Origin of the sequence: Marinobacter sp. MA (genome assembly GCF_048298425.1) — a bacterium.
In the GTDB taxonomy this organism is placed as follows: domain Bacteria; phylum Pseudomonadota; class Gammaproteobacteria; order Pseudomonadales; family Oleiphilaceae; genus Marinobacter; species Marinobacter salsuginis.
Map to the genome: position 1 here is coordinate 4,188,902 of NZ_CP103058.1, position 57,671 is coordinate 4,246,572.

Genomic DNA, 57,671 nt, shown 5'->3' on the forward strand with positions numbered 1-57,671 from the left:
CGGCCGGCCCGCCACCAATCACCAGAACCTCGAAGGTATCCTTCTGGTTGATCTTCTCGGCGTCTTTCTCGCTGGAGCTGGTGTCCAGTTTGGCGACAATCTCTTCCAGGGTCATACGGCCCTGGCCCCAGGGCTCACCGTTCATGTAAACGCTGGGCACCGCCATGACTTCGCGCTGCTCCACTTCATCCTGGAACAAGGCTCCGTCGATGGAGGTGTTCTTGATGTTCGGGTTCAGCACGCTCATAAGATTCAGTGCCTGAACCACATCCGGGCAGTTCTGGCAGGACAGGGAGAAGTAGGTCTCGAACTCGAACCGACCTTCCAGCGACTGAATCTGCTCAATCACATCCTGGGAAGCCTTGGAGGGGTGGCCGCCCACCTGCAGCAGGGCCAGTACCAGCGAGGTAAATTCGTGGCCCATGGGAATGCCGGCAAAGCGAACGCCAATATCGGTGCCTACACGGTTAATGGCGAAGGAAGGACGACGCACATCATTGGATTCTTCGGTGCGCAGGCTGATCTTGGAAGACATGGGTTCCAGTTCTTCCAGCAGTTCCCGGAGTTCCTGGGACTTCTTGCTGTCGTCATAGGCCGCAACCAGCTCGATCGGCTGCTGCAGCTTGTCCATGTAGGCCTTGAGCTGTTCCTTGATATTGGCATCCAACATATTCCGACTTCTCCTTTAAATTTCGAAACTAAGTATTTGAAAAAATACGGTGGTCAATTGAAGTTGGTGCAAAGATACGGTCCGGCTACCCGATGCTCAAATTAATTGACCCAAACTGTTTGATAGAACTTTGCTATACCTTGAGACTTGCCTCTGCCCGGGACTTGACCAATAGCGCATATCCACCGAAAGCCTGCCGCAGTATGATGCTGTCATAGTGTCGCAACATCATTCTCCGGTACCCAGAATAGGCAACGCATGTTTCTAGACCGTTTCCACTCCGTCCAGGACGGACACGTCGTAATTTCCGCTCTGCAAGCCAGCCAGTTCGCCAAGGAAATCGCCGGGGATTTCAATCCCATCCATGATCCGGATGCCCGCCGTTTCTGTGTTCCAGGCGACCTGCTGTTTGCTATCGTGCTGGCCCGCTTCGGACTGTCGGAAAACATGACCTTCCGGTTCCGCAGCCTGCTCGGAGAGAATGTACCTCTCAAATTCGTCGAAACCGAGGATACGATTGAGGTCTGCGACGATGCCGGCAAGGTCTATATTGAAGTGGACCGCAGTGGCGCCACAACAAACGACCAACAGCTGATCGAGGCCATTACCCGCGCCTATGTGGCGGCCTCGGGGAAGAATTTCCCCCACACCCTGAAACCATTGATGGAGTCGAACGGGGTGATGTTCAATCCCGATCGCCCCATGGTGATGTACGAGAGCATGAGCCTGGCTCTGGACAACCTCGATCTACCGTCCCCTGAGCTCGAATTGCACAATGCGACACTGGAAGAGGCCGGCAAGCGCGGCAATGTCTTCCTGGAATACCGCCTTACCGCTAACGGCAAACCGGTGGGTGAAGTGACCAAACGGCTCGTATTAAGTGGTCTGCGACCGTATTCCGAAGAGGCGATGGCCGGCGTGATTGAAGAGTTCTATCGCCTCAAGGCCCGCGGCGCCGACTACTTCAACAAGAACAACCGTGGAGACCAGAGCAATGCCAATTCAGCCGGGTGATACCCTGCCAGATATCGAACTTCAGGTAATGGGCGAAAAAGGGCCGGAGAAAATCCGCACCAGCGAGCTTTTTGCCGGTAAGAAAGCCGTCCTGTTCGCCGTACCGGGTGCGTTCACACCGACCTGTTCAGCCGCTCATTTGCCCGGCTTTGTGGTGAACGCCGACAAGCTGCGCGCGAAGGGCGTGGATACCATCGTGTGCACCTCGGTCAACGACGCCTTCGTGATGGACGCCTGGGGCAAGGCCCACAATGCCGACGAGATCGTCATGCTGGCCGATGGCCTGGCAGAATTCGCCAAGGCTCTGGACCTGACCCAGGACCGCACCGCCAACGGCATGGGCATTCGCAGCCAGCGTTATGCCATGATCGTCAACGATGGCAAGGTGGAGCTGCTACACGTAGACCCGCAGGGGCTGGACCTCACCAAGGCCGAGACCATTCTCGAGTCGCTCTGAGCGATACCTTATATCCAGACACGAAAAACCCCGGAAAATCCGGGGTTTTTCGTTCATAAGCTATCCGTAAGGAGAGCTTAGATCTTGCCAACCAGGTCCAGAGACGGAGCCAGTGTTTCCTCGCCTTCTTTCCACTTGGCCGGGCATACTTCGCCAGGATGCTTGCGAACATACTGTGCCGCTTTGACCTTGCGCATCAGGTCGTCAGCGTCACGGCCAATACCTTCGGCAGTGATTTCCATAGCCTGGATAACGCCATCCGGATCGATCAGGAAGGTGGCACGGTCTGCCAGGCCCTGGCCTTCACGCATTACACCGAAGTTGTTGGTGATGGTGCCGGTCTGGTCGCCTACCATGTAGTACTGGATCTTGCCGATGGTCTCGGAAGCATCGTGCCATGCCTTGTGGGTGAAGTGAGTGTCGGTGGACACAGAGAACACTTCAACGCCCAGCTTCTGCAGCTCTTCGTACTTGTCTGCAACGTCGCCCAGCTCAGTCGGGCAAACGAAAGTGAAGTCGGCCGGGTAGAAGAAAAATACCGCCCACTTGCCTTTTACATCGGCTTCGCTGATCTCAACGAACTCGCCGTTTTTGAAAGCGGTAGCGTTGAACGGCTTGATCTCGCTGTTAATGATGCCCATTAAAGATAACTCCTTGTTGATGGATTCAATAAGTGGATGAATTTACGGCGCTAAAGGTACTGACATGCAGCGCCGCGATAAAATTGATAATTTCCAAGCCAAGGATAGGCTCTGCCTATTTATGGGGTCTTAACCGGCAAGTTCAATCTTGCCAAAGTCCAGAATATTCTCTTTCGGTGACGCTTTAATGGCAGCCACTTCGGCCCGCTTCTTCGCCAGGATGTAGACGAAACAGCCGAAATACAGTGCGATCACCAGGGCGCCTACCCACTGAATCCGGAGAAAATCCAGCTGGAACAGCATGGTCAGACCCACCATCGCGAGGAAATTGAACACCACGTAATTCGCCCGTCCCAGGCGCTGGGCGGTGAGATTCAGGTTGTCTGTGTACAGACGGATCAGCGAATCCAGTGAGTTCACCACCATCAACACGCCCACCGAGATCATGGCAAGGTTGGTAAACGCCGCAATCTGCAAGCCTTCCGCATGATAGTGGTAAAGCACGGTAAACCACACACCAATGGCGATGGACGGCACCACCAGCATGGCAATCAGCAACTGCCAGGTACGAATACCGCTAACGAAGCGGGCCGTAAACTGACCGATCATGATGCTCCAGGCAAACCACCAGAACAGGTAGAACTCGTGGTAGTCATTGATGGGCAGGACAAACTGATGAATGTTGGCAAAGTATTCGCCGATCAATCCGGCGGTGCCGAGGAAATCTGCCGGCGAGCCGGCCCCCATGACAAACGCCCGGAACCACATGCCCGCAATCAGAGCAATGAACAGCAGGCTCGAGCCCAGACTCAGGATACGCACATACTTGATCTTGGAGCTGGAGTAGACCGCCAGCCCAATCGCAGCAAACACGATAAAGTAGAACGCCGGTACCACGGACTCGCCGTCACCCAGCATGGGCAGATACCAGGGCAGGTTCACCAGCAACAGATAGGCGGTGAAAGCGCAGGTGCCGATGATCACAACGTTGTTAACGATCTTCACCAGCGGAATTTCAAAGAACTTCACCCGCGGCTCGATGATCGCGAAGTAAAAACAGGTCAGGAAATAGAAGCCCCAGATCAGAAATGCCCAGAACCCGAACTCAATGGCCAGCGGGTTGGCAAAACCATACTCCGGGCTGGCAGACAGATCGCCATAACCACCAAACTCGGTGAGCGGGAACATGATCAGGCCCACATCAAGACCGGACGTGAACAGTATGGCGATAAAGGTGAAGGTGCGAACCGGCGTGACGCCGATACACTGGATGTCCCACCATTTGTACAGAATCAGGGCAATGGCGGCGAAGGTGAATATCAGACCTGCGGATAACCAGAGTGTCATAACGTCCTCCGGTTACTTTCTTTCTTTTTGATAAACAGCATGGGTGTTCCTCCTCTACTTGGTTCGAATCGGACACAAACCCAGGACTTGCCTATCCGGCGCCCGAAAACGGCAGAACACCGTCGCGCTGATAGGGAAATCCTGAGGGCTTGCAAAACCCCGGGCGCGTTGCACGCCCGGGCGGGATGACGACGCGCTATGCGAGCGCGCGCTTTGCCTGTCCCGGGCGCTGACGCACCTGCCACTGGTCATCCATCACCACAGTCGCGTCAGAAGGTTGCAGGGGCTCCCTGCCCCGAATCAGGTCGGCTGCCCGCTCGGCCACCATGATGGTGGGCGAATTCAGGTTGCCGTTGGGTATGGTCGGGAAGATGGACGAATCCACCACCCTGAGATTCCGGATGCCGCGTACCCGGGTATCCGGGTCCACCACCGCCAGCTCGTCGGTGCCCATCTTGCACGAGCAGGACGGGTGGTAGGCGCTCTCCACCGCCTGGCGGACAAACGCATCGATTTCTTCATCGGTCTGCACCTCGGCACCGGGCTGGATCTCCGCGCCCCGATACTCGTCCATGGCCGGCTGATTGATGATTTCCCGGGTCAGGCGCACACAATCCCGGAAGCCTTCCCGATCTGCCTCGTGCTGCAGATAGTTGAAGCGGATGGTCGGTGCCTGTTTCGGATCGGCCGATTGCACATGCACAAAACCCCGACTTTTCGGCTTGTTGTGACCAATGTGCAGCTGGAATCCGTCTCCGTTGAAGGCTTCTTTACCGTCGTAGCGCATGGCCGCCGGCAAAAAGTGATATTGCAGGTCGGGCCACTCGACGCCGGCCTTGGACCGGATAAAGCCACAGGACTCGAAGTGATTGGTGGCGCCCAAACCGTCCTTACGGAGAATCCAGCGAACACCGATCTTCAGCTTGTTCCACCAGTCCAGCTTGCCGTTGAGCGACACCGGCTGCTTGCAGCGGTACTGAAAGTAAAACTCCAGGTGGTCCTGCAGGTTCTCACCAACGCCGGGTAGCTCGTGCGCTACCTCAATACCAGCCTTTTCCAGTACCTCACGCTTGCCAATTCCGGACAGCTGAAGCAGGTGGGGTGAGCCAATGGAACCGGCCGACAGGATGACTTCCTCGGCGGCTTTTGCCTCGTGCACCTTGCCGCCCTGCTCGTAACGGACACCGGTGGCGGTTTTGCCATCCAGCAACACCTTGTGCACCAGGGCGTGGGTGACCACCGTCAGATTCGGGCGCTCCATGGCCGGGCGCAGATAGGCGTTGGCGGTGGACCAGCGACGACCGTTCTTCACGGTCATGTGCATGGCGCCGAAGCCTTCCTGCTGGGTTCCGTTGTAATCGCCGGTTTCGAAATATCCAGCATCGGAACCCGCCTGGATAAAGGCCTTGTAGAGCGGATTCTGCATGTTGTTGCCGTTGTTCACACCGAGCGGGCCTTTATCACCCCGGTAATCATCGCCGCCGAAGGCCCAGGTTTCGGCTTTTTTGAAATACGGAAGGACATTCCGGTAATGCCAGCCGGTGGCGCCTTCGGAATCCCATTCGTCGAAATCCCGGGCGTGGCCACGGACATACACCATCCCGTTAATGGAGGAAGAGCCCCCCAGAACCTTGCCCCGGGGGCAATGCATGCGGCGGTTGTCCAGATACGGCTCCGGCTCGGTCTCGAACTGCCAGGCGTATTTCTTGGTGTTCATGGGAATGGACAGGGCGGTGGGCATCTGGATGAAGATGCTCTTGTCGCTGCCGCCGGTTTCCAGCAGCAGCACCCGGTGGCGCGCGTCCTCGGTCAGGCGGTTGGCCAATACACAACCGGCGGAACCCGCACCCACGATGATGTAGTCGTATCGGTTTTCTGTCATACGCGTTCTCCTCTGTGGCTTGCGGGCTTAAAACGGGGCATCCAGATCCTGCATGCCGATGTAGACGGACTTGATCTGGGTGTAATGCGCTATGGTCTCGCGCCCGTTTTCCCGGCCGATGCCGGAGAGTTTGTAGCCGCCCACCGGCATTTCCGCCGGGGAGGCACCGTAGCTGTTGATCCAGCAGATACCGGCCTGGATCTGGTGAATCACCCGGTGCGCCCGGCGGATGTCGTTGGTGAACACGCCCGAGGCCAGACCGGTGTCGGTGTTGTTGGCCCGGGCAATCACCTCGTCCTCGTCGCGGAAGGTGAGCACCGACATCACCGGCCCGAAGATCTCTTCCTTCACGATGGTCATGTCATCGGTGCAGTCGGTGAAGATGGTGGGCTCCACGAAATAGCCGCCTTTGGAATCCTCCGGCTCAAAGGCCCGCCCGCCGTGGCTCAGGGTGGCCCCTTCAGAGAGGCCTTTGGCGATGTAATCGAGCACCAGATCCCGGTGTTTTGCCGAGATGAGGGCGCCAAAGTTGGTATCCGGATTCATCGGATCACCCGGCTTGATGTTCTTGCGGGTGCGCTCCAGCAGGCGTTCCATGAAACGCGGGTACAGATCTTCATGGACAAACACCCGGGTACCGTTGGTGCAGATCTCGCCCTGGGTGTAGAAGTTGCCCACCATGGCGGCAGAGATGGCGTTTTCCAGGTCGGCATCGTCAAAGATGATCAGCGGGGATTTTCCGCCGAGTTCCATGGTGACGTCTTTCAGGGTGGAAGATGCCGCTGCCATCACCTTCTTGCCGGTAGCCACTTCGCCGGTGAAGGAGACCTTGGCAATCTCTGGATGATGGGTCAGCCACTGACCGACTTCGGCGGCGCCCTGCACCACGTTGAACACGCCTGCGGGCACACCTGCCTCCGTAAAGATCTCCGCCAGCTTCACCGCACCCATGGGGGTTTCCTCTGAGGGCTTGAAGATCATGGCGTTGCCACAAGCCAGAGCCGGCGCGGATTTCCAACAGGCAATCTGGATCGGGTAGTTCCAGGCGCCGATGCCGGCACAGATGCCCAGGGGCTCACGGCGGGTGTAATAAAAATCACCCCCCAGGTCCTGCTGGTTGCCTTCGATGGACGGCGCCAGGCCGCCAAAGAACTCGATCGCATCGGCGCCCGTCACCACATCCACGGCTTCCGCTTCCTGCCAGGGCTTGCCGGTATCGCGAACTTCGGCGGCGGCCAGCTCGTCATTGCGCTCTCTCAACAGTGCAACCGCCCGCAGCAGAATCCGGCTGCGTTCGATGGCCGTCATCGCAGACCACTCGGCAAAGCCGGCCCGGGCACTTTCGATGACAGCCTGCTGCACGGACTCATCCGCCACTTCCACTTCATAGATAACCTGACCCGTCGCAGGGTTCACCACGGGGAAGGTTTCGCCGGTGCTGTTGGCCAGAAAACGGCCATGGACGAAATTCTGAACAACAGGAAGAGATGCAGACATAGTAATAAGATACCTCGGTTCGGTTTCTTCAGGCCTTGTGGGCCATTTGAATCTATCGCGGCTCAGGCGGTGGCCTGGGCCAGTGTCTCGTGGACAAATTTCTTGCAGAGCCGCTCGCCGGCTTCAAAGCTTTCTGCCGGGTCCAGGCTCAGGGCACTGCGCAGCCAGAAACCGTCGATCATTGCCGCGGTTTGCCGGGCCGCTTCGGTCGCCGCAGCCGGTTCGAGCACCTGCGCAAACGAATAGCGCAGATTGCTATACAGCCGGGCGTTGTTGATCTGCTGCAGCCGCTTGAGCCCCGGCTCATGCATCGACCGGGCCCAGAAACTCAGCCAGGTCTTGGCCGCCAGCGCCGAGCGCTGGAACTCGGAAAAATTCGATTCGATGATGCAATTCAACCGCTGCTCAGGGGAGCGGTCGGTCCTGGCCATGCGCTCCCGCAGTTCCTTGCCCAATTGATCCAGCAGATAACGCAGAGCCGCCTCAATCAGACCCTGCTTGCCACCGAAGTAGTGGCTGATAATCCCTGAGGACATACCCGCCCGCTTGCTGATGCTGACAATGGTGGTGTTCTGCATACCCAGCTCAGCAATCGAATCCATGGTGGCTTCAATCAGTTGCTGCTTGCGTGTGTCTTTAACCCCAACTTTTGGCATGGCGGCTTCGGCTACTCGTCTTGTTTCCGGTGTTAAAAAGCAGCGCGACCTGGCCCTGCTTTTTATTAATTGAACGTTCAATTAATAAAAAGCTTACACAAGCAAGACGGGAAATTCAAACGTGTCTGGAAAACTGCCAACTTCAGGGCCTGGGTGATTTGGCCCTGAGACGGCGGCGGGAAAATCAGGAAAGGGTCAGCTATGGCGGCGGTAGTCGGGATCGGTCCAGCACACCGGAAGCGCTTCACCGGAGGGAAAGGCCAGGTCCGATTTTGCAAAGGAATCCGGGTCCTGCGCCTCTTCCCCGTAATGGAGGCTGCCGCGAACCTGTTGAACATGGGGATCAAACAGTGCCTGGGTATCCAGCACTTCTATCAGGTGCCCGGTTGCTTTTTCAGCGACAAACATGGAGGCCTCCTCGAGATAGGTTTTATCCCTTTAACGTAGCAGATGCACCGCCATCCAGACAGGCAAGCCTGGTCACCGGGAGCCCGGGGCGCGCGCAGGAAACGCTGGAAAACTCGAAATATGAGACATTTCGCTACATTAAATATCGGTTGGCGGCTTTTCTGGCGCAGAAAGATTGATAAGCTGAACTTTGAGACAAAAATAAAAGCCTGCTGGCTAAATAACGGGGTCTACTGTTCGTGATCCTCAGCAATGCTCTGCGTATCCTTGTTCTGATGCTGGCCTTGAGCGTGTTCCAGTCTGTCCACGCGGATGCCGGCCCGGTTTCAGTGGTCTCTGGCGCACCGATTGAGAGCCACTTTCAGTACTGGGAAGACACCGGTGCCGCCGCAACACTGGCCCAGGTTCGCGCTCTTCCCGATTCCGCCTGGCAGCACAGGCCCACTGGCAAAGCGACCTTTGGCATCACAGATTCCGCCTATTGGCTGCGGGTTGAGGTGCATAACCAGACCGATCGTGACCAATTGCTGATCGCCGAGCTGGCCTACTCGCAGCTCGATGACGTGGTGTTCCACGAGCTCTCCGGGGGCACACTGCTTCGCGAATTCCGCACCGGGGATACCCGCCCCTTCTATCCGAGGGATGTTGACCATCCCAGTATGCTGTTCAGGTTCCAGGTGGCACCGGACAACCTGAAAACGCTCTACATACGGATAGCAACACAAGGCACGATGGTGGTGCCGCTACAGATATGGCATCAGAGTGATTTTTATGAGGCCGCCGCCAACGAGCAAAAACTGCACTTTTTCTACTACGGCAGCCTGGCGGTCATCATTCTGATCAACCTGGCCGTGTTCCTGACCCTGCGTGAACGGCTTTACCTGTACTACGCGCTGGCCATATCCGGGTATTTCCTGTTTTTTGCCGCGGTTCGCGGTTACACCCTCCAGCATGTCTATCCGGAATCGCCGTTTCTGCATGCCCATGTGTTGATGCTCTCCATCCCTTTCCTGGCGATGTTCTCACTGCTGTTCTGCATGGAGTTCCTGAAAGTCCGCTCACATAGCCCGCGGCTTTACCGCGCTCTGCAAGCTATGTTGGCGTTCGAGATTCTGTATTTCCTGAGCGCTCCACTCTTGAGCTACGACACCGGTATCCGGGTTGCGGCAATCTCCGCATTCGGATTCTTTTCGCTGCTGCTGGTGGCAGGTCCTGTCACCTGGGCCGCCGGTGTTCGGGCCGGCATATTCTTCACCATTGCCTGGACACCACTCACGGTAGGAGTCTCGGCAACAGCCGGGCGCGCTCTTGGCCTGTTGCCGGAGAACTTTTTTACCGAGTACGCCATGCAGATAGGATCCGGCCTAGAAGCTTTCATTCTCACGCTCGCCCTTGCCGACCGGCTTTATCGGGAACGGGAGCAGAAAATCCAGGCCCAGGCCGACATCCTGCAACAGCAGAAAGCCCGCAGCGATGCCCAGACCCGGTTGAATGAAGCTCTCACCCATGACCCGGTTACCGGTCTTCCAAACCGCAACCGCTTCGAGTGGATGGTGGATGAGCAATTCCGGCAACACCCCAATGGTCGCTTCATGGTTGGGGTTACCCGGATAACCCAGCTGAAGGAAATCAACCGAACCCTGGGCCTCGACCGCAGTGAGCGCCTGCTCAAAGCGATGGCAGAACACATGATCGAACTGGCAGCCGGGCTGCCTATGGTTCACTCCACCGTCAATTCCGAAGGTCGTGAGGAGCTGGTCTACCAGCTTTCCGGAGACAGCTTTGGCCTGCTGGTGGATATCGGCAAAACGGGGGACGATTTCAAGTCATTGGATAATGCCCTGAAGCAACTGGCCGAACCGGTGTTACTGGACAACATCGCCATAGAACCCAATCCCCGGTTCGGTGCCGCCAGCTTTCCGGAACACGGAAAAAAAGCGGCTCTCCTGATCCGCAACGCCCACGTTGGCATGGAAATGGCCCCTCACGGTCCCTATGAGACCGGTCTGTATTCCCGGAAAAACGATATCTACGACGAGAGCCGGCTGACATTGATGTCTGACCTTCGGGAGGCTCTGCACAACAATCAGACCCAACTCTACTACCAACCCAAAACCAATCTGGCCACGGGCAAGGTGGTGGGTGTGGAAGCCCTGATTCGCTGGCACCATCCGGAAAGGGGCTGGGTGCCACCGATTGACTTCGTTCCCATGGCGGAGAAAACCGGTGTGATCAAACACCTGACACGCTGGGTGGTGGATCAGGCGATGAACGATCTCAAAGCACTCCACGAGATTGATCCGGAGCTGACCGTCTCAGTGAATATCTCCGCTCGCGACCTCAGTTCTCCAGAACTGATTGGCCTGTTTGAAACCCGCATAAAGCGATATCAGCTAAAGGCGGAACAGGTCATCATCGAACTCACCGAAACCGCGGCCATGGACGATCCACACCGGGGCCTGAAAGCCCTGAATGAATTGACGGCGATCGGGCTCAAGCTCTCGATTGACGACTTCGGCGCCGGTTACTCCTCACTCTCCTACCTGAAGAAGCTGCCAGCCAGCGAAATAAAGCTGGACCGCACCCTGCTGCAGGACATCGAGTCCAGCGACAGCGCCCGGATGATTGTGGGAACGGCCATCAGTATGGGCCAGGGCCTGGGTTATCGGGTGGTCGCCGAAGGCATTGAGACCGAAAAATCGGCTCACCTTCTTGAATCTCTCGGAGCGGAAATGCTCCAGGGCTACTGGATCTGCCCACCGAAGTCTCTGGACGATCTCAAGGCATGGCTGGCAGTTGAAAGAAAGACATCCCGCCTCCACGGACTAGACTAGGTGTACATTTCTCAGGAAAGGATTGTTCTTTCTATGAGCCTTGATCAGATTCAGGCCCTTATCGACACCTGGACAGGTCTCGGAATCTGGCTGGCCCTCGTTGGCGCCAGCGTTGCCTGGGTGATCTACGACCTGAAAACCAGCAACAGCCATATCGCCTCCATGATGCAGTGGGTTTGGGGGCTTACCGTGCTTTACTCGGGACCGATAGGCCTTGCCATCTACCGCTATTCCGGGCGCAAACAGATCCCCACGGACAGTCTTGCCCGCAAGGGTTTTCGTTCGGTGGCCCATTGCTATTCGGGCTGCGGTATAGGCGAGATACTCGGGGTGATCATCTCGGTTGGCCTGTTTGCCATGGGCAACTTCTGGGCAGCCATCATCACCTTTACCCTCGCGTATATATTCGGCTTTGCCCTGAACATTGGCCCGATGATGCAGAACGGGATGCCCTTCAAGGAAGCCTTCAAGGGCGCGTTCGTTGCGGAAACCATCAGTATTGTGGTCATGGAGTCTGTGGCAATCACCACCGACCTGTATCTGGGCGGAGAAGCAACCATGGGTGATGCCCTGTTCTGGTCATCACTTTACGTATCGCTCTCACTTGGGTTGTTTGCCGCCTGGCCGGCCAATCTGCTGTTGATCAAATACGGCCTCAAAGGCGGCATGGGCGACCCACGGGATGAGGACGCTGCTTCCCACGCGCACTGCCACTGACGGCTCCATGGCTTAGGCCTGCGTGAACCTGCCTGGGAAGCGATCAGCTTCCGGCCGCGCGCAGGGCCTGCCCCAGGGCTGAATAGTAACCCTGGAATGCACGATTAACCCGTTCCCGTTGCGCGCCAACGGGATAAAGCCCCAGTTTTGCCTCTTCGGATTCCCGGGTTCCGCTTACCAGAAAGGCATTCTTTACGTCGGAATCCTGCACAAAGGCCTCAAACGCCCGGGCGCAGAGTTCCTCGGGCAGGCTGAAGTACTGAATCCCGGCCGCTTTGTCGGCCTTTATCGAGCAACGGAAGAGTTCGCTGGGCTCTGCGCCGTCTTCGTCCAGCAAAACCGCTTTAAAGCAGGCCTGCAGACGGTCATTCAAAGGGTGACGAATCGCATCGTCGCGTCCAAGCCAGAGTTTCGAGGCAAACTGGCCTCTCTGGGCCTCGCCGAAAAGTTTCTCGCCGATGTAATGATCGAAGGCGTGAAACCACTCGTGGGCGATGCTGCCCGGGCCTGCGTTCTTGGCCAGCGAGAAACTGCGGGTAGCCGGCGTGTAATGGGCCGACACGCCGGGCCGGCCGCCAATTCCGTACTGCAACGCCAGGGTGCCGCGCAGGGACACCAGCGACTCGGTGCCACCAAGAATGGTCATCAGGTCGCACAGGGCATCGTAGAACAGCGACGCACTGCGCTGTTTCTCCGGCTCGGTGACCCAGCGGCCAAGCTCGATGGAACGGAACTGGAAACGACGGCGGACGTCGAGAAAGGTAACAGGCGCACCGGCACGATGGTCCGGGCCCTGACGGTAAAAAGATCTGGCCATGGCGCTATTGTACGATGAAATTCCGGCCTGTCTTTCCGACACCGGGAGAAACATCATTTGGCGGGATTGACCGGTTTTATGTGAATTATGACCGTCTGATTTTTCGCCGGCCTGTGCCACACTGCCAGAACCAATAATGACAATATCCCGAGTGAGTGTTTGCCATGACCGACACCCAGACCCATTACCGCACCTGCAATATCTGTGAAGCCATGTGTGGCCTCGAAATCCAGCATCGGGGTAACGAGATCCTGTCCATCAAGGGCGATAACAACGACCCGTTCAGCCGCGGCCATATCTGCCCGAAAGCCGTCGCACTGCAGGATTTCTACAACGACAAGGACCGCCTGAAAACACCCATGAGGCGCACCGCGGACGGCTGGCAGGAGATCAGCTGGGAAGCTGCCTTCGAGGAAATCGCCTCGCGGTTTCGCGGTATCCAGCAGGAACATGGGCAGGATGCGGTCGGGGTGTATCTGGGTAATCCGAACGCCCACAACTTTGGCAACGCCATCATGCTGCCGCGGTTCTTCAAGGCCCTGGGCACCAACAACCGCTACAGCTCCGCCTCCGCCGACCAGTTACCGCATCACGTGGCTTCCAATTACATGCTCGGCGCCGGCATGCTGATTCCGGTGCCCGACATCGACCATACGGATTTCATGCTGATCATTGGTGCTAACCCGATTGTCTCCAACGGCAGCCTGATGACCGCACCCGGGGTGGGCAAACGCCTGAAAGCCATCCAGCAACGGGGCGGCAAAGTGGTGGTGGTTGATCCACGGCGCACCGAAACCGCGAAAAAGGCCGACCAGCACCTGTTCATCCGCCCGGAAACCGATGCCCTGTTCATGCTGGCCATGGTCCACACCCTGTTCGAGGAACAGCTGGTTACCCTTGGCCACCTGGAAGACCGGATCGACGGGCTGGAGCAACTGGCCGAGGCCGTCAGACCCTATGCTCCGGAATCCGTGGCGAACGCCTGCGGTATGAGCGCTAGCGCCGTCCGCGAGCTGGCACGGGAGATGGCGGCTGCCAAGAGTGCCGTTTGTTACAGCCGCATGGGGGCTTCCACTCAATCCTTCGGCGGCCTCTGCCAGTGGCTGACCAACGTACTGAACATTCTCACCGGCAACTTCGATAGCCGCGGCGGCGCCATGTTCCCCCAGCCGGCCTTTGATCTGGTGCGGGACAAAAAGGGCAAGCCCAGTTCCTATGGCCGTTACGAGTCCCGGGTGCGAAAACTGCCCTACTTCAACAACGAATTCCCCGTGGCCACCCTGGCCGATGAGATCCTGACCCCGGGCGAGGGCCAGATCCGCGCGATGATCACCATCGCCGGTAATCCGGTGCTTTCGGCGCCCGGCGGAGCCCGACTGGAAGACGCTTTCGATGCCCTGGATTTCATGGTGTCGGTGGATATCTACCTGAACGAAACCACCCGTCACGCCGATATCATCCTGCCGGCCACGACCGGGCTGGAAGTGCCGCACTTCGATGTGTTCTTCAACTCTTTCGCCGTGCGCAATACCGCGAAATTCTCGGAACCGATGTTCGAAAAAGCGCCAAACCAGAAACACGACTGGGAAATTCTGCGGGATCTGGCCCTGCAGTTAACGGGCCTGGAAGACGATGGCGTTACGCCGGAGGCCATGCTGGATCTGGGCCTGAAACACGGCGCCTACGGAAAAGAAGGCATGAGCCTGGAGACCCTGAAGGCCAGCCCCCACGGCGTCGATCTGGGACCGCTTCAGCCCTGCCTGGCGCAGCGCATCCAGACTGAGGACGGCAAGATCCGGGTGGCTCCGCAGCTGTATCTGGACGACCTGAAACGCCTGGATGCCTCGGGCCTGTTGCAGGCAGATGAGAACAGCGACTATCCGTTCACGCTGATCAGCCGCCGCCTGCCCCGCAGCCACAATACCTGGACCCAGAACTCCCACCGGCTGGTAAAAGGCAAAAACCCGTGCACGTTGCAGATGAACGCCTCAGATGCCCTCAAAATCGGGCTTGAAGACGGACAACTGGCCACGGTTACGTCGGCTTCCGGGAGCATCAACCTGCCGGTGGAAATCGACGACGATATGTTCGAGGGTGTGATCAGCATGCCCCAGGGCTGGGGCCATAACCGGCCGGACACCGCCATGTCGATCGCCCAGGGACAACCCGGCGTGAGCATGAACGACGTCACTGATTCCGGGCGCATTGACGCACTGACGGGCAATGCGGCGTTCAATGGTACGAGGGTAGCCGTACGCGCAGCCTGATGTGAGATAGGGCGTGGATAAGGTGGCGCGTCTCGCTGAACGGGGGAAGGCTGTCAGTCAGTCCTGGTTGGAACTACGGGACTGATCGGCATGCAAATAATCGTCACTGACTTCCAGTTCATAAACGGTTTTCGATCGAACCAGGCAGTCGAGCATTTGTTTGCGTGCCCTGTGATATTTTTCATCGATTACGTGACGATCTTTCGCCCACGTTTCCCGATCAGGCCACTGAGCATAACCAACCAGGATATTCGGTTTGTCTGAGGTATGGAGTCTCGAACCAAAACTGCCACAGTGCTGATAGATAGCTTTCGTCACTTCAAGCCAGGCTTCGCGAAATGAAGTCTCTGTGCCTTCCTTGATTTCAAACTCATAAACGGCAACAAACATTCATTTTCTCTCTGAGTGCTAACGCCTTGGCTTTGCGGCGTGACAGAGCGCCAGCGTAGGCATGTCCGACAACAGACACTGGTTAACTGCTTGCATGCGCATAGCGATGCGCATAGGATCAAGCTTTGTATTCTAAATTTTCTGGGAGGCCCTCATGGCCGAACTCTTTGACTCAGCCGCCCCCAAAAAGGCAGCGAACCTCTCAATCAATAGCGATCTTCTGCGTAAGACCCGGGAACTGAACATTAACTTGTCTGCCACCCTGGAACGAGCTCTGAAAGAAGAGCTTTCGAAACGCGAAGCCGCTCAGTGGGTTGAAGAGAATCGCGCTGCGATAAAAAGCTACAACGATTTCGTCGAACAACATGGATGCTTCGGCGACGAATTCAGGGAGTTTTGATGGCACAGTTCGATGTGTACCCTAACCCGAGCAAAATCAGCAAGGCTCACTATCCTTACCTTGTGGATATTCAGAGCAGCCTTCTGAGCGATTTGGCAACTCGCATTGTTATCCCTTTGGGCAAACGTTCTGCCTTCGGTGGCGAAGCCATGCAAGGGCTCACTCCCGAAATCAGCTTTGCCGATCAAGAGCTGTTGCTGTTAACTCCGCAAATTTCCTCCGTGCCTGGAAAACATCTCAAGAGCCCTATTGGTTCTCTCTCACATTTCAGAGACCAGATTGTGGGAGCTTTGGACCTGGCTATCACCGGCATTTAACGCGGAGCGAAGCGGCGGCTGAAAGCCGTCCGCCTTGCGCGAATTGTTAATCCTTGTCGAGCATTCCCCTGAGCTTGCCTTGGTCATGTAGGCGTTTGCTCAATCGCAATACATCATTTATGACCTGATCATAGGCTTCCTTTATATTTTCGAAGATCCCTGCTGATAAAATTATTGCACGCTCGACGTTTTCTTTTATTGGTTTCGTTTCGGCCTTGGCGAAGCTCAGAGACACCTCCATCGTTTCCTTGTTCACCGACGCATAAGCACCTAACGTACCTGAAAAATTCGGGTGGGCATATTCAGAAAGGATGTTGTAAAAACGCCTAAGATTGCCGTCTAAGGCCTTATCTACTGCGTCTATAGCGTTGAGTATGTTAATTCGTTCCGGTAGTTTTGGATCACCGGTGAATCCGAAACGAAGTCTCTCTAACTGGGAAGAGAAGCTGCGAAAATCTTCGGTCTTTGTCACCATCCTGAGTTTCTCGTTCAAGAACCAAAGAATAGCCAGCGTCTCAATGGTTCCCCTTGCAGATAGAGCAGCACCGACAAATAGCTGCTTTTTGTACAAAATTTGTGCTGACTCAAAAAGCTCGATAAACCGATAGACGATCGCTTCGTGGTAGTAATCAGCTTCGAACGTCGGTTTAAATGCCAAATTTTTCGATAGCGGCTCTACAGTTGACCTTAGTTCCTGCTTCCACACATTGATAATCGCGCAAGCCTGATCAAGTGATTCAACCACAACTCCACCCCTTTGGGATTAACGCCCTGGCTTTGCGGCGCACCGGAGCGACAGCGTAGGTGCGTCCTACAACAGCCGCTTGTTAAGCCTTCTTTTCATTCAGCATAAAAGCAACCAAGCCGTGTAAGCTGCCTGCTTGCAATAGTACTTTTGAGAATGCACCCATAAATCGATCTGAAGAGGCATAAAAATCCTCTGCGGCACCGAATACTTCTTTGGCATTCAAGTTTTCGATAGTTTCTATTTGAGCCAATGCATTGGCATCTCGATGAGCAATAACAGAATTCCTTGGCTGATGAAGGATTTTCGCTGCTTTACGCTGTGCCCTCTTCAGCGTCCTCAGTGATTCGAATAACTCATTCTGCACTTCTTCGGGTACTGAAGAGCGTGATAGCAGGGTCTTGAGATTCTTTCCTGCCACTTTTCCCATGTCCCATTCATAAATGGTGAGCAGAATAATCCTCAGTGACAACTTTCTCTTCCATTCATCAGGGTGAGTTAGAGCATCAATTTTGACAGCCTGAATATCGTTCTCAGCCAACAGGTAAAACAGCCCCATATTCATGAGCGCCTGTGTGCATTCGTTCCCCTTGCTGTTTGCTCGCTCGGCCTCACTCTTAAACGTCTCAAGGGTGGCCTGCAAAACCTTATTCTTCTTCCTTTCCCGGAAGGTCAAAGTGATCCTGGAGTATCGCCGTGTTGCGGCTTCAACCGGAGGCCAGTACTTTCGCGTCCACTTTCGTCTGTAATAGCGGTTTATTACCTTAGGAGGAGCGTGAAATATGCTTCTGTACTTTGGCACAAGGTCTCCGAATAAAGCTTAACGCCTTGGGCAAGCTGCCGGAACGGAGCGCAGCGTAGTTCCAGTCAGCTTCAACCACTTGTTAAGCACTAAACCTCTCAACTAGCGACCGGCAATGGGCCAATGAGATTTCTTTTGCCCACTTCTTTACCTCTTGGATCTCTGGCTCGTGACGCTGGAGAGCTTCCTCCGACCAATACTGCCTTGCCTTGCCAATTGGTAGGTGATCTGTCTCTGACGAGATTGCTATAAACTGAATAAAATCAGGATCGTCTTCTGGGACCTCGACCCGAAAGCGAAGTGAGGACAATTCTATCGAGCCCTCCAGATAGTCAATGCAGCCATCCAGCATCCCTTCAGCCACTTCACAAACCCTATTTCTTTGTGTCTCAACGTATTCTTTGTGGTTCATAATCAATGTGCTTAACGCCGAAACGCACCGGTGGCTTTGGCGCAGCGTAGCGGAGACAAAGGCATCCGAGTGACGCGCTTTGTTATATTTTTTTGCTGCGCACGATCTTACATGGTCGAAGCACTATCTCTGTCTTTTCGCCACAAACCTCACACTCTGCTGTCAGGAGCTGGTCTATCCTGAGCCCCTCAGCCAGTTTTGCAGGAATCGCTATCGTTTTGCCGCAACCATCACAAGGGAACAATTTTTGCCGCCGGCCGAACTCAACGCCTGATTCACTTACTGTGAGAGTGTAGCTTTCTTTGCAGGCTTCTGAACTACAACTCGCTACCATCCCATCGTAGACAAGCGCCACTTTTCGCTTGATCGTTGCTCCGCAACCATCGCACTTGTACGAGACTTCAGGGCCTGGACTAGATGTTAGAAGGTTACCCTCCGCAACCTTTTTAAATAGATCGAGCGCTTTCTCCACTTTGGCTCTGATTTTTACAGGATCACCATAGACCGACAGATCACTTTCTTTACTTCTCGGTGTCTGCACATGGAGTGCCGCGCCGGAAAGAGAATTCCAGAGTTTGCCTATCTCTTTAACATCGAAACCTATCTGAGTGCCGACTTCGACATATTCGAAGTTCTCGTAGTCGGTGACTGATTGCGGGGGATTGTTGGGATCTACAGGTGTTGCGGATATTGAGAATTTGAGCGACGTGGCTGCTAGCTCATTGGCTTCTTGAACTACTTGTTGAACAACATCCTTTGGTTGCCATTTTCGAAGATCGGAATAGGACGTGTAGCCATACGCAGTCATTAACCGCTCGTAGCAGATGAGTTCAATGGTGAACCGGGATTCAAGCGCGGCATAAGTGAGACTGCAGACTGCGCCATCTGCGAGTAGTGCCTCAATTTTCTTAATTCGGCTTCCAATATCCTTCATAGAATCCGTTTCATGCTAGGGCACCAGAGCATAACACCAGCGTAACGGGCTGATTTGTGGAGCGGCAGCGGAACAAAGCGGTCCCGTTGACGCACTCGTTATGTTGTCTCTGTAGCAACCTCAGCTTCTGCAGAGCGCCTGTGCTCTTCAGAGCTTTTCACTAAACCTGCGAGTGTTTGAAGCGATACCCACATGACTGCAACAGCTCCCAAAACGATTGACTCCTTGTAGGGCTGGAAATCGCCCAAACTATTCGTCCCTTCGAAGACCAGATAAAATAGCCTAGCACTTGAACAAGCAGCCATAGATGCCAAGAAAAGTTGAACGACGTCAGTAAGTAGCGGCGATTTTTTCACCAGGAAGAACCGGTAGATAACAAAGATAGCGCCGATTCCGAATGCTATATAAAAGAAGTAGTTAGGTGTATTCATCAGAGGGCACCTCCTCTGACGATCTTTTCGATTTTCTTCCTTTTAAGGTCCGAATCTTGGGTTGGCGAACCAGAGAATGCTTCACTATCCAATAGTTGTTTTATGAGCAGGTTATGTTCTTTCCTGCGCTCTTTGAGTGCAAAGAATCCAAGACAAACACCAAAAATAACCGAACCAAACGCAACTACCGCTTTATCGACTTCTGGAAAAATGTAAGCAGCAGTAACAGCAGCCCCTGCGATAGAAGCGATGGCCGTGGACACCAAGGTTTGGGCTCTCAAAGACTTGGTATGCACCTCTGAATACTTCTCCAAAACACTCAAAGTATCCACATCAAGCTCTTGCAATCGCTGAAGCACTTCCTTTTCTATATCCCTAAAGCTTTCAGCCATCATTTCCCTCCTTGTAAAAACCGCTTAACGAGGGCATGTATTGATTGATTTCCTCAGCAGTTACTTCTCTTGTCTCTTGCCCTTCTGTCCTCATAAAAACTTTTGAGATCGCAGGGAAAAACTGCCGACGAAACGAAAAGTAGTCAACTACCCCCTTGTGGTCGAACAACCAGAGCTTTTCTAGCTCGCGCTGAGTTAGATCGGAAGAACGTTCAAGTGGATCATCGTAGTTGTCGGGATACAACTTGAACCTATAAATTACTGAAACGATCCTTGTTGGTATCCATTCATCACCAACTCGGCCGGAGCCGTCTCCAGCAGCGGATTTTCCGAGATCGCCGACAACCATTGATTTTCCAGTGAAAAATTCTGGAGGGAGGGATTTCCCTTCGATAGTCAAAAGCTCATTAAAGCGATGCCTTTGGTAGTCCTTTTCAGACTCATATATTTCTTGGTGCGAATAAACACTGATACTGCGGGAAATAGATTCGGCCCTTTGTAGCAATCGAGCGGCTGTCACCCATGAAATCCTATCGTTCTTTGGATAATTGTTTTCCCTGCTCAAAACCTCAAAAGCCCGCCCCATTAACTCGATAGACCGCTCAAGGTAAGCTGATGACTGCTCCCAATCCTCTCTTTTATTCTGCGTCCAAATAGCAACAAACATCGTTCCTGATATGAATATCAAGATCAAAAGCTGTATATAATCTGCCAAATCGATATTCGGCTCGGAAATCAACAAATATCCAAGATAAATTGCTAAGGCAACTCCGAAAAGTCCTGCGCAGCAACCTAGAAAATACTGAAAAGCGCGCTTATCAAACCCATTCATCTTTCGATCTTCTTTGCATAACGCGAAAACGAATCGGCGCGTCTCACGCGTCCGCCTTACGTGCCTTGTTGGACTGCTTACTCTGATTCACAAAATTCGACTCGTCTAAGTGTGTAAGCGTCGAACTTGTACGGTTCACAAATTGGGCAAAAGGGGAACCGAGCCAAACAGTACCCACTAATTTTAAAGACGTGCCGTTGGGGACACTCAAAAGCCACTTTTGTAATTCCGTTCCCGAAACCTTTTAACGGTTTCAGACCGGAGTCTCTTAGGCTGGCTTCGATCCATTTAGCACCTCTTTTTGGCTTGGGCTTTGCAATTGGCGCTTTCGATATATCTCGACGAACACCAACTGATTTGGCCAACTCCAGCCCCTCATTAACCCAATCCCAATTGAGGAATTTATCGTCTAGTTTTAATAATTCATCACTTAAAGCATATGGTATTTCAGTCAGCGGTGATCTATGGAAGAAGGCGCTTTCAGCGTTATACGTATCCTCTACAGCAAAGAACTCCTTTAAGATCCACTCTTCCCCAGTAGCCTGAACAACCTTGCCAGCGGCTTTGTCAAACTGAGTATTGTGCTCTTTAAGGCGAACTTGGGGACTTCGTGAAGTCATACCCACTTTGATTAAGTATGCGTCGGAGGGGTGTATCAGCACATAAATGAATCCAGCTTTAACAGCCATGCCGAGTATCCTTCTTGTCTAACGCCTTGGGTAAGCTGCCGGGACGGAGCGCAGCGTAGTACCGGTCAGCTTCACCCACTGGTTATATGGTTTCGATGCGTGGGCTACTAAAAGAAGAAAAAGGCCCCTTTTTTCTCCTACTTTACCCTCACTCCCACTAGCTACCTTTATTCGATTCGTCTTGGGAGCCCCATAGCGCCTCATACATTTTGGGGTTCTCCTTTTTAAACAAAAGATAAGCACGAATAATGAAAACCCAGAAGATGGCGACAGCGACAACGCTTGGGTAAAAATCTCCTTCTGGATACGCCAGAGCTAGCACGAAAGTCGGCGCGCTACCCAAAGATAAAACCCAGATCAGAAATATCGTATCCACCCAAATAGCCGTCCAGTCCCGAGAGGTAGCCTTGAGCCGATATCGGAAGCAATAGTAAAAGCCGAGGCTTTTATAGGCTAAGAACCCTGTAAAAATTGCCGATGTTATTGCCACCACCCATGGCATAGTTTTTCCTATTGTTTTTTCTTGGTTTTTCCTAAAATCCGCCACAGTGAACGTCAATGACCATTCATTCTTTGGCACATATAACGCTGATGGTAACCGGCGCCGGAGCGCAGCGGAGGGAACCAAAAGCGCCACGCTTTTGGCGTCCGGTTGACCGCCTGGTTATGGCCTCGCATGCTTGGTCACCGTATGAATTACAAATTTTCCGCAAACCAAGCAAATGACGAGAATTAGTAATATTTGGATAGCGAAGTTCGCGCCGAAATACCACCAGTACTCGTCAGTTACCTCTTTCTTAGCTGCGACCAAGCGGTCACCAAATTCCGGATCGCGCATCAACGCGTTGGCTTCTTCTCGGGAAAGATCTGATATTGACCTGCCATCCAATGCCAATTCAGCAGTCTCTTTGTTTACGTGCTCTGCCAGTGCCTCGCCAAAAGATCCGCCGAGTGCGCTGACAAGGACTGCCAGTATGAGGCTAGCAAAAATGGATAGATAAACCTTCGTTTTCACTCGACTTCCTTGTAGCCATAACGCTTGGCTTTGCGGCGCACCGGAGCGCAGCGTAGGTGCGTCCGCCAACAGCCACTGGTTATGATCATTCTTCAAGCTCATGCAGGTGTCGGAGCCCCTCTTTCCTGAACCAATGCCCTGCACAAAAACCAATTATCAATAAACCAATGATGAGCAACTGAGTGGAGCCAGACAGAGAATCAAGAATTTGAAATACCGAAGAGAGCTCTTTTTGATCGCGAAATACGATTTCTAGAATCGCTGCCAGAGGCACCACCGTAAAAAGAAGAATGATGCTCTTAAATATCGTTACGCCCACATCAATAAGCGACCTACCGAATGCCTCTCTTGCCATTGGATTGTAGTCATCTGGCTTCATGCATTCTCCTAAACTCATAACGCCGCCAGCATGCGCGGCTTTGTAGTGGAGGCGCAGCCGCAACGAAAAAGGCGTCGCCGTGCCTGGCCTTGTTAGGCTTTAGCGCTCAATCTCAAGCGCACGAAATACACTACTACAATCGATCCTGCCGCCACGATGGCTGCCAAAACTGAATATAGGTTTAGACTGTAAAGCACCAACGGAAAGGCAAGCATCAGCAGTGCGGTTGGTTGAACTCCTCGCCTAGTAGCGATCAAGAAAGCTCCTGCCCAAATCACTGCGAGAATCGGTGCGAGTTTAGAGCTTTTCAGTTCTAAGACACCTAACGGCCCTACACCGCTCTGTGGCTTTTGTAACCGCTGCTCAAACCACATGTTGTTCCTAGTAATCGCTTCGTCCAACCGTGCCCACTCTGGGGCTGAAGGGGGAAGGCCTTTGCTAGTTTTTTCGTAAAGATCTTCAATTTCTTGATGATAAGGCGAAGGCCCGACATGCCCAGAATCGGAAGAAACAACCATAGGACTCGAGACTATGGTTACCAAACTAACCAAGCTAGCTAGGATCGATAATCCCAGAACAGCAAAAACAGAATTCCGTCTCATAAATGCCTAACAGCTAATTATACGAACGCGTTCGTATATCTCCCATTCGTAAAACTCCAACTTCCGGCACCATTGGAAACGCTCATTTTTCAATAAAAACATAGCCTTAATAACCAATAACCACGGCTACCGCCGGAGTTATACGCCCACCCTCGAGCGATCCCGCTTCCAAACCGGGACTTATAACTCCGCCCGGCCATTGTGACTTATTCAACCCTAGCAGATAGTTACCTTCATTTCGTACCGGGAATTCCGGAGTTATGCGAACGTGTTCGTATAACTCCGGCCGATCAGGTGGGTTTACCACTCCAACTGAGCCCCGGTCTGGTACTCAATCACCCGCGTTTCAAAGAAGTTCTTTTCTTTGCGCAGGGTGGCCTGCTCGTCTAACCAGGGCGAGACGTTCTTCGCGCCCGGGAACGGCTCTTCCAGGCCGACCGTGCGGGCACGGCGGTTAGCCACGAAGCGGAATTGTTCGCTGTGATACTCAGCCGAATAACCGAGTATCGGGTCCCGCAGGATGTAATCCGCAAAGGCCTTCTCGGCGGCTTCGGATTCGTCCCACATCTCGCGCACGGCCTTCGGGTCGAAGGTGATGTTCTCCTCCTCCACGATCTGGTTGACCACTTTCAGGCCGAAGGAGAAGTGCATGGCCTCGTCCCGCAGGATGTACTGCAGCTGCTCGCCGGTGCCGCGCATCAGGCCACGGCGCTGGAGGGCGAAAATGGGGCTGAAGCCGTTGTAGAACCAGGTGCCTTCGAACACGGCCGCAAAGAACAGGTAGGACATGATGAATTCCTGCAGGTCGTCCTTGTTGCGCAGGTTCATGTCCGGGCGCATGGCCGCATCCAGCCGGCGGTTGGCAATCTGGATCTTGCCGTTGATCGCCGGCACCACGCGGTAGCGGTTGTAGATCTCGCTCTGGTCCAGGTTGAGGGTTTCGATGCAGTGCTGATAGGCCCAGGTGTGCATGGCTTCCTCGTATACCTGCCGGGCCTGGTAGATCTGCAGCTCCGGGGCGCTCATCTTCTCCATCACCGCCAGGCCGATGTTGCGCATGGCGAGGATGTCGGAGGTGGTGAGGTAAGCCAACACGTTCTCATACACATGTTTTTCCGGCGCGGTCAGCCGGTGGTGGTAGTCGTGAACGTCCTGGGCCATGTTCACGTCCAGGGGGGTCCAGTGGTTCTTGTTGGCGTTCATGAAGTACTCCCAGGCCCAGGGGTACTTGAACGGTGCCAGCTGGTTGATGTCGGTTTCGCCGTTGATGACGCGTTTGTCGTCCACGTTCACCGGCGCCGGGGCGCCGGGGTGCGCCACTTTGGATTCGGTTTTTGGTTCGTCGTCCCAATCAAGCATGGTTTTGCCTCGAAATCGTTAAGTGAGCAGTTACTGACAGGCTTCGCAGTCGGGATCATCGATGCTGCAAACCTGCGGCTGCGGTGCGGCAACCGGGGCGGTTTTCTCAGCGCCGGTGGCACCCAGGGAGCGCAGGTAATAGGTGGTTTTCAGCCCACGTTCCCAGGCGAGCTGGTACAGGGCGTCCAGCTTTTTGCCGCTGGGTTCGGCCATATACAAATTCAAACTCTGGGCCTGATCGAGCCATTTCTGACGCCGTGCTGCGGCTTCCACCAGCCATCTTGCGTCGATTTCGAAGGCGGTGGCGTAACGAGCCTTGAGTTCGGCCGGGATGCGGTCGATCTGCTGAACGGAGCCGTCGAAGTATTTGAGGTCGTTCACCATCACGTTGTCCCACAGACCTTCGGCCTTGAGGTCACGAACCAGGGAGGGATTGACCACCGTGAACTCGCCGGAGAGGTTCGATTTCACAAACAGGTTCTGGTACGCCGGTTCGATGGACTGGGACACACCCACGATGTTGGAAATCGTGGCCGTGGGGGCAATGGCCATGACGTTGCTGTTGCGCATGCCGTTTTTCGCGATCAGTTCACGCACCGGCGACCAGTCCAGCCGGGCGTTGGTATTCAAAGACAGATCCCCTTCCCGGCGGTTTTCCTTTAGCAGGTTGATGGAATCGATGGGCAGGATGCCCTGTTGCCAGAGTGAACCTTCGTAGCTTTCATAGGCACCGCGCTCACCCGCCAGCGTGGCGGATGCCCGGATGGCGAAGTAGCTGAGCTGCTCCATGGCAACGTCGGCAAACTCCACCGCTTCCGGGCTGGAGTAAGGCAGTCCCAACTCATAGAGCGCATCCTGGAAACCCATAAGGCCAAGGCCGACCGGGCGATGCCTGAGGTTGGAATTGCGGGCCTGGGGCACGGCGTAGTAGTTGATGTCGATAACGTTGTCGAGCATGCGCACGGCGGTGTTCACCGTCTGTTCCAGGCGCTGCACATCCAGCTCGCCGTTGGCGATATGAGCTGCCAGGTTCACGGAACCAAGGTTGCATACGGCGATCTCTTCGGCACTGGTGTTCAGGGTGATTTCCGTGCACAGGTTGGAGCTGTGCACCACGCCCCGGTGCTGCTGGGGAGAGCGCAGGTTGCACGGGTCCTTGAAGGTGATCCAGGGGTGGCCGGTTTCGAACAGCACGGTGAGCATCTTGCGCCACAGCTGCTTGGCCGGGATTTTCTTGAACAGCTTGATTTTGCCCTGCTCTGCCAGCACTTCGTAATGCTCGTAGCGTTCCCGGAAGGCGTTGCCATACAGGTCGTGCAGATCCGGCGCATCGCTGGGGGAGAACAGGGTCCAGTCACGGTCTTCGCGCATGCGCTCGATCAGCAGATCGGGCACCCAGTTGGCGGTGTTCATATCGTGGGTGCGGCGGCGTTCGTCGCCGGTGTTCTTACGCAGTTCCAGGAATTCCTCGATGTCCAGGTGCCAGCTTTCCAGGTAGGCGCACACCGCGCCTTTACGCTTGCCGCCCTGGTTCACCGCCACCGCGGTGTCATTCACCACTTTCAGGAAAGGCACCACACCCTGGCTCTGGCCGTTGGTGCCCTTGATGTGGGAGCCCAGCGCCCGAACCGGTGTCCAGTCGTTGCCCAGGCCGCCAGCCCATTTCGACAGCATGGCGTTGTCGCGGATGGCGCCGTAGATGTCTTCAAGATCGTCGCCCACCGTCGTCAGGTAGCAGGACGACAGCTGAGAATGGCGGGTACCGCTGTTGAACAGCGTGGGTGTGGACGCCATGTAGTCGAACGACGACAACAGGTTGTAGAACTCGATAGCGCGGGCATTCGGGTCGTCTTCGCGCAGGGCCAGGCCCATGGCAACACGCATGAAAAATACCTGAGGCAATTCCAGGCGGGCCTTGTTCCAGTGCAGGAAGTAGCGATCGTAAAGGGTTTGCAGGCCCAGGAAGCCGAATTGCAGGTCACGCTCCGGTTTCAGGGCGGCTCCCAAGCGCTCCAGGTCGAAAGCGGCCAGGGCTTCGTCCAGCAGTTCATAACGAATACCTGCCTCGATAAAGGCACTCAGGGCCTGTGGATATATCTCCGCCAAGGGCAAACTGATGGGCAGGCCAAGGGCAGCGGCATTCTCCAGACGAAGTTGCTCAAGGAGCAGGCGCGCGGTGACGGCGCTGTAGTCCGGCTCCCGCTCAATCCGGCTCCGGGCCGTCATGATCAGGGCCGACAGCACGTCTTCCTCGGCGATGCCGTCGTACAGGTTGGTCAGGGCATCGTCCACCAGGGAATCACCGTCAATACCCTCCAGCCCTGTGGCGGCCTGCTCCACCTGCAGTTTCATCAGGCCCAGATCCAGGGGAGCGATTTCACCGCTGGTCTTTTTCACCGTCAGATGGGGGTGCGCCTCAACCGGGGCATGGCGGGCACGCTCCCGGGCATGCTCTTCCCGGTAAAGCACGTAGGCGCGGGCCACCTTCTGCTCCTCCGCCCGCATCAGGGCCAGTTCCACCTGATCCTGGATGTCTTCGATATGCACCTTGCCACCGGCTTTCAGGCGGCGACCGATGGCCTGGATCACCTGGTCAGTCACCCGATGTACGGCATCGTTGATCCGGGCGGAGCCGGCGGCTTTGTCACCCTCGACGGCGAGGAAGGCTTTGGTCACGGCAATGCTGATCTTCGACGGGTCGAAGCCGACAAGGGTGCCGTTGCGTTTGATGACCTGAAGGGATTCGGTGTCGGTGTGCGAGGTTGGCCGGGGTTCGGCCAGGGCTGAGGCAAACATGTGTGTTCTCCTGAATACGCGTTGAATTCCTTTCACCATCGCGTACGCAGGGGCACGCCTCACCATAGGAATGGCTGGGCATAACCGGTCTGCTCACCCTGGGTCGCGAAGGTGCAGTCAGGAGCTGTGAAGCTCCGTATCCCTGGCAGGTCTTCGGACTCAGGGGCGTGAATCGTTCGATTCGGCCTCGCTCGGCGACTTCCCGGTATCAACCAGTGTCGTAATGCCGTGCTTGTTCCCCAATACCGCTGCGCGTCAGTTCCGGAGTCTCACCGGATTCCCGATACCAGAATGTGTGGCGTGATCACGCGCCGACCGAGTTGGTTACGCACTGATCACTACATCTGGTATTTGACCAAGGATGAAAACACTATATACACGATATCCAGAAGGAACAACCAGCAGAATAAAAAAAGGCCCCGGAGAGGGGGCCAAACACGTGACAGTATCAACTCAGCCAATCAGTGGCTGATCATCCAGGGCCGCATGGAGGGAAACATCTTCTTCCCATCAGCGGTGTAGAACAGCATGGATTTACCCGGTTTCGGGGAGCCGCAGCCGCAGGCCCGGCTGTGCTCCTTATCGTGGGCCCGTCGGTCCGCGGTGGAGAAAACCGGTTCGTGTCGGGACCGTTCATTACGGTCCTCCGCCGCTCTCTTGGCCGGGTCCATGGCCGCAATATGCGATGGCAACACGATCACCCTGGGCGAAAGCGCCTTGCAGGTCGGACATTCCGCCGGCTTGGCCGCATCCTCCATGGTAGCCAGGGTATTGAACAGGCCGTGCTCCCGGCACTTGTAGTCATACACAGGCATGGTGATTACTCCTTATCTTTCGACAACGGTACGTCCATGCCCCCGCTGACTTTCTTCTGGGGGCCTTCAGAAGACGGGTTGATGTCAAAGTCAAAGATGCCCGTGGGCAGCCAGAGTGTGGCGCAGGCATTGGGGATATCCACCACGCCGCTGATGTGGCCTTCCACCGGTGCACAACCGAGAATCGCGTAGGCCTGGGCCTTGGTGTAGCCGAACTTGGTCATGTACTCGATGGCGTTCAGGCAGGCCTGGCGATAGGCCACGTGCACGTCCAGGTAATGCTGGCCGCCGTCCTCGTCTACAGAGATACCCTCGAAGATCACGTAGTCGTCATAACGGGGCTTGATCGGGCTGGGCTTGAACACCGGATTCTTGATGCCGTACTTCTTCACGCCGTCCTTGATCAGGTTAACCCGCAGGTGAATCCAGCCGGCCATCTCGATGGCGCCGCAGAAGGTGATTTCACCATCGCCCTGGCTGAAGTGAAGGTCGCCCACGGACAGGCCGGCACCATCCACGTAAACCGGGAAGTAAACCTTGGAACCGCGGGAAAGGTCTTTAATGTCACAGTTACCACCGTGCTCACGGGGCGGCACGGTACGTGCGGCTTCAGCGCCGGCGGCTTTGGCCGCTTCACCGGTCATCTGGCCCATGTGGGCGGTCTCGCCGTTGGGCAGTGTCGCCAGTTCCGGCACCCGCTCAGGATCGGTGGCCACCAGGCCGGCTTCCCGCTTGTTCCAGGTTTCCAGCAGCTCTTTGGAGGGCAGGCAACCGATCAGGCCCGGGTGAATCAGGCCGGCAAATTCCACGTTGGGAATGTGGCGGGATTTGGTGAACATGCCGTTGAAGTCCCAGATGGATTTCTGGGCTTCCGGGAAGTGTTCGGTCAGGAAGCCACCACCGTTCTGCTTGGAGAAGAACCCGTTGAAGCCCCACTGGCTTTCTTCGAAGGTGCCGATGTCGAGGATGTCCACTTCCAGCAGGTCGCCCGGCTCGGCACCTTCCACGCCGATCGGGCCAGACAGGAAGTGCACCTGGCTGAGATCGACATCGCGCACGTCGTCGGCGCTGTCATCGTTCTTGATCTGGCCGCCGGTCCAGTCGTAGCACTCGACGATAAAATCGTCCCCCGGCTTGACGGTGGCTACCAGCGGAATGTCCGGGTGCCAGCGGTTGTGGATTTTGTCGTTCTCATAAGCCGACTTGTTCAGATCGATCTTGATAATGGTTTCAGCCATAACGGGCGCTCCTTGGTGTTGGCTTGCACGATTAGGTAACGCCTTTACTATCCGGAATCCCGTGCCGGTGAGGTATTCGCGAAATGCCCCCGGTGCCTACGTCATTCGACGTATTGGTCAACGGTGACGACGTTGCCTTCCAGGCCAGCCTGGAACTTCCGGCACTCCGGATAGGCCAGCAGTGCCTGCGCAACCGCCGGTTCAAGGCGCTGGCGAAAGGCTCGCAACAGTTCCCTTGCCCCGTAGCGGGCGTCGTAACTCCGGCAGAGTTCAGTACGCAATGCTGGCGACAGAATGAGCTCTGCGTGTTTCTTCGAAAGCCGGCCATTGAGGCCCTCCAGCTCGATGTCCAGCAGGGCTTCCAGCCAGTTGTCGGTGAGGCGGTTAAAGGTGAGGATCTGATCGATCCGGTTGAGGAATTCCGGATCGAAATGGCGTCGCAAGGCCGCATCGCGAATGACCTCGCTCTTGCCGGGCGATAGGCCAAGCCAGCGTCGCCATCCTCGCTGGTATCGCTGTTGGTGGGCCTCTGCGTCCAGGGCGCCGGCGTTGCTGGTCATGAAAATCAGGGTATTTCGAAAGTCGATCTCACGATTGCCCGAAGGGAAAACCAGTCGCCCGGTATCGAGCACATTGAGCAGGGTACGAACCACCTCCTTGCTGGCCTTCTCGATTTCATCGAACAGCACAATGCCGGGTTTGCTGAAGGAACCCTGAACTTTGTCCAGATCAAACAGGCTATGGCCTTCCTTGCTGCCCACGTATCCCGGCGGTGCGCCGGTAAGTGCCGCCGCGTAATGCTCCTGGGCCAGGGTATTCATGTCGATACGGCACAGGCCATCCCGGTTGCCATGAATGGCTTCGGCGATCAGGCGCACGGTTTCGGTCTTGCCCACACCCGTGGGCCCCAGGAACAGGTGCACCGCCAGCGGCCGGTTGTCCTCGCCAATGTCGGCTTTTACCCGCACCAGCATGGATTCCATGGCATCAAGGGCCTCGTCCTGGCCGACGATGTTTTGCCGCAGGCGGGCCATGACAAGATCAGGCTCGAAGCGGAACCGGGAAGCACGAACCGGGCCTGAAGCGGCCCGGTTCTTTTCGATGGACTCCCGGTTGGCTTCCAGCCGTTCGTTAATAAACGGCATCAGCACCTCCCGGGCTTATGCCCCTGCAGATTTTTCCTTGCCGTCGAATGGCAACTCGCCCATCGGGCACTCAGCGGTGCCCACCGTCTTGCGGGTCATCGCCTCCACGTTTTCCTGCGCTTTCTGGGCATCCAGCACCCAGGTGCGATAAAACTCGAACGGGCAGTCTGCCACGCCCTTGTCACCATCACCGGAGGCATGCACGCCGGTGTAGCCCCGGTGCAGCAGTTTGAACAGATGGTTCTGGGACTGGTCATTGGCGCGGGCATCGCGGATCTGGCTGACCGACAGCTGGGCATACTGGATGCCCATATCCTCCTCGCCACATTCGCCAAGAGTTCGGCCATCAAAGCCGATAATGGCCGAATGACCAAAGTAGGAATACACGCCGTCAAAACCGGAGGCGTTGGCGACGGCCACATAACAGTTGTTGGCCCAGGCCATGCTCTTGGCCATCATCACCTGCTGTTCCTTGGCCGGGTACATGTAGCCCTGGCAGCGCACGATCAGCTCCGCGCCCTTCATGGCGCAGTCCCGCCAGATTTCCGGGTAGTTGCCGTCATCGCAGATGATCAGGCTAATCTTCATGCCCTTGGGGCCTTCGGTCACATAGGTGGTGTCACCCGGATACCAACCCTCAATCGGACACCAGGGAATGCACTTGCGGTATTTCTGGACGACTTCACCTTCGTTGTTGATCAGGACCAGGGTGTTGTAGGGGGCCTTGTTGGGGTGATCCTCGTGGCGTTCCCCGGTCAGGGAAAACACCCCCCAGGTATTGGCCTCGCGACAGGCAGCGGAGAAGATGGCGGTCTCGTCACCGGGCACGGTGGCCGCGGTCTCCATCATCTCCTCGTTGTCGTACATGATCCCCATGGTGCTGTATTCCGGGAACACCACCAGGTCCATGCCCGGCAGGCCCACCTTCATACCCTTGATCATGTCCGCAATCTTGCGGGCGTTGTCCAACACCTCGGCCTTGGTATGCAGCCGCGGCATCTTGTAGTTCACCACCGCCACGCCAACGGTATCGTTACTGCTGGAAATATCACCGTGTCTCATTGCTCTGCTCCTCGTTAAACGGCCAGATAGCTCGCAATCTTGTCCTGATCGGCCTCTTCCCGGCTCTCTTCGTGCACGATCGCGCCTTTTTCGATCACCAGGATCCGATCGGCCGCATCCATCACAAAGCTCAGCACCTGCTCGGAAACCACAATCGAAAGGCCCCGTTCGTCGCGGATGCGTCGAAGGGTCTGGGCGATGTCCTTGATGATGTTGGGCTGGATACCCTCGGTAGGCTCGTCGAGCAACAACACCTTGGGCCGGGTGGCCAGGGCGCGGGCGATAGCCAGCTGTTGTTGCTGGCCGCCGGACAGGTTGCCGCCCCGGCGGTTCTGCATTTCCTTCAGCACCGGGAAGAGTTCGTACAGGTCTTCCGGTACCTTCTTCTCGCCCACCGCGGCCAGGCCGGTCTCGATGTTTTCCCGCACCGTCAGGGTCGGAAAGATCATCCGTCCCTGGGGTACAAAACCGATCCCGGCGCGCACACGCTGGAAGCTTTTCATACCCGACAGATCGGTACCGTCCAGATTGACTTCGCCGCTCTTGGTCGGCGTCATGCCCACGAGGGACTTCATCAGCGTGGTCTTGCCCATGCCGTTGCGGCCCACCACGGCAACGATCTCGTTCTTTGCCACATCGAGGTTCAAGTCATTGATGATGGTGCTTTGGCCATAGGCCACCGAATGATGTTTCAAGCTCAGCATGATCAGTGCCCCAGATAGACTTCGATGACTTTCGGATCCGATTTCACGTGCTCAATCGACCCCTCGGATAGAACCTTGCCCTGATGCATGACCGTGACCCGGTCGGCTATGTCGCCGACAAACTGCATATCATGCTCGATGACCAGCACCGTGTGGTCCTTGGTGATTACCTTCAGCAGCTCGGCGGTTTTCTTGCGCTCGGTGACCGACATGCCCGCCACCGGCTCATCCAGCATCAACAGATCCGGTTTCTGGATCAGCAGCATCCCGATCTCCAGCCACTGCTTCTGACCGTGGCTGAGCGACGCCGCCGGTTCGTTCAGGGCATCAGACAGGAAGATGGTCTCTGCCACCTCTTCCACAGCCTCGATAACCGCCCGGTCGCGCTTGAACGCCAGGGCGCCCATAACGCTGTGCCCCTGGGGGTAGGAGACCTCCAGGTTCTCGAACACCGTCAGGTCCTCGAACACGGACGGGGTCTGGAATTTCCGACCCACGCCCGAGTGAACAATCTGGTGCTCCTTGAGCTTGGTGAGCTCCTTGCCATCAAACTTGATCGAGCCGGAGGTGGCTTTGGTCTTGCCGCAAATCAGATCGAGCACCGTGGTCTTTCCGGCCCCGTTGGGGCCGATGATGACCCGTATCTCCTTCGGATCCAGGTAGAAGGAAAGATCATCCACCGCCTTGAAGCCGTCGAAGGAAACCGTCAGGCCCTCGACTGCCAGCAGGAAATCTTTGGCTTTGCTTTTGGCTGCACTCATCACGATTTCTCCGGGCTGTAGGAATCGATCATCGGATCGTAATCATCAGTTTTCTCGGTTTTCGGCTTTCGCTCCGCGGCTGGTTTCGCAGGCGTGGCCTCGACCCTGGCGCCTTTGCTGCGCTTGAAGAGCTTGTCCTCAAGGGGCATGACATAGGTCTGGTAAAGACCGGCCAGGCCATTCGGGAATGCCAGCACCACGCCAATGAACAGCGCGCCCATGGCGAAGGGCCAGAGCTCCGGGAAGGATTCCGAAAAGCCACTCTTGGCAGCATTGACCAGAAGGGCACCGTAGACCGCGCCGAGAATCGACAGGCGGCCGCCCAGGGCACAGAAGATCACCATCTCGATGGAGGCGACGATGCCGATGAACGACGGCGACATGAAGCCAACGATCAGCGTGAACATGGCGCCGCCGATACCGGCAAACGCCGCTGCCAGGCAGAACACGAAGATCTTGAAGGCGGCCACGTCGTAGCCAGAGAACCGAACCCGCATTTCCTGGGCGTTCATGGCCACGAGAATGCGACCGAGTTTCCGGTTCTGGACCAGACGCGCGATGAACAGGCACAGGAACAGCATGCCCACGCAGATGAAGTACAGGGTCGTCTTCGCTGCGTCGGTGCGGATATCCCAGCCCATCAGGGTCTGCAGATCGGTGATGCCGTTGACGCCGCCTGTGTAACCCTGTTGCCCGATGATCAGAATGGTCAGGATTGCCGCGATGGCCTGGGTGATGATGGCGAAGTACACGCCACCGACACGCCGGGTGAACATGGCGAAACCGATCACGAAGGCCAGCAGCACCGGCACACCGATCACCGCAATCAGGGTGAACGAGAAGCTGTGGAACGGTTCCCAGAACCAAGGCAGCTCGGTGAGCTGGTTCCAGTCCATGAAGTCGGGAATGCCCGGGGTGGACTGGATGGCCGTGGCCTCCGGCGTGGAGGCCTCCAGCTTCAGGAACATCGCCATGCAGTAGCCGCCCAGGCCAAAGAACACGCCCTGGCCCAGGCTAAGAATGCCGGCCTTACCCCAGCACATCACCAGACCAATTGCGACAAAGGCGTAGGTCAGATACTTGCCCACCATGTTCAGCCGGAACGGATCCAGCATCAGGGGTAGGAGAACCACCAGCAGGAATGCCAGTGCCAGGTAATACAGTCCCTCGCGGGAGCCAAACCATTTCAGGGGGGATGAATTCTTCATGACAGTCTCCTAGCGACGGACCTTGAGGGCCATGAGTCCTTCCGGACGCAACATCAGGATGCCGACGACGACCAGCAGGGTGAGTACCTTGGCCATGGATCCGCTGAGGAAGAACTCCATGGTGGACTGGGCCTGGGAAATTCCGAAGGCAGAGACAATGGTGCCGATCAGGCTTTGCGCACCGCCGAACACCACCACCAGGAAGGTATCCACAATGTAGGCCTGGCCCGAGGACGGCCCCGTTGAACCGATCATGGTGAACGCGGCACCCGCTATGCCTGCGATGCCGCAGCCAAGGGCAAAGGTGGCCCGGTCGATGCCGGCGCTGTTGATACCGACTGCCTCGGCCATGGGCCGGTTCTGAACCACCGCCCGCACCTTCTTGCCGTAGCCGGACCGGTACATCAGCAGATAGACGCCCACTGCAATGGAGAGCGCAATGATCATGACGAACAGGCCGTTAATCGGCAGCTCTACAAGGTCGGTCACCTGGAAGGCACCCATCATCCAGTCCGGCAGTTCCACACCCACTTCACGGGCGCCGAAAATGGATCGATAGGCCTGCTGCATGATCAGGCTGAGGCCCCAGGTAGCGAGCAGGGTGTCGAGAGGCCGATGATAGAGATGCCGTATCATCAACCATTCAACCAGCGCCCCAAGCGCGGCGCAGACAAGAAACGCCAGGAGCATGGCGATGAGGAAGTAACCGCCGAACAGTCCCGGTAGATAACTCTGGAAAAAGCCCGATGTGAGATAGGTGGTGTAGGCGCCGAGGATCATGAACTCCCCGTGAGCCATGTTGATCACCCCCATCTGACCAAAGATGATGGCCAGGCCCATTGCCATCAGTACGAACACTGAAAACAGGGAGAGCCCGGCAAACCCCTGCATGGCAAATATCGACATCAATTCACTGCTGGTGTAGCCATCGAACATGACCCTTCTCCCCTTCGAACCAACATGCTTTGCGTTATGGAGGCGATAAAGGCCGGCGCACTCTGGCGCCGGCCATCCATTCTTACTGGTAACCTTCAGGGAAGGGGTCCGGCTCCATCAGCTCCTCGGTCTCGTAGACAACCTGGTACTGGCCGTCGGTTTGAGCCTTGCCAATCCGGGTCTTGGACCACAGGTGATGGTTCTCGTGGATTCGCACGTAGCCTTCCGGTGCCTTGGTGAACTCGATGCCTGCAAATTCCTCGCGGATCTTGTCGATGTCGAAGGAGCCGGCTTTCTCAACCGCCGCTTTCCACAGCCATGGGCCAAGGTAGGCCGCCTGGGTCACGTCACCGATGACCATGTCGTCGCCGTAGGCTTCCTTGAAAGCCGCAACAAACTCTTTGTTGTTGGGGTTATCAAGGCTCTGGAAGTACTTCATGGATGCGTAGATGCCTTCAACGTTCTCACCGCCGATACCGCGGATTTCGTCCTCGGTAACCGAGATGGTAAGCAGCAGCGGCTTCTCGTCGGTGAAATCAACACCGGCGGCTTTCATCTGCTTGTAGAAGGCCACGTTGGAGCCACCAACAACCGAGGCGAAGATTACGTCCGGCTTTCTCAGCTTGATCTTGTTGATGACGGAGTTGAACTGGGTGTGGCCCAGGGGGTAGTACTCCTCGCCCACCACTTTCAGGCCCAGCTTGTCGATGTGTTTGCGGGCAATCTTGTTGGAGGTACGCGGCCAGATGTAATCGGAGCCGAGCAGATAGAAGGTTTTGGCGCCCTTGTTCTCGACGGCCCAGTCGATACCCGCAAGAATCTGCTGGGTGGCTTCCTGGCCGGTATAGACAACGTTGGGCGACTGCTCCAGCCCCTCATAGAAGGTCGGGTAATAGAGCATGCCGTTGTACTGCTCGATGACTGGCAGGATGGCCTTGCGTGAGGCGGACGTCCAAGCCCCGAAGATGGCCGCGACATTGTCCTGACGCAGAAGCTTACGCGACTTTTCAGCGAAGGTTGGCCAATCACTGGCGCCGTCTTCCTGAACGTATTCGATCTGACGCCCAAGCACACCACCTGAGGCGTTGATCTGGTCAATGGCCAGCTTCTCTGCCTGAACAGAACCAATCTCACTAAGCGCCATGGTGCCGGTGATGGAGTGCAGGATGCCCACGGTGACGGTGTCATCCGTAACCGCCAGGCCGGTGGTGTTGACCTCGGCCGTAGCCGGTGCGGCCGCTTGTGCGGATGTGGCGAGCATGACGGAAGCCGCCAGCGTCATCAGGCTCTTTCGAAGCCCCAGTCCCTTGCCGAATGACCGCCCACCGGCGGTTTGATCTGTCGTATCCATGGTGATTCCTCGCAGTTTTTGAAGTCCGGATCCGCGCTTCCCTTCGAAAGCACAGTGCCCACGAGAATCATTCTGCTCGGCCCCCTCTTGGGTGCCCATTCGGCAATCGCCCCAGCGCGCTACGTCATTTGACGCATTCCGGTTGGCCGCAGGACAGGCTAAAAACGCAGGCACACAGAAGAAGAACATCCCGGTACCGCTCTATGGCACGGATATTGTTCCGGCTTTCTCATCCGGTGCATTTCAGCTTGAAGCTGCACTAACGCGGGGCACCCAGAAACCAAAGGCAAGGCAGTCATGGCGGCAAGACAGACTATTTTTCGGGTTCGGCGCAGCTACAACCAGTGGGTAGCCAACCAGACCCTGGAGGACTATGCGCTTCGCTTTACTGCCAAAAGCGCCCGGCGCTGGTCCGCGGCCCGGGTGAGCAATACCGCTCTGGGAGCGATCTCGTTTCTGGCGCTTGAAGCCATTGGCGGCTCCATTACCCTGCACTACGGGTTCGATAACGCGGTCGCCGCGATCCTCGCTGTCAGCCTGGTGATCTTTCTGACGGCGATCCCGATCAGTTACTACGCAGCCCGTTACGGGGTCGACATTGACCTGCTGACCCGCGGCGCCGGCTTCGGCTACATTGGCTCCACCATCACTTCCCTGATCTATGCCTCATTCACGTTTATCTTCTTCGCCATCGAGGCGGCGATCATGGCCATGGCGCTGGAAATGCTGTTCGGAATTCCTCTCGTGCTTGGCTACCTGATCTGTGCTGTGGTCATCATTCCATTGGTCATACATGGCATCACCACGATCAGCCGTTTCCAGGTCTGGACCCAGCCAGCCTTTATCCTTTTGCAGATCGTTCCTTTTGTTTTTGTCATCTACTCGGACGCCTCCTCAATCAGCGATTGGACGCAATTCGAGGGCGTTAACCCGGTGAATACCGGTGGCTTGAGTATCGTGATGTTTGGAGCCGCGGCGGCGGTTGTCTTTTCCCTGATCGCACAGATCGGCGAGCAGGTTGATTTCCTGCGCTTTATCCCCGAGCCCCAGAACGCGAAGGAAAAACGGCGCTGGTGGGTTGCCGTTATGGCGGGCGGCCCTGGCTGGATCGTGATCGGTATGCTGAAGATTCTGGCAGGCTCTTTCCTGGCCGTGCTTGCCCTGAATCAGGGCGTTACGGCCTCCGAAGCCGCCGATCCTACCCAGATGTACCTGATCGCTTTCAACTACATTACCCATTCGCCCGAGATTTCCATGGCCATGGCCGGCATTTTTGTCATTCTTTGCCAGCTCAAGATCAACGTCACCAACGCCTACGCCGGCTCCATTGCCTGGTCCAATTTCTTTTCTCGTCTGACCCACAGTCATCCCGGGCGGGTCGTCTGGTTGTTCTTTAACGTCGCCATTGCCCTGCTGGTGATGGAACTGGGGGTCTATCGGGCCCTGGAAGAAACCCTGGGGTTCTACGGCATTGTCGCCATTGCCTGGGTAGGCTCCCTGGTGGCGGATCTGGTAATCAACAAACCACTGGGGCTCAGCCCTGCGCACATTGAGTTCAAGCGCGCCCACTTGTACGACATCAACCCTGTCGGCGTTGGTGCCATGCTGACAGCTTCGGTTGTCGGCATTACCTGTCACACCGGCATACTGGGGGACTATCCCCAGGCGCTTTCCCACTTCATCGCGATGGCCGTTGCTTTGATCATGGCGCCTCTGATTGCCTGGAGGACTGGCGGCCGTTTTTACACCGCACGGCCCTTCGTCCCGATTGCGACCGACCATCACCCGGTTCAGTGCACGATCTGCGAACACCACTTTGAACCCGAGGACCTCACGACCTGTCCCGCCTACGAAGGCACCATCTGCTCCCTGTGCTGCTCTCTGGATGCCCGGTGTGGCGACGTGTGCAAGCCGGGAGCGGGTTATCAGGAGCAGCTCAATCAGTTTCTCGGAACCCTGATGCCGAAACCGGTGCTGGACGGTCTGCGTTCGCGGATCGGGCATTTCCTGAGTCTGCTGATATTGATCAACGGGCTTTCGGGACTGCTGTTGTCATTAATCTATTTCAAGACTCCGGTGGCTTCACCGGCCGAGGGTCTGCTGCTGTCGATTACGCTTTGGAAGGTGTTCTTCATACTGGTCATCGTAACCGGTGTGATTTGCTGGCTGTTCGTGCTTGCCCATGAAAGCCGGGTGGTGGCCGAGGAAGAGTCCCGTCGTCAGAACCGCCTGTTGATGGAAGAGATCATCGCCCATGAACGAACCGACCAGGCCCTCCAGCAGGCGAAAGAGCAGGCGGAGGCCGCAAATGGCGCGAAAAGTCGCTACCTGACCGGTATCAGTCACGAACTCCGCTCTCCACTGAATGCCATTCTCGGATACGCCCAGCTGATGGAGAACGACGAAACCATTCCCGCGCACCGGAAGGAAGCCCTGGGTGTGATTCGTCGCAGCGGTGAATACCTGGCCGACCTCATTGAGGGGCTGCTGGACATTTCCAAAATCGAAGCGGGTCGGCTGGACCTGCACCGTGATCAGGTCCGCATTGAACTGTTGATGGAGCAACTGGTGACCATGTTCCGCTTGCAGGCGGAAGACAAAGGCCTGGCCTTTGATTATCACTGCCCCAATCCGCTTCCGGAACTGGTGACCACAGACGAAAAACGACTGCGGCAGATTCTGATCAACCTCCTGTCCAACGCCATTAAATATACTGACCGGGGCGGAGTATCCCTGACCCTGCGCTATCGCAGTCAGGTGGCCGAGTTCACCGTGCGCGACACCGGCGAGGGTATAGCCCCCGAGAATGTGGAACGTATCTTCCGGCCCTTCGAGCGCATCCGCACACCGGGACAAAGCCGGACAGGCACGGGTCTTGGCCTGACCATTACCCGCCTGCTCACCGAGATCATGGGGGGTGATATTTCGGTTGAAAGCGAGCCTGGGCAGGGCAGCGTCTTTCGTGTGAGCCTCATGCTGTCGAGCCTGCATGCCTCCGCGCCCCGCTCCATCTCGACGCCAACCAAACGCATCTACGGGTACCACGGCCCGCGGCGAAAAGTGCTGCTGGTCGATGACGATGTCTCCCACCGCCAGGTCATGCGTGCCATGCTTTCACCCCTGGGCTTTGAAATCGTCGACACCGGAAATGCGCTGACGGTAATGGCGACCGTTGAGGCGGAGCGCCCTGACCTCGTGCTTCTGGACGTCTCCATGCCCGGAATGAGCGGCTGGGACGTGCTGGCATCACTGCGCGAGCACAAGCACACCATCCCGGTTGTCATGGTTTCAGCCGACGCCAATGAAGGTCACCACGCGGCTGATTCTCCCCGGCTGCACGATGGCTACATCATTAAACCCGTGCGACTCGATCTGCTGCTTGACACCATTGCCAGCGTGCTGGACCTCGGGTGGCGTTTCGATAAAAGCCCGGAGCCCCTCGCGGCCATTCCCGCCCCCGAGCATGGCGTTCTTCCCTTACCGGAACTGGAGCATCGTCTGGCTCTGGCCGACCTGGCCCGGATCGGGCATCGAAAGGGCTTGCTTGAAGCCTTGCATGCCCTGAAACACAGCGGCGATGCAGCTGACCCCTTTGCGCGTGAGCTCACCAGACTCACCAATGATTTCCAGTTCGAGAAAATTCTTGAACTACTCGAGGTAGCCGAACATGAAGCTTCATAATGACCGGAAAACTGTCGTGATGGTCGTGGATGACGCGGTCGACTCCATTCGAATGATCAACGATGCCATGGAAGAGGCCGGCATGACGGTGCTGGTTGCCCTGGAAGGGAACCAGGCCCTCACCATCAGCCAGAATATAACGCCGGACGTGGTGCTGATGGATGCTCTGATGCCCCACATGGACGGCTTCGAAACCTGTCGAAGATTGAAGGAGAACCCGGCATTTACCGACATTCCTATTATCTTCATGACCGGGCTGAGCGACACGGAGCACGTTGTTATGGGGCTCAATGCCGGGGGCGTGGATTACGTGACAAAGCCCATCAACACCACCGAGCTGCTGGCCAGAATGGATGTGCACCTGACCAACGCCCGCATGACCCGAAGCGCCCGCAGCGCGCTGGATACAGCCGGTCAGAACCTGTTTGCCGTGGACCAGGAGGGCAACCTGCTCTGGGGCACGCCCCAGGTTTGTCAGTACCTGCCCGATGCGGCGCACCCTGAATTCTCCGATGTCCGTGCCCGCCTGGCAGAATGGCTGGGGCACCAACCCGAACCAGGCCACAGCATGCCAATGGAAATCATGGGCGTGGCTAGGTCCGTGGAGTTTCTGGCCCTTGTGGATAACCGAGAATACCTGCTTCGGCTAAAAACACCGCAGAATCCCAACAGCGCAACAGCCGCTTTGCGGCAACGGTTCGAACTGACTTTGAGGGAATCCGACGTGTTACTGTGGATCGCCAACGGCAAGACCAATCGGGAAATTGGGCAGATACTGGATATGAGCCCCCGGACCGTCAACAAGCATCTGGAGCAGGTATTCCGGAAGCTGGGCGTGGAGAACCGGACGGCAGCGGCGGCCAGCGCGATCCGGGTGTTGGCAATTCAGTAATCGTTTCGGGCACTTTTGCGCAAAGCGTCTGTCCACGGGTATACCTCCTTCCAGACATCGAGAAGCCTGATGAGAAAGACGACAAGATTCCTGTCACTCCTGTTTTTTGCAGGCATTTCTGGAATCCTGGTTGCTCAGCAATCGCCCGCTCTCAAACCGTTTTCTGACATGCAGTCCCTGAATGACGGCTGGGAACCCCTGGAATTTCCCAAGATCGATCAGCTCAGTCGGTATGAACTGACCACAGAGGACGGTCAGCAGGTTGTCAGGGCCACCACCGAAGGTGGGGCATCTGGCCTCATTGCCCGGGTAAGATTGGAGCCCGCCGATTCACTGATTTTGCAGTGGCGCTGGAAGGTCTCGAACGTGTTCGAGAAGGGTGATGCCCGGGAAAAGTCCGGTGACGATTATCCTGCCAGGATCTACGTTGCGTTCGAGTTCCAGCCTGAAAAAGCAGGCTTCTTCGAACGCGCCAAACGCAAGACGGTTGAAGTGTTATTCGGAGAGTCCCTCCCGGGCAACGCTCTGAACTACATCTGGGCCAATAGCCTGCCCAAGGGCGAGATCGTGCCCAACCCCTACACCGAGAAAACCATGATGATCGCGGTGAATTCAGGATCAGAACAGGTCGGTGAATGGGTCACCGTGGAACGTGACATTATGGCCGACTACCGGGAAGCCTTTGGTGAGGAACCACCACCGGTGGTCGGAATTGCCATTATGTCGGATTCCGACAACACCGGGGAAAAAGCAACGGCCTGGTATGGGGATATTTTTCTAAACCCTGAATCTCGGGCTGTACCAGGGGATTAACGATACTGTTCCGGAAAGCCTGGCACTACAAAGCCCTCGTTGATCTTTCTGATTGGAGGTACTTCGCCCCTTTCCGCAAGACGGATATAGGCATCATCAAACGCTTCCCGAAGAAGGGCTGCCCTCGGATTTGCGAGGGAAAAGAGCCAGGCCAGGTTTCTTGAGCGAACCTCGGATTCACGGATCATACTGTCAGCCGGCATCTCAAGTGTGTCCATTACGGGTTGCCGGTAATCCAGCAAATAATCGCCGCGCCCGCGCTTGAGCATGTCCAGAGCCGAGCGGTGATTCGGCGCTTCCGTAACACGAATCGAGCCTTCACTCTCCAGCCAGGAAAGCAACCCGCCATAAGTGTAGCCGCCAATAACAATGACCGTTTTTCCCAGAAGCGTATCGAAGTGATCGACGGGTGGCGTTGTCTCCAGGTACCAGGCGCTGAGCTGGACTGGCAACGGGCTTGCCCAGCTCTCCAGTACCTCCCCATCGAGCGCCGGAATGCTTGTTACTCCAGGCCAGGCATCGATCTTGCCATTGGTTAAATAGAGATAGGCCCTGGTTACCGGAAGATAAAGGAAATCCACCTCATACCCTGCCTCCAGCGCCACTTTTCGGGTAATTTCGATGAAGGTTCCTTCTGCCTCGCCATTTTCGGCCCGGTAGGTGATGGGGGGAAACTCGACGTAGGCAATGCGAAGGAGTCTTGTATTCGCGGTATCTGCCAACACCAGACCTGGCTTTGAAATGCAGAGAGCTACGAGCAAAGAAACTGCGCATAAAGCACGCCAGCACATTGGCGCTTTTACAGACGTACCCCAAAACCAACTCGCCATAACCACCAGTTCTTATCATCGTTTTTCTAGAGGTTATCAGAATTGCGGAGAGTTGCACTGACAGCCTACGCAATTCAAAAAATACGTGAAATAAATGATCAATCAGCGAGACAGGTCGATATAACCGTCCTCATCCAGCTCCACCCTGGATATACCCGGGGTCTCCTGCTCCAGACGGATGAGTTCCTGCACCCTGGGATCAATGCGTTTTCCGGGAGCAGCAGGGATTCCTGGCTTGCGGGCAATGTCAGACCCATCATGCTCAGCGCGAAGGGCATGGAAAACGGTGAACATAAGCTCGTCGTCGCTCCAGGGCTTTTCTATAAACCTGTGAATGCCCGCATCGTTAATTGCCTGAATCAGGCCGTCCCGTTCGGCATGGGCAGATAACAGGATTCTTGCTGCACCCGGTGCCAGTTGCCTGCTTTTCACAAGAAACTCAATGCCCGAAAGCTGAGGCATGCAAAGATCGGAAATGATGATGTCCGGATTGAGCGCCTCCAGGTCCTCCAAGCACTGGTTCGGATCTGTATAGGTCACGATCTCTACCCCGAGACGCTGCAGGCAACGTCTCAGTGCACGGCATATGGCGGGTTCATCATCCACGCAGACAATGCGATGTCCTGAATTGGCGCTCATGGATTCGCCTCGAGGGCAGGTTCGATAATATGAATCGGCATCTTTAAATTGTCCTCAGCGCCAAGACGCCTCAACCGGTCGACCATGGTCTGGGTAAGGATGCCACCCCGGCTGATCAAAAGAATGCCCCGGTCTGTTACCAGATCCCGGTTAAGGATCATCCCCGGGGCCAGATCGCGATAACTGACAATTCGCTCCATCGGCGAGAGAGAGGACACATTGAGGGTGTATTGCGTCTGGGCGATGGCCTCCACCACAGCGGGATCGTATCTGATGCCCGCATTCTTACGCAGATGATTCAAGGCTTCTTCGGCATTCAACGGCGTGGCTCGCATATATTCAGTCTGGATCCCGATGAACTCCCTGCAGGCAAGCAGTATGCGGGATCCAAGGGGAATGCTTTGCGATACCAATCGGTCCGGGTAGCCAGAGCCATCAAAGTGCTCGTTCTGGTGACGTATCAGCAGCGCCGCTTTCTCCAAAGCTTTTATGCTCGTCAGGGCCAATTCGCCAATGACAGGGTACTGGCGATACTCTTCACGATCCCTACCGGTGAGCCGAACTTCGGACCGACCCAGCACCTCATCCGGGAGCGCCAGCTTGCCTACCTCATGGAGAAGCGCCGCATAGAAAATGTGCTTTCTCTCGGTACTCTCCACCTGGAGCAGGTCACAGACCCTGAAACACAGATCAGCGACCAGTTGGGACTGTCCTTTAATCAGGTGCGCACGGTGGCTGATAAAATAAGAGAAGGTTTTCACAAACGCGTCGTAGCTGGTTTCCAGCTGGCGCATGGCTCGACGGAGCAGTTTCGTCCGAGCCAACACCCGGTCCTCCAGCTCGGCATTGAGGCGTTTCAGCGACAGGGCCTGCTCCTGGGTAGTTATCATCAGGCGACGATTATCCCGTTCAAGCCTGACTACCTTGAGCCCTTCTTCCAGAGCCTCTATGAACTTGTCATCATCCCAGGGCTTATGGATAAAGCGACTGATGCCCCCATCGTTCAACGCACTGACTGTCGATTCGAGATCAGATTGGCCGGTCAGCAGGTAACGAATGGTGCCGGGATAGCGCTGTTTCACCTCGGCCAAAAACTCGTGGCCGGACATCTCGGGCATACGCATATCCGACACCACCAGATCCACGGTTTGCTCCTGCATAATTTCAAGTGCTTCGGCGCCACTACTGGCAAAGAGACACTGAAAGTTTTGTTTTCGGGTCAACCGCATCAGGGAGTTGAGGATTGGCTGTTCATCGTCAACAAACAGAATTCTGCCAGTATCACGAGGTGCTTGATTAGAGGTCAGATCCATACTGATTTTCCCATTGGTTGATGTTGAAAGCGGCTGATCTCGCGCTGTGTTGGCGCTATGCACTTATCGCTGTTTGAACAATCAGCTCGTGCTGTCGCGGGAGCTCAATGCAAAATTCCGTGCCAACTCCTTCTTCACTGGCCACCTCGATCTTTCCGCCGTGTCGATTGGCAATGATGTCGTAGGCGATGTTCATTCCGAGGCCAGTGCCTTCGCCCACCTTTTTCGTGGTAAAGAACGGGTCGAAGATTCGGCCAATGTGTTGCTCGGCAATACCGCAGCCGTTGTCCGAAACTTTGACGTAAACGCTCCCCGGAGAATCTGTGACGATGATCGTTATCAGGCCCTGCCGTTCGACTTTCTTGATGGCGTGAACAGCATTAATCACCAGATTTGAAATGACCTGCGAAAACGGACCGGGCAGCAGATCCACTACGAGCCCTTGGGGACACACCAACTCAACCTGACTGGTGTATTTGGTCACGTTTTTGAGCAAGTTGAGAGTCTTTTCGATCAGTTTTCGCAGATCTTGCTGCTCGAAGGTGTCTCGCGAGCTATCTGCCCGGGAAAAATCCTTGAGGTTCTGGATGATTTCCTTCACACGCACACCTCCTTCAACGCAGTCCTCAATCAGTGAGGGCAGGTCGTCCCGTATAAAATCGTAGTCATACTGGATGAGAGATTCGTTGAGCCTGTCAGCAAGCAGCGAAACCGTTTCCACTTCCTCCGCATTCAGCCAGCTTCGGGACTGCTCGATAATCGCTATCAGATCGTTGATGTAGTCATTCAGGCGGTTGATATTACTGAGAATGAATCCGAGAGGGTTGTTGATCTCATGGGCAACGCCGGCAGCAAGGTGCCCGATAGAAGCCAGCTTTTCCTGTTGCGTCATCAGAACCTGGGTTCGTTTGATCTGATCCAGGGATTTCGATAGGGCCTGGTTGGCCCGGTACAACTCATTCTGTTTTTCAATCAGTTCTGCCTGCGCCAGCCGTTCCTTGCTGAGCGCCCGCATGAGCGATTCCTTTGAGTTCTCCAGATCCAGGGTACGCTCGGTGATTTTCCTCTCGAGCAGACGCCGGCTCGAGCTTACTGATTCCGTCACATACCCTGAGATCAACACCACGATAATCATCAAAACGAACGAGAGCACCACGATGCCCCATTTCGACAAGGTAAAGCTGCTCTCCAGTTCCGCCATCAGCCGATTTCTGAGCAGCTGCAGCTCCACCGTTTTATCGCTCAACTGGCTTTCAATAGACGTGACATAGTCGAGACTCAGCCCAATCATTTCACGGCTTTGCACGATAGCCGCCACTCTTTGCTGATGCAGCTGTTCCAAAGGTCCGTTCTGAGCAATCAGGTTCCTGGCGCGTTCGTAAGCCGGAAGAATGCGATCTTCAAAAACCGTTGGAAAAACCCGGTCCACCGAGACTCGGTTACGCTGAATCCAGAGAAAAGCATCGCCTACGGATCTCTCGAGACCGCGCAAAGCCTCCCGGACCTCATCCATTTTTTCAGCTCTACCGAGACTGAATAGGCTCTGATAGCCCATTTGTAGTACGGCATCGGCCTGGTTGGCGACCCCGGAAATCAACCCGGCAGCATCAAGCGGAACACCCGCCGGCAGTGTGTTGATCAGATCAATCACGCTCTGGCCAAAACCATCCAGGGCCCGCGTTACCTCTGCATCCATTAACCGTGAACGATCTGTCAGCGCTTTCAGGCGCTGCAGTTCGGCTGCACTGCTATCAAAAACCACTTCAGCGCGCTTAATGAGACGCTCGTCTAAAAACGCTTCCCGGTTGCGCCTCAGGAGTTCTCCAGCCTGAAGGGACAGTGAAACAGGTTCCGTCCTGCCGTCCCCAAAAGCATCGGAGAGAGACTGAGCCTCCAGAATGCTCAGCGATTGTCTGGCGAGTACGAGATCGAGCTTGGCAGCTTGCAGAGACACCAGATCCGGAACGACTTCCCGGTGAATCACCCTGCTGTCTTCCTCAACCCCCCCGATCAACGACAATGATGCAAAAAGCAAAACGAGGATGGTGGCAGAAATAGCTCCAAGGCTGATGACGATTTTTCTGGTGTATTTACTAGGACTGGCCTTACGCATGGGCGGGTCTTCGACCGGAGTACACCTGGTCACGTTCTATAAGCCCTATGATGTACTTGAACTGGTGCGGCGTATTCAGAAAAAAAAGCCCGAAACCGGCTCCCATGACTCGGTTCCTGACCGCAAGCAACCAGTCCAGTCCGCTCTGGTCGATTTCTGAAACATCACGGAGATCGAAAAACCAGTCATAGCAAACGTCTTTTTCGTCAAGAATTGTCTTACGAAGACTATCTACCGACAGGAAGGTAAGCCGGGATGGTAGGCGCCATACGCCGCTCTCTATCATCAACTGTCAATCCACGCACCGGCAGTTGAACTCCATGACAGCGCCTCGAATACGCGCGCTGTCTGCACCCTGGTTGGAGACAGTCAATTGTTCAAGCATGCGTGATTGATACAGCGCGTAGCCTCTTAGTGATGCCAGTGCGGCGTTTACCTGACAGAAGCGCTGAAAACAAAACCAGAACCCACAACACGCAGACCCCAGAGACAGAATTAGCAACAATATGCTGCCGGTAGCAGTGAAAACAGCGGCAGCGCAGAGATGACTGACCGAGAACGCCAGTAAAAGGGAAAATTCAACGAGTAGTCTTTTCACTCGGGGAAGGTGTGCCACTTGCCGCCACTCCGAAACGCATTTTTTGCGATTTTTGTGATCCAGATCACATTATGGCGATAATTTACCGCGGAGAGACAAACAGGAAATAGCAGTCAAGTGCATCTTTTTGTATGTCGCTTTATACGACATGTAAATACTTGGTTAGCACAAAGTAAAACAATGAAAAACGCACCCGGCAGAGTGCGCCTCAATGGCAGCATTGAAGATTACGATGGGTTGCTGGCCTCAGATGTAATTCATCACCATGTAAAGTCCTACCCCTCCCATCACCAGCATGTAGGGGAAGGCCATTACCACCATCTTGCCATAGGACAGACGAACCAGCGGCGCAATGGCAGACGTCAGCAGGAACAGGAAAGCCGCCTGGCCATTCGGGGTTGCCACACTGGGAAGATTGGTGCCGGTGTTTATGGCAACCGCCAGCTTCTGGAAGTGATCATAGCTGATAGCACCTGCATCCAGGGCCTGCTTCACCTCACTGATATACACGGTGGCAACAAACACGTTATCGCTGATCATCGACAGTACGCCATTGGCAATAAAGAACATGCCCGGCTGCCGGGCTTCGGGAAGCGACAGAACGTAATCAATGATCGGCTTGAACAGGTGCTGTTCGTGGATCACCGCAACAACCGCGAAGAACACTACCAGCAGAGAGGTAAATGGCAGGGATTCCTGGAAAGCCTTGCCAATCTGATGTTCGTCGGTGACACCGGTAAATGAGGTAATCAGGATAATCACCAGAAGGCCAATCAAGCCGACCTCGGCCAGGTGGAATGCCAGGCCCACCACCAGAATTGCCGCGGCAAACGCCTGTACCCAGAGTGCGGCCTGATCAGCCTTGGTGCGCTTGGTCCGCTCGTTCTCGGCAAACTCTTCCAGCACCCGGCGCACGGGCTTGGGCAGGCGCCCGCCGTAGCCAAACCAGCGCAATTTCTCCAGAGCCCAGCAGGTAAACAGCCCGGCCGCGAGGACCGGCAGGCTCACCGGCGCCATATGCAGGAAGAAGCCGGCAAAATCCCAGCCCACCACCTTGGCAATCAGCAGATTCTGCGGCTCGCCCACCATGGTGGCCACGCCACCCAGGGCTGTACCGATTGCACCGTGCATCAGCAGGCTGCGCAAGAAGGCCCGGAAGTTTTCCAGATCTTCCCGGTGCAGTTCGATCACTTCGTCGTCACTGCCGGCGTTGTGATCCTTGTGCTGATAACCCTTACCGGAAGCCACCTTGTGGTAAACCGAGTAGAAACCCACTGCGACGCTGATGATAACCGCGGTCACCGTCAGGGCGTCCAGGAAAGCCGAAAGAATCGCCGCCGCAGAGCAGAACAATAATGACAGAGCCGACTTGGAGCGCACACCCACCAGAATCTGGGTGAACGTCACCAGCAGCAGCTCCTTCATGAAATAGATGCCCGCCACCATGAACATCAGCAGCAGGATAACCGGGAAGTTGGTGAGCACTTCCAGATAGACCGCGTCCGGCGTGGTCAACCCGATCAACAAGGCCTCAACCGCCAGCAGACCACCCGGCAGCAGCGGATAGCACTTCAGGGCCATGGCCAGGGTAAAAATAAACTCCGCAATCAGAAGCCAGCCGGCCGTTCCCGGCCCCAGGGTCCACATGACAATCGGGTTGGCGACAAGAAACAACAGGATGACCTGCTTGTACCAGACGGGCGCCTTGCCAAGGAAGTTGTGGGTAAAGCCGGAAATAACGGTAGTGGGCATTACGGAAATCTTCTGAGAAAACGGGTTATTGGTATTGTGTGGCAGCAGGCCCGAATCTTCCTTGATATTTGCGTACCGGGGTATGGTCCAAAGGTACGACCCTTAGACCTTATTTGGTCGTAATAACAACAAGAGAGGAGCGCAAGCTAAGCCATACGCACTATTTTTAGTAAACTTACTTAAATTCAATCGCGTAAGCGACCGCATTTTAACCGATTCCTGCATCCAATAGGTCGCTTTCGGAAAAAAATATCGAAGTTATAGCGGAGAAGTCGTCGCGGAGTAGTACAAAGCAACTTCAAGCAGGAGTATCGCGACTCTGTTTTTGCGCCAAAAATCAGGTCGAACAGAGAGGCAACGATCAGGTTTGAACAAGGCTCAAGGCCGTCGATGCTCCGAAAGCCGCTTTTGAAGTAGCCCATTCAGCTCTTCGAGCTCGGCGATCCTTCGTTCACTGTTTGCCTTCTCCCACGCAAGCCGCTGGGTCAGACGGTCAATTTCCGAAGCGACCTCCGAGACCTCATCAAGCTGTGAATCGTTCACCCGCTGGCTGTATTCGCCATTATTGACCCGTTCCAGTACACGCCTGATGTGTTTGAGTCGCCGGACCAGATAATACCCCGCCGCAATCGAGAAAAGGGCTGCGGCTAATACTTCCAGGCCCGCGATCATCAGGCTTCTGCGCTTGACCTGTTCAATTCCTTGCAACTGTTCCCGCAGGTCGAGGCCAATCTCTACCGTGCCGTAACTCAGACCCGCTTTTACGATGGTGGATTTCGCCATGTAGAGATCCGACAGGCCTGCGGTCTCTCGCGAGCGCTGGAAAGAGTGATGTAAGGCGTCCGGATTACCTGCCTCGGCAAGAAGGTGGCCATTGTAATCGGTTACCCGTGCAAACGCGGTTCCGGGTGTTCTGGCGGCAGCATCTACAAACGACTGCAGCGATCCGAGATCCAGAGACAGCACATCATCAGCAGCGGTGGCGGCAAAAATCCGGGCAATAGACTGGGCCCGACGTTCCACTTCATCGGTTGTCGAAGAGTCGATAAAGTGGAAAACCGAATACAGCAGCACCACCAGCATGACAACTTCTATCATGCCAATGCCGATAACAGCCTGGGCCCGGATTGATAGCTTCAAGGATCACCCGTCTTCTGGATAAAGTTCAGGCCAAGACCCCGGACATCGTCCCAATCGCCATTGCTGGCCGGAACCAGGGCCTTCAGGTTGGCGCGTTGCAACAGCGCCAGGCCCTCTTCGCTGCTACCAAGGTTGGTCAATGCCGCCTGAATACGCAACCGCTCATCGTCGGCGTGCTTCGGGTGCACCGCAAAGGCATGGGGCGTAAAACCCTCAGATCGCCAAAGCACCCGCACACCGGTAAGCCCCTCTTCAACCGCCGAATTGAAGGTGCGCTCTATGCCACCGCCCGCTGCCGCAAAGCCCTTCTGAACGTTCAGGTAAACCGATTCATGGGAGGACACAAAGCGCGGAGTATACGTGATTCCCAACCGTTCCAGCTCAGCACGGGTCAGTATGGTTGCCGCAAATGCCGCCGGCGCGGGGAACGCCAGAGTGGCTCCCTCAAGCTCTTCCAGGCTCGTTATCGGGCTGTCTTCGCCAACCACGATAATGCCACGGATCCGTTTTTCACCCTCACGCGCAATGGCCCGGTAACCCGGCGACTCACTGAACTCAACGTAATGGTAGGGGTTCATGTAAGCAATGTCGTAGTGGCCTGCCAAAACACGCTCTTCAAACGTGGGGATGTCCGGCGCGGTGGTAAAGCGCACCTCCCGACCCAACTGCTCAGATAAATGCCGCATGAACGGGGTCCACTGGTCGGCCAGCTTGCTGGAAGACTCCTGGGGAACAATGCCAAACAGCAGTGGTTTTTCGGTACTGTGAACGACAACGGCCTGGACGGCGATCAGCACCCCTACCAGCCACGGAACAAAGCCCTGTTTTAACGTCAAGAAGACCCCCTTCAATAGCCCGTTGTCGCCACGTACCTGGTCTGTACGGACGGATAATAGGTTCGCGAATCAAGAAGCAGAGCTACATAATCATTCAGCGGCATCGGTTTGTGCGCATAATAGCCTTGGACAAGAACGCCCCCAAAGCTCTCGATCAATTGCCACTGGGCTTCGTTTTCGACCCCTTCAATGACGCTCTTCATGTACGCCTGCTCGGCCATGGCGATCACGGACCCGAGGAATCGGGCCTTGTCCTCGCTCTCGTCAATGCCATTCACAAAGCATCGATCAATCTTGAGCCGGTCTACCTTCAGTTCGCGGACATACTCGAGCGATGAATGTCCGGTACCAAAGTCATCGAGGGCGAAGGTCACGCCCAGATCGTGCAGGCTACCGATCAGCTGATTGATACGTTGGAATTCCAGGGCCGCATTGTCTTCCGTAATTTCCATACACAGGGCAGTGGCCGGGATTCCGGCATCAATCAGAAGGCTCTGTACATCCTGCACCAGGTGATCGGCCAACATGGACGGGTTGAGGTTGATGGAAAGATTGCCATTAAAGCCAAGGTTCCCGTATAGCGTCTGGGTCTCACGGGCAATCTGCCGGAACAGCCACCGACCCAGCTCGACGCCCAGGCCGTAACGCTCACACAGGTCTACCACACGATTCGGGGGCACAAAGCCGACACGCTCATCCCGGCAGCGCAGAAGCACCTCGGCACCGGTAACCAGTTTTATGTTCTCGGAACTCACAATGGGCTGATACACGAGGCTCAGGTGAAGGGTGCCGGGTTCGTTGTTGAAGAACTGGATAAGGCCGGTGTGGACAAGACGATCCTCTTCAATTTTACGGCGGAGATCTTCCTGATTGATACAGTAATCCTGGCCTTCCAGCCGGGCCTGTGTCAGTGCCCGGTGAGCGCGCTGGTAGCGAATACTCCAGCCGGGGCAATTACCCTGGCACTGGGGATCGACACCCATGACTGCTGACACATGCAACACAGAATCCCGGATGCGCCAATCAAAGGTTGTCGCTTCAACCAACCGCTTCGTCATCGTTTCGATGTCTTCGGTCGGGCTCATGGACATAAACATCACGAATCCGCTCTGGGAAGCCTGAATGAGCTCATCATCAGCGCCCAGCTGCTTCTTGAGTTTTCCGGCAAACACCCGAAGCAAATCGTCTCCGCCTTCGGTTCCAAAATCACTCAGAACCAGCTGAAAGCCTCGAATCTCGCAGGTAATAATGGCTTTTTCAGGGGATACACGGCGAACATTGTGGAGATATTGGCTGTTCGGCAGGCCGGTTATAGGGTCGACCCCGGACTGCCTGCGAACAAAAGCGATAGCAAAAGCCAAATACAGAAACACGGCAACGAGAGCCGCCAGAGTCACGATTCGGAGGTTAGCAAGCCGATTTCGAGACTCCTCCACAGCGGTCACCAACCTGCTGGCATCATCGCCGACGAAGTTGTCGATTACCAACTGCTGAATATCCGCTTTCTGGCGTTTCCAAGCCTCCATAGTAGCCGCAAGTTCTTCAGGACCACTTTCCACGCCGGTCAGAACGGACTCCTCGAACGCTTTTAACTCGCTGAACAGGTCTTTCAGTCGCTGCTCATTGTCCTGGTGGTCCCGGGTTGCCCGGGACTCGGCGCCGTTGAGCAGGTAATCATATCGGCTCCAGAGTACATCGTAGCGCAGGGTCAATTCGTCCTGATCTCCCACCCCCTTCGCCGCCAGCGACAGCTCCCGGTCAAAGGCGCTCGCTTCATTGCCCAGCTGGGCCAGGTTCCAGGATGCCATGCGCAAAGTGCCAAGCGACACCGACTGAAGTTTCCTGTCCTGAAAATAGGTGTAGAAACTCCCGCCAAGAAGCAGGAGCACCACCAGGAAAAGAAAGACAACGGTGGTTCGCGAGAACAAACCTGACAGCAGGGCGCCCTTGTTCACGGTTATTCCAGCTCAATGCCGCTGAGTTGCCAGACCATGTAGCGATGAAAATCTTCGTTATCCAGTTCCGGGCGCTCAGACAGTGGAAGAATGACCCAGAATGGGCCCCGGTCACGAACAGACATGGTTTTGGAGTCCCTGCGGGTAGCAATGATCGCATCAAGTGAAAGAAGCTCTTCCAGAGAGCCAATGACCTTGTAATTGTTCAGTGCAGTCAGGGTGATCTGTGACTGTCCAGATACACCAAAGGTCTCAAGAACCCGTCCCAGGGTTGGTCCGGAGAACTGGACCTCGCCGTCAAAATAGGGGCTGGTTGTTGAAAAGGTGGTTTGTGGAAAGCTTTCAAGCTCATTCCGGTCGAGAACCAGAGTGTTTGTTCCGCTGGTAATTGTCAGCTTGGGAGCCGCCAGCACGCTGGAAGAAAAGGCGAAGATAATCAACAGGAAAATCAGAGGCAAGCGGCGCATTTCTAACGTCCTTTAATGAGACCGGTGTATTTGCGCAGGAACAATATTGTGATCGATTTTTCATCGCCAGCAGGGATTTGTTACGTTTCGCAACTGATTTGCAAGAAACTTAAAAATGGTTTGGAAGTTAAAAAAATAATCAAATAAAACAATGGCTTTTAGGTATCAACCGAGCACCTCGGCAAGCTAGGTAATTGCCGAAAGCTATCAAAGAGGAAACGTCCACCTGCCTTTAATTTTAATGAGATTTATTTGCATTATTATTTGCTTGGCAATACTATCCTGAAGCAAATTCCCATACACCTCCATTAGCTTCAGGGTTTTGATAATGTCCGCCGTTCTCTCTCCCGTGCCTCTCGCAAGGGCTATTCGCCTGATCTTAAGCGTCGGTATCGCCGCTAATGCACTGCCTGTTTTAGCCCAGGAAGACACCACAACCAACCTGGATGCCCTCGTGGTTTCCGCAACAGCACTCAAGGTGGAAACACCGCTGGTTGAAACACCAAGGCCAGCTTCCGTGGTCGATGAAGAGGAACTCCGAGAGCGCAACGTACAATCCCTTGATGAAACATTCCGCTATCGCGCCGGCGTGGTTTCCGGCCACTATGGCGCGGACAACGACACTGACTGGTTCAAAATCCGGGGTTTCGACCAGGCCACCTATCAGGACGGCTTACGCATCTATCGCGAGGGCTTCTATCAGTGGCTGCCGGAAACCTATGGCCTTGAACGCGTGGAACTTCTCAAGGGACCCGCGTCCATTCTTTACGGTGAGGCGCCCCCTGGCGGCGTAATCAACGCCATCAGTAAACGCCCGACCGATAAGGCGCAGGGAGAACTGCAGATTCAGGCTGGCACCAACGAGCACCGCCAATTGGGTCTGGACACCTCAGGCCCGATTGGAGACAGCGATTCGGTCAGCTATCGCCTGGTTGGCCTGTACCGTTCCGCCGACGGTGATATTGACTACACCGAAAACGAGCGCTATTACGTGGCGCCCAGCCTGCGCTGGGATGTGTCCGAGGATACCTCCCTGACGTTCCTGGCGAGCCTTCAGAAGGATGATGCCGTACCCTACAATGGCTTCAAGCTGGCTTACGGCACGATCCAGGACACGCCCTTTGGCAAGGTTGAACCTTCCACCTTTTACGGCGAACCCGGATACGACACCAACGAACGTACCCAGTCCTCTGTCGGTTACAGCCTTTCACATCGCTTCAACAACACCTGGGAGTTTCAACAGGACACCCGTTACAGCGAGCTCGACCTGCTACTGCGCAGTATCTACATGTCGTTCCAGAGTGGCCCGAGAGAAGGGACCCGCGGCATCGTCTATCGCGATGGGGATCTGTCCAGCTGGACGGTGGATAACCGGCTGGTGGGCACCTGGTTTACTGACCGCACTGAAAACACCCTGTTGATTGGTGTGGACTATCAGGACCTCGAAACCAACGGTCTGGAACTGGATAATTTCGCCTTTTCCACGATCGACATCTTCGACCCGACTTACGGTAATTTCACGCCGGTATCGCCTGCAGACCTGACCCGCCGAAACATCACCAAGGAGCAAACCGGCCTTTATCTCCAGAATCAGCTCCGACTGGACGATCGCTGGATTTTTCTCGCGGGCGCGCGGTACGACCAGGCTGAAGTGGTTGATCGCAACCTGACCGCGGATTCCCGGCAGAGAGCCGATGACGATCAGATATCTCTCTCCGGTGGGGTTATGTACCTCGCGGACAATGGCTTCTCGCCATACCTTTCGTGGACCGAGTCGTTCCAACCGATTGCCGGCGTGGATAACAACGGCAACCTTTACGAACCGCGGGTTGGTGAACAGTTGGAATTCGGCGTCAAATACGCTCCGAACAGTCTGGACGGCTATGTGACGGCGGCCATCTATAACATTGAGGAAAAAAACTCACTGGTCACCAGTCCTTCCGGCTTTCAGGTTCAGGAAGGCGTCAGGGAAACCCAGGGCTTTGAACTTGAGAGTGTCGCCTATCTGACCGAACAGCTCGAATTGACAGCTGCCTACACCTACAACGACGCGACAACGGACAACGCCTCCGACAACCAGCCCGCGGCCGCTGCGAATCTGATCCCCCGTCATTCTGCGTCGGTTTGGCTGGACTACGCCTTCCAGGATTTTGCGCCGGGTCTGAAGCTCGGTGGTGGCGCCCGGTACGTTGGCAGTACCGACGACAGCTTCACAGGAACCGAGGTGCCTTCTTACACGGTGGTGGACCTGATGGCGCAGTACCAGTTCATGGAGAACTGGGTGGCACAGCTGAACGTGAACAACGTTGCTGATCGCGAATACGTCGCCAGCTGTGAGTTCTACTGTTACTACGGTGAAGAGCGCAGTGTGGTCGGCACCCTGAGCTATCGCTGGTAAATCCCCTGCCCGGTAACAGGAGTCCCCGATGACCCCGTCAAGCCGGCAAACCCAGCTGGGCAGGATCGGGAAGGTTCTGGATTACATCCACCTGAACCTGGACAAGCCGCTGGCCGTTACCAGCCTTGCCAGGATCGGGGGATGGTCCCGCTGGCAATTCAACCGCGTGTTCGCGTTCGAGACCGGTCAATGCGTCGGGCAGTATGTGAGGGAACTGCGGCTGAGCCTGGCGGCGGAAATGCTGCTGTTTACCAATCAGCGCATCATCGATATTGGTCTGGCCTGCGGCTTTGGCTCGGACATCAGCTTCAGCCGCAGTTTCAAACAGCATTTCGGGTGTCCACCGGCCCAATACCGGCGCCGCGGACTGCCGTGCCTGCTGAGCACGCCTTTATGTCTCGACCCGGCCCTTCTGCCGGATGCCTCCCTCCGGGCCCGAGTCCCTGCCATCCGGCTTGATTCAAGGCCGGCGTTCACCGTGGCCGGTCGCTCCGAGAAGATACGGGGACTGTTCTCGTCCAATCCTGATTTCAACGTCAAGGTCCCTGCGCTCTGGGGTTCGTTATCGGCCGCCGGGCTGCTACCAGAGGCGCAACCCAGGTTTGGCGTTATTGATCTCTCCGGGGGAGCGGGTCCCGAATTCCACTATCTGGCTGGTATTGAAACCGGTGAAGCCCATGCTTCTCAAGGTCTCGAAGTGCTTCAGGTGCCTGCCCAGAATTACGCGGTGGTCTCCTTTCAGGGCCCCATCCGCTCACTCGCTGAAATCCTGAAATGGTTTTTCAATGCCTGGCTTCCACATGCCGGCTGCAAGGCGGTCTATGGATTTGATCTGGAGGTCTACCCTCCGGAATTCGACGTCCGGGCGCCGGAAGTGAGCATGGAATACTGGATTCCAGTCGTGCTTGAGACACCATTAATTACCGGCATGCACCAATCGGTTAAGTCCTGTTCAACCAGATAAATATAATGGGAATGATTCGCAATTAATCATTCGAGGTTTAACAGGACCCATTATGCATTCACACGTTATCAAACCCTCCGCACTGGCTGTTGCCATTGGCCTGGCTGTCAGCCAGATTGCTGCTGCGGACTCCAACGTCCCCCTGGAACTGGACACCATGACGGTGTACGGCGAGACCTACCGAAACACCGCCACCAAGACGGCACTGGAACCGGGTGAAACCCCGCAGAGCATCTCCGTTCTGGACCAACAGGCCCTGGAAATGCGCGATGCGGACTCGGTTGCCTCAGCGCTTCGTTATGCGCCGGGTGTGAACACCGAGTTGCGAGGCGGGGCTGTGGGCCGACTGGACCTGTTC

The 57,671-nt window shown here is 55.8% G+C and carries 54 protein-coding genes and 1 riboswitch (2 of these 55 running past the window's edge); of the genes, 14 read left to right on the top strand and 40 right to left on the bottom strand.

What is annotated here, in order from left to right; genetic code table 11:
• Positions 1-670: the start of an alkyl hydroperoxide reductase subunit F gene (gene ahpF, locus NUW46_RS19330; protein WP_418140996.1), read on the bottom strand. Its footprint begins 917 nt before the window's first position; the window shows 670 of its 1,587 coding nt (coding positions 1-670); its start codon is at positions 668-670; its stop codon lies off the left edge, out of view.
• Between the two features lie 258 nt (positions 671-928).
• On the opposite strand from ahpF, the gene NUW46_RS19335 reads away from it, so the two are divergent.
• Entirely contained in the window at positions 929-1,684 is a 756-nt protein-coding gene (locus tag NUW46_RS19335) for a DUF3581 domain-containing protein (RefSeq protein WP_136630132.1), read from the top strand.
• Positions 1,665-2,141 (top strand): peroxiredoxin, encoded by a 477-nt coding sequence (locus tag NUW46_RS19340; protein WP_222465692.1) that lies wholly within the window; start codon positions 1,665-1,667, stop codon positions 2,139-2,141. Before NUW46_RS19335 ends, NUW46_RS19340 begins: the two co-directional genes overlap by 20 nt.
• A gap of 77 nt (positions 2,142-2,218) precedes the next feature.
• On the opposite strand, the gene ahpC is transcribed toward NUW46_RS19340, so the two are convergent.
• The 6 genes from ahpC to NUW46_RS19370 form a co-directional block, all read right to left on the bottom strand.
• Entirely contained in the window at positions 2,219-2,782 is a 564-nt protein-coding gene (gene ahpC / locus NUW46_RS19345; RefSeq protein ID WP_069182361.1) for an alkyl hydroperoxide reductase subunit C, read from the bottom strand.
• Positions 2,783-2,911: 129 nt separating this feature from the next.
• Positions 2,912-4,129 (bottom strand): choline transporter, encoded by a 1,218-nt coding sequence (locus tag NUW46_RS19350; RefSeq protein WP_069182362.1) that lies wholly within the window; start codon positions 4,127-4,129, stop codon positions 2,912-2,914.
• Positions 4,130-4,325: 196 nt separating this feature from the next.
• Positions 4,326-6,011: a choline dehydrogenase gene (gene betA, locus NUW46_RS19355; RefSeq protein WP_418140997.1), complete on the bottom strand. Its 1,686-nt coding sequence runs from the start codon at positions 6,009-6,011 to the stop codon at positions 4,326-4,328.
• A gap of 27 nt (positions 6,012-6,038) precedes the next feature.
• On the bottom strand, positions 6,039-7,508 hold the full coding sequence (gene betB, locus NUW46_RS19360; RefSeq protein ID WP_418140998.1) for a betaine-aldehyde dehydrogenase: 1,470 nt from the start codon (positions 7,506-7,508) through the stop codon (positions 6,039-6,041).
• Between the two features lie 62 nt (positions 7,509-7,570).
• A complete protein-coding gene (gene betI / locus NUW46_RS19365; protein ID WP_069182365.1) occupies positions 7,571-8,164 on the bottom strand; it encodes a transcriptional regulator BetI in 594 nt (197 codons plus the stop codon).
• A gap of 195 nt (positions 8,165-8,359) precedes the next feature.
• Positions 8,360-8,572 (bottom strand): acetyltransferase, encoded by a 213-nt coding sequence (locus NUW46_RS19370; protein WP_418140999.1) that lies wholly within the window; start codon positions 8,570-8,572, stop codon positions 8,360-8,362.
• Between the two features lie 239 nt (positions 8,573-8,811).
• Here NUW46_RS19370 and NUW46_RS19375 point away from each other — a divergent pair, with 239 nt between their 5' ends.
• Both NUW46_RS19375 and NUW46_RS19380 read left to right on the top strand, forming a co-directional pair.
• Positions 8,812-11,406, top strand: a complete 2,595-nt coding sequence (locus NUW46_RS19375) for an EAL domain-containing protein (protein WP_418141000.1) — start codon at positions 8,812-8,814, stop codon at positions 11,404-11,406.
• 33 nt (positions 11,407-11,439) lie between these two features.
• Positions 11,440-12,123: a DUF4396 domain-containing protein gene (locus NUW46_RS19380; RefSeq protein ID WP_053113333.1), complete on the top strand. Its 684-nt coding sequence runs from the start codon at positions 11,440-11,442 to the stop codon at positions 12,121-12,123.
• A 43-nt stretch (positions 12,124-12,166) separates the two neighbouring features.
• Here NUW46_RS19380 and NUW46_RS19385 read toward each other — a convergent pair whose 3' ends face one another.
• Positions 12,167-12,940 carry a CLCA_X family protein gene (locus NUW46_RS19385; RefSeq protein WP_418141001.1) on the bottom strand — a complete coding sequence of 258 codons (774 nt, stop codon included), beginning with the start codon at positions 12,938-12,940 and terminating at the stop codon, positions 12,167-12,169.
• A gap of 164 nt (positions 12,941-13,104) precedes the next feature.
• Between NUW46_RS19385 and NUW46_RS19390 the strand changes: the two genes are divergently transcribed.
• A complete protein-coding gene (locus NUW46_RS19390) occupies positions 13,105-15,207 on the top strand; it encodes a molybdopterin-dependent oxidoreductase (RefSeq protein WP_418141002.1) in 2,103 nt (700 codons plus the stop codon).
• 57 nt (positions 15,208-15,264) lie between these two features.
• On the opposite strand, the gene NUW46_RS19395 is transcribed toward NUW46_RS19390, so the two are convergent.
• The gene (locus NUW46_RS19395) at positions 15,265-15,597 is read right to left on the bottom strand and encodes a putative quinol monooxygenase (RefSeq protein WP_418141003.1); all 333 of its coding nucleotides are present in this window, start codon (positions 15,595-15,597) and stop codon (positions 15,265-15,267) included.
• Positions 15,598-15,751: 154 nt separating this feature from the next.
• On the opposite strand from NUW46_RS19395, the gene NUW46_RS19400 reads away from it, so the two are divergent.
• Together NUW46_RS19400 and NUW46_RS19405 are read left to right on the top strand one after the other, a co-directional pair.
• Positions 15,752-15,997, top strand: coding sequence for a type II toxin-antitoxin system CcdA family antitoxin (locus NUW46_RS19400; protein WP_418141004.1), 246 nt, complete (start codon positions 15,752-15,754; stop codon positions 15,995-15,997).
• On the top strand, positions 15,997-16,314 hold the full coding sequence (locus tag NUW46_RS19405) for a CcdB family protein (RefSeq protein WP_418141005.1): 318 nt from the start codon (positions 15,997-15,999) through the stop codon (positions 16,312-16,314). Before NUW46_RS19400 ends, NUW46_RS19405 begins: the two co-directional genes overlap by 1 nt.
• A 46-nt stretch (positions 16,315-16,360) precedes the next feature.
• Here NUW46_RS19405 and NUW46_RS19410 read toward each other — a convergent pair whose 3' ends face one another.
• From NUW46_RS19410 to urtA, 22 genes are all read right to left on the bottom strand, one after another.
• Positions 16,361-17,059 carry a hypothetical protein gene (locus NUW46_RS19410; protein ID WP_418141006.1) on the bottom strand — a complete coding sequence of 233 codons (699 nt, stop codon included), beginning with the start codon at positions 17,057-17,059 and terminating at the stop codon, positions 16,361-16,363.
• A gap of 82 nt (positions 17,060-17,141) precedes the next feature.
• Positions 17,142-17,702 (bottom strand): hypothetical protein, encoded by a 561-nt coding sequence (locus tag NUW46_RS19415; protein ID WP_418141007.1) that lies wholly within the window; start codon positions 17,700-17,702, stop codon positions 17,142-17,144.
• A gap of 653 nt (positions 17,703-18,355) precedes the next feature.
• On the bottom strand, positions 18,356-19,207 hold the full coding sequence (locus NUW46_RS19420) for a hypothetical protein (RefSeq protein WP_418141008.1): 852 nt from the start codon (positions 19,205-19,207) through the stop codon (positions 18,356-18,358).
• 98 nt (positions 19,208-19,305) lie between these two features.
• Positions 19,306-19,638, bottom strand: coding sequence for a hypothetical protein (locus tag NUW46_RS19425; RefSeq protein ID WP_418141009.1), 333 nt, complete (start codon positions 19,636-19,638; stop codon positions 19,306-19,308).
• Positions 19,638-20,030, bottom strand: coding sequence for a hypothetical protein (locus NUW46_RS19430; RefSeq protein ID WP_418141010.1), 393 nt, complete (start codon positions 20,028-20,030; stop codon positions 19,638-19,640). The genes NUW46_RS19425 and NUW46_RS19430 overlap by 1 nt, the downstream gene beginning before the upstream one ends.
• Positions 20,023-20,862 (bottom strand): hypothetical protein, encoded by an 840-nt coding sequence (locus NUW46_RS19435; RefSeq protein ID WP_418141011.1) that lies wholly within the window; start codon positions 20,860-20,862, stop codon positions 20,023-20,025. The genes NUW46_RS19430 and NUW46_RS19435 overlap by 8 nt, the downstream gene beginning before the upstream one ends.
• Positions 20,863-20,939: 77 nt before the next feature.
• Positions 20,940-21,551: a GIY-YIG nuclease family protein gene (locus tag NUW46_RS19440; RefSeq protein WP_418141012.1), complete on the bottom strand. Its 612-nt coding sequence runs from the start codon at positions 21,549-21,551 to the stop codon at positions 20,940-20,942.
• A 157-nt stretch (positions 21,552-21,708) separates the two neighbouring features.
• A complete protein-coding gene (locus NUW46_RS19445; RefSeq protein WP_418141013.1) occupies positions 21,709-22,188 on the bottom strand; it encodes a hypothetical protein in 480 nt (159 codons plus the stop codon).
• A gap of 27 nt (positions 22,189-22,215) precedes the next feature.
• The gene (locus NUW46_RS19450) at positions 22,216-22,668 is read right to left on the bottom strand and encodes a hypothetical protein (protein ID WP_418141014.1); all 453 of its coding nucleotides are present in this window, start codon (positions 22,666-22,668) and stop codon (positions 22,216-22,218) included.
• Entirely contained in the window at positions 22,652-22,945 is a 294-nt protein-coding gene (locus tag NUW46_RS19455; protein ID WP_418141015.1) for a hypothetical protein, read from the bottom strand. The genes NUW46_RS19450 and NUW46_RS19455 overlap by 17 nt, the downstream gene beginning before the upstream one ends.
• A 92-nt stretch (positions 22,946-23,037) precedes the next feature.
• Positions 23,038-23,319, bottom strand: a complete 282-nt coding sequence (locus tag NUW46_RS19460; protein WP_418141016.1) for a hypothetical protein — start codon at positions 23,317-23,319, stop codon at positions 23,038-23,040.
• A gap of 528 nt (positions 23,320-23,847) precedes the next feature.
• Positions 23,848-24,906 carry a ribonucleotide-diphosphate reductase subunit beta gene (locus tag NUW46_RS19465; protein WP_418141017.1) on the bottom strand — a complete coding sequence of 353 codons (1,059 nt, stop codon included), beginning with the start codon at positions 24,904-24,906 and terminating at the stop codon, positions 23,848-23,850.
• 30 nt (positions 24,907-24,936) lie between these two features.
• Entirely contained in the window at positions 24,937-27,702 is a 2,766-nt protein-coding gene (locus NUW46_RS19470) for a ribonucleoside-diphosphate reductase subunit alpha (RefSeq protein WP_418141018.1), read from the bottom strand.
• 126 nt (positions 27,703-27,828) lie between these two features.
• Positions 27,829-28,037, bottom strand: a riboswitch (cobalamin riboswitch).
• Positions 28,038-28,163: 126 nt separating this feature from the next.
• Positions 28,164-28,517, bottom strand: coding sequence for a zinc ribbon domain-containing protein (locus tag NUW46_RS19475; RefSeq protein ID WP_069182375.1), 354 nt, complete (start codon positions 28,515-28,517; stop codon positions 28,164-28,166).
• Between the two features lie 5 nt (positions 28,518-28,522).
• Complete coding sequence (fmdA, locus tag NUW46_RS19480; RefSeq protein WP_418141019.1) at positions 28,523-29,755, bottom strand: formamidase; 1,233 nt, start codon at positions 29,753-29,755, stop codon at positions 28,523-28,525.
• A 101-nt stretch (positions 29,756-29,856) separates the two neighbouring features.
• Positions 29,857-30,900, bottom strand: a complete 1,044-nt coding sequence (locus NUW46_RS19485) for an AAA family ATPase (RefSeq protein WP_418141020.1) — start codon at positions 30,898-30,900, stop codon at positions 29,857-29,859.
• Between the two features lie 15 nt (positions 30,901-30,915).
• Complete coding sequence (locus NUW46_RS19490) at positions 30,916-31,962, bottom strand: aliphatic amidase (protein ID WP_418141021.1); 1,047 nt, start codon at positions 31,960-31,962, stop codon at positions 30,916-30,918.
• Positions 31,963-31,976: 14 nt separating this feature from the next.
• Positions 31,977-32,666, bottom strand: coding sequence for an urea ABC transporter ATP-binding subunit UrtE (urtE, locus tag NUW46_RS19495; protein ID WP_069182378.1), 690 nt, complete (start codon positions 32,664-32,666; stop codon positions 31,977-31,979).
• Positions 32,667-32,668: 2 nt separating this feature from the next.
• Complete coding sequence (urtD, locus tag NUW46_RS19500; protein WP_069182379.1) at positions 32,669-33,427, bottom strand: urea ABC transporter ATP-binding protein UrtD; 759 nt, start codon at positions 33,425-33,427, stop codon at positions 32,669-32,671.
• Positions 33,427-34,635, bottom strand: a complete 1,209-nt coding sequence (urtC, locus tag NUW46_RS19505) for an urea ABC transporter permease subunit UrtC (protein WP_418141022.1) — start codon at positions 34,633-34,635, stop codon at positions 33,427-33,429. The genes urtD and urtC overlap by 1 nt, the downstream gene beginning before the upstream one ends.
• Positions 34,636-34,644: 9 nt before the next feature.
• A complete protein-coding gene (gene urtB / locus NUW46_RS19510) occupies positions 34,645-35,571 on the bottom strand; it encodes an urea ABC transporter permease subunit UrtB (RefSeq protein ID WP_069182381.1) in 927 nt (308 codons plus the stop codon).
• An 82-nt stretch (positions 35,572-35,653) separates the two neighbouring features.
• On the bottom strand, positions 35,654-36,922 hold the full coding sequence (urtA, locus tag NUW46_RS19515) for an urea ABC transporter substrate-binding protein (protein WP_418141023.1): 1,269 nt from the start codon (positions 36,920-36,922) through the stop codon (positions 35,654-35,656).
• A 297-nt stretch (positions 36,923-37,219) separates the two neighbouring features.
• Between urtA and NUW46_RS19520 the strand changes: the two genes are divergently transcribed.
• From NUW46_RS19520 to NUW46_RS19530, 3 genes are all read left to right on the top strand, one after another.
• Entirely contained in the window at positions 37,220-40,603 is a 3,384-nt protein-coding gene (locus NUW46_RS19520; RefSeq protein WP_418141024.1) for an ATP-binding protein, read from the top strand.
• Complete coding sequence (locus tag NUW46_RS19525) at positions 40,590-41,495, top strand: response regulator (protein WP_418141025.1); 906 nt, start codon at positions 40,590-40,592, stop codon at positions 41,493-41,495. Before NUW46_RS19520 ends, NUW46_RS19525 begins: the two co-directional genes overlap by 14 nt.
• Before the next feature lie 168 nt (positions 41,496-41,663).
• Positions 41,664-42,308 carry a DUF3047 domain-containing protein gene (locus NUW46_RS19530; RefSeq protein ID WP_418142066.1) on the top strand — a complete coding sequence of 215 codons (645 nt, stop codon included), beginning with the start codon at positions 41,664-41,666 and terminating at the stop codon, positions 42,306-42,308.
• Here the strand turns inward: NUW46_RS19530 and NUW46_RS19535 are convergent.
• The 4 genes from NUW46_RS19535 to NUW46_RS19550 form a co-directional block, all read right to left on the bottom strand.
• A complete protein-coding gene (locus tag NUW46_RS19535) occupies positions 42,305-43,033 on the bottom strand; it encodes a substrate-binding periplasmic protein (RefSeq protein WP_418141026.1) in 729 nt (242 codons plus the stop codon). The genes NUW46_RS19530 and NUW46_RS19535 overlap by 4 nt on opposite strands.
• 207 nt (positions 43,034-43,240) lie before the next feature.
• Positions 43,241-43,777 carry a response regulator gene (locus tag NUW46_RS19540; protein WP_418141027.1) on the bottom strand — a complete coding sequence of 179 codons (537 nt, stop codon included), beginning with the start codon at positions 43,775-43,777 and terminating at the stop codon, positions 43,241-43,243.
• Positions 43,774-45,090 carry an HD domain-containing phosphohydrolase gene (locus tag NUW46_RS19545; RefSeq protein WP_418141028.1) on the bottom strand — a complete coding sequence of 439 codons (1,317 nt, stop codon included), beginning with the start codon at positions 45,088-45,090 and terminating at the stop codon, positions 43,774-43,776. Before NUW46_RS19545 ends, NUW46_RS19540 begins: the two co-directional genes overlap by 4 nt.
• Before the next feature lie 55 nt (positions 45,091-45,145).
• Positions 45,146-47,203, bottom strand: coding sequence for a sensor histidine kinase (locus NUW46_RS19550; RefSeq protein WP_418141029.1), 2,058 nt, complete (start codon positions 47,201-47,203; stop codon positions 45,146-45,148).
• Between NUW46_RS19550 and NUW46_RS19555 the strand changes: the two genes are divergently transcribed.
• A complete protein-coding gene (locus NUW46_RS19555) occupies positions 47,202-47,363 on the top strand; it encodes a hypothetical protein (RefSeq protein ID WP_418141030.1) in 162 nt (53 codons plus the stop codon). The two genes, NUW46_RS19550 and NUW46_RS19555, sit on opposite strands and share 2 nt — an antisense overlap.
• Positions 47,364-48,047: 684 nt before the next feature.
• Here the strand turns inward: NUW46_RS19555 and nhaB are convergent.
• The 5 genes from nhaB to NUW46_RS19580 form a co-directional block, all read right to left on the bottom strand.
• The gene (nhaB, locus tag NUW46_RS19560; protein WP_418141031.1) at positions 48,048-49,553 is read right to left on the bottom strand and encodes a sodium/proton antiporter NhaB; all 1,506 of its coding nucleotides are present in this window, start codon (positions 49,551-49,553) and stop codon (positions 48,048-48,050) included.
• Between the two features lie 378 nt (positions 49,554-49,931).
• Positions 49,932-50,693 carry a HAMP domain-containing protein gene (locus tag NUW46_RS19565; protein WP_418141032.1) on the bottom strand — a complete coding sequence of 254 codons (762 nt, stop codon included), beginning with the start codon at positions 50,691-50,693 and terminating at the stop codon, positions 49,932-49,934.
• Positions 50,690-51,529, bottom strand: coding sequence for a phosphate/phosphite/phosphonate ABC transporter substrate-binding protein (locus NUW46_RS19570; RefSeq protein WP_418141033.1), 840 nt, complete (start codon positions 51,527-51,529; stop codon positions 50,690-50,692). The genes NUW46_RS19565 and NUW46_RS19570 overlap by 4 nt, the downstream gene beginning before the upstream one ends.
• 11 nt (positions 51,530-51,540) lie before the next feature.
• Positions 51,541-53,484, bottom strand: a complete 1,944-nt coding sequence (locus NUW46_RS19575) for an EAL domain-containing protein (protein WP_418141034.1) — start codon at positions 53,482-53,484, stop codon at positions 51,541-51,543.
• Positions 53,485-53,486: 2 nt separating this feature from the next.
• Positions 53,487-53,951, bottom strand: coding sequence for a hypothetical protein (locus tag NUW46_RS19580; RefSeq protein ID WP_418141035.1), 465 nt, complete (start codon positions 53,949-53,951; stop codon positions 53,487-53,489).
• Between the two features lie 328 nt (positions 53,952-54,279).
• On the opposite strand from NUW46_RS19580, the gene NUW46_RS19585 reads away from it, so the two are divergent.
• The 3 genes in view from NUW46_RS19585 to NUW46_RS19595 are tightly spaced (at most 52 nt apart) and all read left to right on the top strand, a layout consistent with a single transcriptional unit that may run on beyond the window.
• Entirely contained in the window at positions 54,280-56,349 is a 2,070-nt protein-coding gene (locus NUW46_RS19585; RefSeq protein WP_418141036.1) for a TonB-dependent siderophore receptor, read from the top strand.
• 28 nt (positions 56,350-56,377) lie between these two features.
• Positions 56,378-57,313: a helix-turn-helix domain-containing protein gene (locus tag NUW46_RS19590; RefSeq protein WP_418141037.1), complete on the top strand. Its 936-nt coding sequence runs from the start codon at positions 56,378-56,380 to the stop codon at positions 57,311-57,313.
• Between the two features lie 52 nt (positions 57,314-57,365).
• A protein-coding gene (locus tag NUW46_RS19595) for a TonB-dependent siderophore receptor (RefSeq protein ID WP_418141038.1) crosses the window boundary here: on the top strand, positions 57,366-57,671 show its 5' portion. The gene runs 1,824 nt beyond the window's last position; only the first 306 of its 2,130 coding nucleotides appear in the window; it begins with the start codon at positions 57,366-57,368; its stop codon lies beyond the right edge, outside the window.

Bases quoted from the DNA above. Each gene is read 5' to 3' on its own strand.
- nhaB (WP_418141031.1), bottom strand. From the start codon at position 49,553: ATGCCCACTACCGTTATTTCCGGCTTTACCCACAACTTCCTTGGCAAG.
- NUW46_RS19580 (WP_418141035.1), bottom strand. From the start codon at position 53,951: ATGCGCCGCTTGCCTCTGATTTTCCTGTTGATTATCTTCGCCTTTTCT.
- NUW46_RS19440 (WP_418141012.1), bottom strand. From the start codon at position 21,551: ATGGCTGTTAAAGCTGGATTCATTTATGTGCTGATACACCCCTCCGAC.
- urtA (WP_418141023.1), bottom strand. From the start codon at position 36,922: ATGGATACGACAGATCAAACCGCCGGTGGGCGGTCATTCGGCAAGGGA.
- NUW46_RS19555 (WP_418141030.1), top strand. From the start codon at position 47,202: ATGGGCGGGTCTTCGACCGGAGTACACCTGGTCACGTTCTATAAGCCC.
- NUW46_RS19420 (WP_418141008.1), bottom strand. From the start codon at position 19,207: ATGAAGGATATTGGAAGCCGAATTAAGAAAATTGAGGCACTACTCGCA.
- urtD (WP_069182379.1), bottom strand. From the start codon at position 33,427: ATGAGTGCAGCCAAAAGCAAAGCCAAAGATTTCCTGCTGGCAGTCGAG.
- NUW46_RS19370 (WP_418140999.1), bottom strand. From the start codon at position 8,572: ATGTTTGTCGCTGAAAAAGCAACCGGGCACCTGATAGAAGTGCTGGAT.
- urtE (WP_069182378.1), bottom strand. From the start codon at position 32,666: ATGCTGAGCTTGAAACATCATTCGGTGGCCTATGGCCAAAGCACCATC.
- NUW46_RS19465 (WP_418141017.1), bottom strand. From the start codon at position 24,906: ATGCTTGATTGGGACGACGAACCAAAAACCGAATCCAAAGTGGCGCAC.
- NUW46_RS19550 (WP_418141029.1), bottom strand. From the start codon at position 47,203: ATGCGTAAGGCCAGTCCTAGTAAATACACCAGAAAAATCGTCATCAGC.
- fmdA (WP_418141019.1), bottom strand. From the start codon at position 29,755: ATGGCTGAAACCATTATCAAGATCGATCTGAACAAGTCGGCTTATGAG.
- NUW46_RS19530 (WP_418142066.1), top strand. From the start codon at position 41,664: ATGCAGTCCCTGAATGACGGCTGGGAACCCCTGGAATTTCCCAAGATC.
- NUW46_RS19485 (WP_418141020.1), bottom strand. From the start codon at position 30,900: ATGCCGTTTATTAACGAACGGCTGGAAGCCAACCGGGAGTCCATCGAA.
- NUW46_RS19590 (WP_418141037.1), top strand. From the start codon at position 56,378: ATGACCCCGTCAAGCCGGCAAACCCAGCTGGGCAGGATCGGGAAGGTT.
- NUW46_RS19585 (WP_418141036.1), top strand. From the start codon at position 54,280: ATGTCCGCCGTTCTCTCTCCCGTGCCTCTCGCAAGGGCTATTCGCCTG.
- NUW46_RS19380 (WP_053113333.1), top strand. From the start codon at position 11,440: ATGAGCCTTGATCAGATTCAGGCCCTTATCGACACCTGGACAGGTCTC.
- NUW46_RS19545 (WP_418141028.1), bottom strand. From the start codon at position 45,090: ATGGATCTGACCTCTAATCAAGCACCTCGTGATACTGGCAGAATTCTG.
- ahpC (WP_069182361.1), bottom strand. From the start codon at position 2,782: ATGGGCATCATTAACAGCGAGATCAAGCCGTTCAACGCTACCGCTTTC.
- betB (WP_418140998.1), bottom strand. From the start codon at position 7,508: ATGTCTGCATCTCTTCCTGTTGTTCAGAATTTCGTCCATGGCCGTTTT.
- NUW46_RS19435 (WP_418141011.1), bottom strand. From the start codon at position 20,862: ATGAATGGGTTTGATAAGCGCGCTTTTCAGTATTTTCTAGGTTGCTGC.
- NUW46_RS19540 (WP_418141027.1), bottom strand. From the start codon at position 43,777: ATGAGCGCCAATTCAGGACATCGCATTGTCTGCGTGGATGATGAACCC.
- NUW46_RS19390 (WP_418141002.1), top strand. From the start codon at position 13,105: ATGACCGACACCCAGACCCATTACCGCACCTGCAATATCTGTGAAGCC.
- NUW46_RS19335 (WP_136630132.1), top strand. From the start codon at position 929: ATGTTTCTAGACCGTTTCCACTCCGTCCAGGACGGACACGTCGTAATT.
- NUW46_RS19395 (WP_418141003.1), bottom strand. From the start codon at position 15,597: ATGTTTGTTGCCGTTTATGAGTTTGAAATCAAGGAAGGCACAGAGACT.
- urtB (WP_069182381.1), bottom strand. From the start codon at position 35,571: ATGTTCGATGGCTACACCAGCAGTGAATTGATGTCGATATTTGCCATG.
- NUW46_RS19460 (WP_418141016.1), bottom strand. From the start codon at position 23,319: ATGTGGTTTGAGCAGCGGTTACAAAAGCCACAGAGCGGTGTAGGGCCG.
- NUW46_RS19430 (WP_418141010.1), bottom strand. From the start codon at position 20,030: ATGGCTGAAAGCTTTAGGGATATAGAAAAGGAAGTGCTTCAGCGATTG.
- NUW46_RS19470 (WP_418141018.1), bottom strand. From the start codon at position 27,702: ATGTTTGCCTCAGCCCTGGCCGAACCCCGGCCAACCTCGCACACCGAC.
- NUW46_RS19455 (WP_418141015.1), bottom strand. From the start codon at position 22,945: ATGAAGCCAGATGACTACAATCCAATGGCAAGAGAGGCATTCGGTAGG.
- NUW46_RS19400 (WP_418141004.1), top strand. From the start codon at position 15,752: ATGGCCGAACTCTTTGACTCAGCCGCCCCCAAAAAGGCAGCGAACCTC.
- NUW46_RS19475 (WP_069182375.1), bottom strand. From the start codon at position 28,517: ATGCCTGTGTATGACTACAAGTGCCGGGAGCACGGCCTGTTCAATACC.
- NUW46_RS19490 (WP_418141021.1), bottom strand. From the start codon at position 31,962: ATGAGACACGGTGATATTTCCAGCAGTAACGATACCGTTGGCGTGGCG.
- betI (WP_069182365.1), bottom strand. From the start codon at position 8,164: ATGCCAAAAGTTGGGGTTAAAGACACACGCAAGCAGCAACTGATTGAA.
- NUW46_RS19525 (WP_418141025.1), top strand. From the start codon at position 40,590: ATGAAGCTTCATAATGACCGGAAAACTGTCGTGATGGTCGTGGATGAC.
- NUW46_RS19450 (WP_418141014.1), bottom strand. From the start codon at position 22,668: ATGAGCTTGAAGAATGATCATAACCAGTGGCTGTTGGCGGACGCACCT.
- NUW46_RS19385 (WP_418141001.1), bottom strand. From the start codon at position 12,940: ATGGCCAGATCTTTTTACCGTCAGGGCCCGGACCATCGTGCCGGTGCG.
- NUW46_RS19425 (WP_418141009.1), bottom strand. From the start codon at position 19,638: ATGAATACACCTAACTACTTCTTTTATATAGCATTCGGAATCGGCGCT.
- urtC (WP_418141022.1), bottom strand. From the start codon at position 34,635: ATGAAGAATTCATCCCCCCTGAAATGGTTTGGCTCCCGCGAGGGACTG.
- NUW46_RS19405 (WP_418141005.1), top strand. From the start codon at position 15,997: ATGGCACAGTTCGATGTGTACCCTAACCCGAGCAAAATCAGCAAGGCT.
- NUW46_RS19340 (WP_222465692.1), top strand. From the start codon at position 1,665: ATGCCAATTCAGCCGGGTGATACCCTGCCAGATATCGAACTTCAGGTA.
- NUW46_RS19350 (WP_069182362.1), bottom strand. From the start codon at position 4,129: ATGACACTCTGGTTATCCGCAGGTCTGATATTCACCTTCGCCGCCATT.
- NUW46_RS19520 (WP_418141024.1), top strand. From the start codon at position 37,220: ATGGCGGCAAGACAGACTATTTTTCGGGTTCGGCGCAGCTACAACCAG.
- betA (WP_418140997.1), bottom strand. From the start codon at position 6,011: ATGACAGAAAACCGATACGACTACATCATCGTGGGTGCGGGTTCCGCC.